The organism is Anoxybacillus eryuanensis (assembly GCF_051200995.1).
Classification (GTDB): domain Bacteria; phylum Bacillota; class Bacilli; order Bacillales; family Anoxybacillaceae; genus Anoxybacillus; species Anoxybacillus tengchongensis.
In genome coordinates, this window is record NZ_JBPODS010000017.1 from 1 (window position 1) to 45,242 (window position 45,242).

The 45,242-nt window shown below is 41.8% G+C and carries 59 protein-coding genes, 1 rRNA gene and 2 other annotated features; all 60 genes read left to right on the forward strand.

The annotated features are described in order from the left end of the window. Positions 1–77: ribosomal RNA gene (gene rrf / locus HNQ84_RS13020) — 5S ribosomal RNA — on the forward strand; the annotation flags it as partial. 221 nt (positions 78–298) lie between these two features. Next, on the forward strand, positions 299–709 hold the full coding sequence (locus tag HNQ84_RS13025; protein ID WP_221248308.1) for a CtsR family transcriptional regulator: 411 nt from the start codon (positions 299–301) through the stop codon (positions 707–709). Positions 710–723: 14 nt separating this feature from the next. Next, entirely contained in the window at positions 724–1,278 is a 555-nt protein-coding gene (mcsA, locus tag HNQ84_RS13030; protein WP_032101447.1) for a protein-arginine kinase activator protein McsA, read from the forward strand. Beyond that, a complete protein-coding gene (gene mcsB, locus HNQ84_RS13035; protein WP_435622370.1) occupies positions 1,271–2,335 on the forward strand; it encodes a protein-arginine kinase McsB in 1,065 nt (354 codons plus the stop codon). The genes mcsA and mcsB overlap by 8 nt, the downstream gene beginning before the upstream one ends. A gap of 20 nt (positions 2,336–2,355) precedes the next feature. After that, positions 2,356–4,788 carry an ATP-dependent protease ATP-binding subunit ClpC gene (gene clpC, locus HNQ84_RS13040; protein ID WP_032101445.1) on the forward strand — a complete coding sequence of 811 codons (2,433 nt, stop codon included), beginning with the start codon at positions 2,356–2,358 and terminating at the stop codon, positions 4,786–4,788. A 59-nt stretch (positions 4,789–4,847) separates the two neighbouring features. Beyond that, on the forward strand, positions 4,848–6,242 hold the full coding sequence (gene radA, locus HNQ84_RS13045; RefSeq protein ID WP_183250234.1) for a DNA repair protein RadA: 1,395 nt from the start codon (positions 4,848–4,850) through the stop codon (positions 6,240–6,242). Positions 6,243–6,331: 89 nt separating this feature from the next. Continuing rightward, positions 6,332–7,420 (forward strand): PIN domain-containing protein, encoded by a 1,089-nt coding sequence (locus HNQ84_RS13050; RefSeq protein WP_032101443.1) that lies wholly within the window; start codon positions 6,332–6,334, stop codon positions 7,418–7,420. 19 nt (positions 7,421–7,439) lie between these two features. Beyond that, the gene (gene ispD / locus HNQ84_RS13055) at positions 7,440–8,126 is read left to right on the forward strand and encodes a 2-C-methyl-D-erythritol 4-phosphate cytidylyltransferase (protein WP_435622371.1); all 687 of its coding nucleotides are present in this window, start codon (positions 7,440–7,442) and stop codon (positions 8,124–8,126) included. Further along, positions 8,126–8,608 carry a 2-C-methyl-D-erythritol 2,4-cyclodiphosphate synthase gene (gene ispF / locus HNQ84_RS13060; RefSeq protein ID WP_435622372.1) on the forward strand — a complete coding sequence of 161 codons (483 nt, stop codon included), beginning with the start codon at positions 8,126–8,128 and terminating at the stop codon, positions 8,606–8,608. The genes ispD and ispF overlap by 1 nt, the downstream gene beginning before the upstream one ends. A gap of 63 nt (positions 8,609–8,671) precedes the next feature. After that, the gene (gene gltX, locus HNQ84_RS13065) at positions 8,672–10,132 is read left to right on the forward strand and encodes a glutamate--tRNA ligase (RefSeq protein WP_435622373.1); all 1,461 of its coding nucleotides are present in this window, start codon (positions 8,672–8,674) and stop codon (positions 10,130–10,132) included. A 42-nt stretch (positions 10,133–10,174) separates the two neighbouring features. After that, positions 10,175–10,396: a binding site (T-box leader), on the forward strand. A gap of 53 nt (positions 10,397–10,449) precedes the next feature. Further along, positions 10,450–11,115 (forward strand): serine O-acetyltransferase, encoded by a 666-nt coding sequence (gene cysE / locus HNQ84_RS13070; RefSeq protein WP_032101439.1) that lies wholly within the window; start codon positions 10,450–10,452, stop codon positions 11,113–11,115. Then, complete coding sequence (gene cysS / locus HNQ84_RS13075; RefSeq protein ID WP_435622374.1) at positions 11,096–12,493, forward strand: cysteine--tRNA ligase; 1,398 nt, start codon at positions 11,096–11,098, stop codon at positions 12,491–12,493. Before cysE ends, cysS begins: the two co-directional genes overlap by 20 nt. 4 nt (positions 12,494–12,497) lie before the next feature. Next, positions 12,498–12,923, forward strand: coding sequence for a Mini-ribonuclease 3 (locus HNQ84_RS13080; RefSeq protein WP_183250246.1), 426 nt, complete (start codon positions 12,498–12,500; stop codon positions 12,921–12,923). A gap of 2 nt (positions 12,924–12,925) precedes the next feature. After that, positions 12,926–13,663, forward strand: a complete 738-nt coding sequence (gene rlmB, locus HNQ84_RS13085; protein ID WP_435622375.1) for a 23S rRNA (guanosine(2251)-2'-O)-methyltransferase RlmB — start codon at positions 12,926–12,928, stop codon at positions 13,661–13,663. 1 nt (position 13,664) lies between these two features. Beyond that, positions 13,665–14,174, forward strand: a complete 510-nt coding sequence (locus HNQ84_RS13090; RefSeq protein WP_183244231.1) for an NYN domain-containing protein — start codon at positions 13,665–13,667, stop codon at positions 14,172–14,174. 67 nt (positions 14,175–14,241) lie between these two features. Continuing rightward, on the forward strand, positions 14,242–14,892 hold the full coding sequence (sigH, locus tag HNQ84_RS13095; RefSeq protein ID WP_183250253.1) for an RNA polymerase sporulation sigma factor SigH: 651 nt from the start codon (positions 14,242–14,244) through the stop codon (positions 14,890–14,892). A 63-nt stretch (positions 14,893–14,955) separates the two neighbouring features. Continuing rightward, positions 14,956–15,105, forward strand: coding sequence for a 50S ribosomal protein L33 (rpmG, locus tag HNQ84_RS13100; RefSeq protein ID WP_183250255.1), 150 nt, complete (start codon positions 14,956–14,958; stop codon positions 15,103–15,105). A gap of 31 nt (positions 15,106–15,136) precedes the next feature. After that, complete coding sequence (gene secE / locus HNQ84_RS13105; protein ID WP_032101432.1) at positions 15,137–15,319, forward strand: preprotein translocase subunit SecE; 183 nt, start codon at positions 15,137–15,139, stop codon at positions 15,317–15,319. A gap of 119 nt (positions 15,320–15,438) precedes the next feature. Continuing rightward, positions 15,439–15,972, forward strand: coding sequence for a transcription termination/antitermination protein NusG (nusG, locus tag HNQ84_RS13110; protein ID WP_183244227.1), 534 nt, complete (start codon positions 15,439–15,441; stop codon positions 15,970–15,972). A 151-nt stretch (positions 15,973–16,123) separates the two neighbouring features. After that, complete coding sequence (gene rplK / locus HNQ84_RS13115; RefSeq protein ID WP_003397643.1) at positions 16,124–16,549, forward strand: 50S ribosomal protein L11; 426 nt, start codon at positions 16,124–16,126, stop codon at positions 16,547–16,549. A 102-nt stretch (positions 16,550–16,651) separates the two neighbouring features. Beyond that, positions 16,652–17,353, forward strand: a complete 702-nt coding sequence (rplA, locus tag HNQ84_RS13120; protein ID WP_183244225.1) for a 50S ribosomal protein L1 — start codon at positions 16,652–16,654, stop codon at positions 17,351–17,353. A gap of 52 nt (positions 17,354–17,405) precedes the next feature. After that, positions 17,406–17,551: a sequence feature (ribosomal protein L10 leader region), on the forward strand. A gap of 42 nt (positions 17,552–17,593) precedes the next feature. Further along, the gene (gene rplJ / locus HNQ84_RS13125) at positions 17,594–18,094 is read left to right on the forward strand and encodes a 50S ribosomal protein L10 (protein WP_435622376.1); all 501 of its coding nucleotides are present in this window, start codon (positions 17,594–17,596) and stop codon (positions 18,092–18,094) included. Between the two features lie 45 nt (positions 18,095–18,139). Then, positions 18,140–18,505, forward strand: coding sequence for a 50S ribosomal protein L7/L12 (gene rplL, locus HNQ84_RS13130; RefSeq protein ID WP_003397647.1), 366 nt, complete (start codon positions 18,140–18,142; stop codon positions 18,503–18,505). 87 nt (positions 18,506–18,592) lie between these two features. Then, positions 18,593–19,192 carry a class I SAM-dependent methyltransferase gene (locus tag HNQ84_RS13135; protein ID WP_435622377.1) on the forward strand — a complete coding sequence of 200 codons (600 nt, stop codon included), beginning with the start codon at positions 18,593–18,595 and terminating at the stop codon, positions 19,190–19,192. A gap of 207 nt (positions 19,193–19,399) precedes the next feature. Then, complete coding sequence (gene rpoB, locus HNQ84_RS13140) at positions 19,400–22,960, forward strand: DNA-directed RNA polymerase subunit beta (protein WP_035020781.1); 3,561 nt, start codon at positions 19,400–19,402, stop codon at positions 22,958–22,960. A gap of 49 nt (positions 22,961–23,009) precedes the next feature. After that, positions 23,010–26,609: a DNA-directed RNA polymerase subunit beta' gene (gene rpoC, locus HNQ84_RS13145; RefSeq protein ID WP_435622378.1), complete on the forward strand. Its 3,600-nt coding sequence runs from the start codon at positions 23,010–23,012 to the stop codon at positions 26,607–26,609. Positions 26,610–26,734: 125 nt separating this feature from the next. Continuing rightward, positions 26,735–26,983 (forward strand): 50S ribosomal protein L7ae-like protein, encoded by a 249-nt coding sequence (locus HNQ84_RS13150; protein ID WP_435622379.1) that lies wholly within the window; start codon positions 26,735–26,737, stop codon positions 26,981–26,983. 101 nt (positions 26,984–27,084) lie between these two features. Continuing rightward, positions 27,085–27,507: a 30S ribosomal protein S12 gene (rpsL, locus tag HNQ84_RS13155; protein ID WP_003397652.1), complete on the forward strand. Its 423-nt coding sequence runs from the start codon at positions 27,085–27,087 to the stop codon at positions 27,505–27,507. 44 nt (positions 27,508–27,551) lie between these two features. Beyond that, complete coding sequence (gene rpsG, locus HNQ84_RS13160) at positions 27,552–28,022, forward strand: 30S ribosomal protein S7 (protein ID WP_004888658.1); 471 nt, start codon at positions 27,552–27,554, stop codon at positions 28,020–28,022. A 134-nt stretch (positions 28,023–28,156) separates the two neighbouring features. After that, on the forward strand, positions 28,157–30,235 hold the full coding sequence (fusA, locus tag HNQ84_RS13165; RefSeq protein WP_163151238.1) for an elongation factor G: 2,079 nt from the start codon (positions 28,157–28,159) through the stop codon (positions 30,233–30,235). A gap of 120 nt (positions 30,236–30,355) precedes the next feature. Next, positions 30,356–31,543 carry an elongation factor Tu gene (gene tuf / locus HNQ84_RS13170; RefSeq protein ID WP_032101424.1) on the forward strand — a complete coding sequence of 396 codons (1,188 nt, stop codon included), beginning with the start codon at positions 30,356–30,358 and terminating at the stop codon, positions 31,541–31,543. Positions 31,544–31,820: 277 nt separating this feature from the next. Then, positions 31,821–32,129: a 30S ribosomal protein S10 gene (gene rpsJ, locus HNQ84_RS13175; protein ID WP_021095335.1), complete on the forward strand. Its 309-nt coding sequence runs from the start codon at positions 31,821–31,823 to the stop codon at positions 32,127–32,129. A gap of 23 nt (positions 32,130–32,152) precedes the next feature. After that, entirely contained in the window at positions 32,153–32,779 is a 627-nt protein-coding gene (rplC, locus tag HNQ84_RS13180; protein ID WP_032101423.1) for a 50S ribosomal protein L3, read from the forward strand. 27 nt (positions 32,780–32,806) lie between these two features. Next, a complete protein-coding gene (gene rplD, locus HNQ84_RS13185; RefSeq protein ID WP_032101422.1) occupies positions 32,807–33,430 on the forward strand; it encodes a 50S ribosomal protein L4 in 624 nt (207 codons plus the stop codon). Further along, positions 33,430–33,717, forward strand: a complete 288-nt coding sequence (gene rplW, locus HNQ84_RS13190; protein WP_003397660.1) for a 50S ribosomal protein L23 — start codon at positions 33,430–33,432, stop codon at positions 33,715–33,717. Before rplD ends, rplW begins: the two co-directional genes overlap by 1 nt. Before the next feature lie 27 nt (positions 33,718–33,744). Continuing rightward, positions 33,745–34,575, forward strand: coding sequence for a 50S ribosomal protein L2 (gene rplB, locus HNQ84_RS13195; RefSeq protein ID WP_003397662.1), 831 nt, complete (start codon positions 33,745–33,747; stop codon positions 34,573–34,575). A 57-nt stretch (positions 34,576–34,632) separates the two neighbouring features. Further along, a complete protein-coding gene (gene rpsS, locus HNQ84_RS13200; RefSeq protein ID WP_004888674.1) occupies positions 34,633–34,911 on the forward strand; it encodes a 30S ribosomal protein S19 in 279 nt (92 codons plus the stop codon). A gap of 20 nt (positions 34,912–34,931) precedes the next feature. Next, on the forward strand, positions 34,932–35,273 hold the full coding sequence (gene rplV / locus HNQ84_RS13205) for a 50S ribosomal protein L22 (RefSeq protein ID WP_006322652.1): 342 nt from the start codon (positions 34,932–34,934) through the stop codon (positions 35,271–35,273). Positions 35,274–35,276: 3 nt separating this feature from the next. Next, a complete protein-coding gene (gene rpsC, locus HNQ84_RS13210; protein WP_003397666.1) occupies positions 35,277–35,933 on the forward strand; it encodes a 30S ribosomal protein S3 in 657 nt (218 codons plus the stop codon). A 2-nt stretch (positions 35,934–35,935) separates the two neighbouring features. Further along, the gene (rplP, locus tag HNQ84_RS13215; protein ID WP_003397670.1) at positions 35,936–36,370 is read left to right on the forward strand and encodes a 50S ribosomal protein L16; all 435 of its coding nucleotides are present in this window, start codon (positions 35,936–35,938) and stop codon (positions 36,368–36,370) included. Continuing rightward, complete coding sequence (gene rpmC / locus HNQ84_RS13220) at positions 36,360–36,560, forward strand: 50S ribosomal protein L29 (RefSeq protein ID WP_435622380.1); 201 nt, start codon at positions 36,360–36,362, stop codon at positions 36,558–36,560. Before rplP ends, rpmC begins: the two co-directional genes overlap by 11 nt. Positions 36,561–36,585: 25 nt before the next feature. Continuing rightward, a complete protein-coding gene (gene rpsQ / locus HNQ84_RS13225; RefSeq protein WP_003397674.1) occupies positions 36,586–36,849 on the forward strand; it encodes a 30S ribosomal protein S17 in 264 nt (87 codons plus the stop codon). A 48-nt stretch (positions 36,850–36,897) separates the two neighbouring features. After that, positions 36,898–37,266, forward strand: a complete 369-nt coding sequence (gene rplN, locus HNQ84_RS13230) for a 50S ribosomal protein L14 (protein ID WP_003397675.1) — start codon at positions 36,898–36,900, stop codon at positions 37,264–37,266. Positions 37,267–37,302: 36 nt separating this feature from the next. Then, positions 37,303–37,614 (forward strand): 50S ribosomal protein L24, encoded by a 312-nt coding sequence (rplX, locus tag HNQ84_RS13235; RefSeq protein ID WP_003397676.1) that lies wholly within the window; start codon positions 37,303–37,305, stop codon positions 37,612–37,614. A gap of 29 nt (positions 37,615–37,643) precedes the next feature. Next, on the forward strand, positions 37,644–38,183 hold the full coding sequence (gene rplE, locus HNQ84_RS13240) for a 50S ribosomal protein L5 (protein WP_032101421.1): 540 nt from the start codon (positions 37,644–37,646) through the stop codon (positions 38,181–38,183). 34 nt (positions 38,184–38,217) lie between these two features. Next, positions 38,218–38,403 carry a 30S ribosomal protein S14 gene (gene rpsN / locus HNQ84_RS13245; RefSeq protein ID WP_003397678.1) on the forward strand — a complete coding sequence of 62 codons (186 nt, stop codon included), beginning with the start codon at positions 38,218–38,220 and terminating at the stop codon, positions 38,401–38,403. Between the two features lie 33 nt (positions 38,404–38,436). Beyond that, positions 38,437–38,835, forward strand: coding sequence for a 30S ribosomal protein S8 (gene rpsH, locus HNQ84_RS13250; protein WP_003397680.1), 399 nt, complete (start codon positions 38,437–38,439; stop codon positions 38,833–38,835). 29 nt (positions 38,836–38,864) lie between these two features. Continuing rightward, positions 38,865–39,404, forward strand: a complete 540-nt coding sequence (rplF, locus tag HNQ84_RS13255; RefSeq protein ID WP_006322642.1) for a 50S ribosomal protein L6 — start codon at positions 38,865–38,867, stop codon at positions 39,402–39,404. Between the two features lie 32 nt (positions 39,405–39,436). Further along, positions 39,437–39,799: a 50S ribosomal protein L18 gene (gene rplR, locus HNQ84_RS13260; RefSeq protein ID WP_009361496.1), complete on the forward strand. Its 363-nt coding sequence runs from the start codon at positions 39,437–39,439 to the stop codon at positions 39,797–39,799. 19 nt (positions 39,800–39,818) lie between these two features. Further along, positions 39,819–40,319 carry a 30S ribosomal protein S5 gene (rpsE, locus tag HNQ84_RS13265; protein WP_055442040.1) on the forward strand — a complete coding sequence of 167 codons (501 nt, stop codon included), beginning with the start codon at positions 39,819–39,821 and terminating at the stop codon, positions 40,317–40,319. 14 nt (positions 40,320–40,333) lie between these two features. After that, positions 40,334–40,522, forward strand: a complete 189-nt coding sequence (rpmD, locus tag HNQ84_RS13270; RefSeq protein WP_003397685.1) for a 50S ribosomal protein L30 — start codon at positions 40,334–40,336, stop codon at positions 40,520–40,522. Positions 40,523–40,536: 14 nt separating this feature from the next. After that, positions 40,537–40,977, forward strand: a complete 441-nt coding sequence (gene rplO / locus HNQ84_RS13275; protein WP_006322638.1) for a 50S ribosomal protein L15 — start codon at positions 40,537–40,539, stop codon at positions 40,975–40,977. Continuing rightward, positions 40,977–42,269: a preprotein translocase subunit SecY gene (secY, locus tag HNQ84_RS13280; protein ID WP_183244217.1), complete on the forward strand. Its 1,293-nt coding sequence runs from the start codon at positions 40,977–40,979 to the stop codon at positions 42,267–42,269. Before rplO ends, secY begins: the two co-directional genes overlap by 1 nt. Before the next feature lie 59 nt (positions 42,270–42,328). Further along, on the forward strand, positions 42,329–42,979 hold the full coding sequence (locus HNQ84_RS13285; RefSeq protein WP_183250266.1) for an adenylate kinase: 651 nt from the start codon (positions 42,329–42,331) through the stop codon (positions 42,977–42,979). Next, on the forward strand, positions 42,979–43,725 hold the full coding sequence (gene map / locus HNQ84_RS13290; protein WP_183244213.1) for a type I methionyl aminopeptidase: 747 nt from the start codon (positions 42,979–42,981) through the stop codon (positions 43,723–43,725). Before HNQ84_RS13285 ends, map begins: the two co-directional genes overlap by 1 nt. A gap of 98 nt (positions 43,726–43,823) precedes the next feature. Beyond that, positions 43,824–44,042 carry a translation initiation factor IF-1 gene (gene infA, locus HNQ84_RS13295; protein ID WP_003247618.1) on the forward strand — a complete coding sequence of 73 codons (219 nt, stop codon included), beginning with the start codon at positions 43,824–43,826 and terminating at the stop codon, positions 44,040–44,042. Between the two features lie 30 nt (positions 44,043–44,072). After that, complete coding sequence (gene rpmJ, locus HNQ84_RS13300; RefSeq protein WP_000868344.1) at positions 44,073–44,186, forward strand: 50S ribosomal protein L36; 114 nt, start codon at positions 44,073–44,075, stop codon at positions 44,184–44,186. A 22-nt stretch (positions 44,187–44,208) separates the two neighbouring features. After that, positions 44,209–44,574 (forward strand): 30S ribosomal protein S13, encoded by a 366-nt coding sequence (rpsM, locus tag HNQ84_RS13305; RefSeq protein ID WP_003397691.1) that lies wholly within the window; start codon positions 44,209–44,211, stop codon positions 44,572–44,574. 25 nt (positions 44,575–44,599) lie between these two features. Continuing rightward, positions 44,600–44,989: a 30S ribosomal protein S11 gene (gene rpsK / locus HNQ84_RS13310; RefSeq protein WP_003397692.1), complete on the forward strand. Its 390-nt coding sequence runs from the start codon at positions 44,600–44,602 to the stop codon at positions 44,987–44,989. Between the two features lie 168 nt (positions 44,990–45,157). Then, the coding region (locus HNQ84_RS13315) for a hypothetical protein (RefSeq protein ID WP_435622381.1) at positions 45,158–45,242 on the forward strand (85 nt) is incomplete at its 3' end.

Here is a 45,242-nt window from a genome sequence, read left to right on the forward strand (position 1 = left end):
CGAACACGGAAGTTAAGCTCTCCAGCGCCGATGGTAGTTGGCGGGACACCGCCTGCGAGAGTAGGACGTTGCCGGGCAAACAAAAAGACCAAGACAAAAATTGTCTTGGTCTTTTTGTTTTATTGAATAAATGCAATGGGTAAAATATATGAGAAAAAGAAGGGAATCCTTGCATTTTTGAAGAAATCCGTATATATTAAAATTAAAGTCAAATATAGTCAAAGTCAACTGACAGAGGAGGGATTATGTGAGGAATATCTCTGATGTCATTGAGCAGTATTTAAAGCAAGTATTAAATATGAGCGGAAAAGATATCGTTGAGATTAAGCGCAGCGAAATTGCAGACAAGTTTCAGTGTGTTCCTTCCCAAATTAACTATGTCATTAATACACGGTTTACATTAGAAAGAGGGTACATTGTTGAGAGTAAACGAGGAGGCGGTGGTTATATCCGCATAATGAAAGTGAAGACTCAAAGTGCCTCTCAGCTTGTTGACCATTTATTGTCGCTTGTTCAAGACCGAATTAGCCAAACAAATGGAGAACATATTATTCAACGCTTATTGGATGAAAAGGTAATTTCAAAACGAGAAGCGAATATGATGTTAAGCATTATTGATCGCACGGTTCTGTCTATTGACCTTCCTCATCGTGATGAGCTGCGTGCGCGCATATTAAAAGCGATGCTGACATCTTTAAAGTATATGTAGAGAGGGTGAACACTTTGATATGTCAAGAGTGTAATCAACGGCCAGCAACGCTTCATTTCACTAAAATTGTTAATGGAGAAAAAACAGAAATTCATCTTTGTGAACAGTGCGCTCATGAAAAAGGTGAAATGTTTATGTTCCCACATCAAGGCGCCTTTTCGATTAATAATTTAATTGCGGGACTATTAAATATGGATGCATCACTGAAAGAACCAAAAGCTCCCTCTTTTCACAACGAACATATATTACAATGCGAGCGTTGTAAAATGACATACACCCAATTTGTTAAAGTCGGTCGTTTTGGTTGTGCGAGTTGTTATGAAACGTTTTGCAATCATTTACCACCTATTTTTCGAAAATTACATGGAGGACATGTAGCACATGAAGGAAAAATTCCGAAGCGAGTAGGGGGTACGTTGTACGTCCGTAAGCAAATCGGACAGTTGAAACAAATGTTACAGGAGCTTATTGCTAAAGAACAATTCGAGAAAGCTGCTGAAGTGCGTGATCAAATACGAGAACTGGAGGCAAAATTAAATGCGGGAGGGGGCGCTTCATTATATGAATGAACATTTGTTTTTTCAACGCGCTCTCAGTCCATGGATGAACGAAGAGGGACCAGATTCTGATATTGTGTTAAGCAGCCGTATTCGTTTGGCGAGAAATATGAAACAATATTCTTTTCCGACCGTATTTACAAATGAAGAGGCTATGCAAATTGTTCAACTGTTTGAACATTTGTTTTCGCAAAAGCGTTTCGGTGATCTTGGTCCTTTCGTCTTATTAAAAATGAATGAATTACAAACTATTGACAAGCGTGTGTTAGTTGAAAAGCACTTGATCAGCCCTCATTTAGCTGAGGATTGTACATTTGGTGCATGTTTATTATCAGAGCAAGAAGAAGCAAGCATTATGATCAACGAGGAAGATCATATTCGTATTCAATGTTTGTTTGCTGGTTTTCAGTTGAGAGAAGCATTAAAATTGGCAAATGCTTTAGATGATTGGATTGAACAACACATCGATTATGCTTTTGATGAAAAGTACGGTTATTTGACGAGTTGCCCTACAAATGTCGGAACAGGACTGCGCGCATCCGTTATGATGCATTTGCCAGGCCTTGTGTTAACGCAGCAAATGAATCAAATTATTCCTGCAATTAATCAGCTCGGTTTAGTTGTTCGTGGCACGTATGGAGAAGGTAGCGAAGCGTTAGGAAACATTTTTCAAATTTCGAATCAAGTTACATTAGGAAAAAGTGAAGAGGATATTGTTGAAGACTTAACAGGTGTTGTTCGTCAATTAATTGAACAAGAACGAATGGCACGTGAGGCATTAGTCAAAACTTCTAACATACAATTAGAAGATAGGGTATATCGTTCTTACGGTGTGTTAACGAACAGTCGGATCATCGGTTCAAAAGAAGCTGCCCAATGTTTATCTGATGTACGGTTAGGCATTGATCTCGGATATATTACGAACGTGCCAAAAACAATTTTAACAGAGCTCATGATTTTGACACAGCCCGGCTTTTTACAAAAATATGCTGGTGGCGCATTACGCCCGCAAGAACGGGATATTCGCCGTGCATCGCTCATTCGTGAACGATTATACCAATGGAAGTGAATAAAAGGAGGTTGATGAAAATGATGTTCGGACGTTTTACAGAACGAGCACAAAAGGTGTTAGCATTAGCACAAGAAGAAGCTGTTCGATTAGGACATAACAATATTGGTACAGAGCACATTTTGCTTGGTCTTATTCGAGAGGGGGAAGGAATTGCAGCAAAAGCGCTTATGGCGCTCGGGTTAGGACCAGATAAAATCCAAAAAGAGGTAGAATCGCTTATTGGGCGTGGAAATGAAGTTGGGCAAACGATCCACTATACACCACGTGCCAAAAAAGTGATTGAATTGTCAATGGATGAAGCTAGGAAACTTGGACATTCTTACGTTGGTACAGAACATATTTTGCTTGGTCTTATTCGGGAAGGAGAAGGTGTAGCCGCTCGCGTTTTAAATAATTTAGGAGTAAGCTTAAATAAAGCTCGCCAACAAGTACTTCAATTATTAGGAAGCAATGAGTCTGCCTCAGGACATCATGGGGGAACAACGCACGCGAATACCCCAACGTTAGACAGTTTAGCCCGCGATTTAACAGCGATCGCACGTGAAGGAGGTTTAGATCCTGTCATCGGAAGAAGTAAAGAAATCCAACGTGTGATCGAAGTATTAAGCCGTAGAACGAAAAATAACCCTGTTTTAATTGGGGAACCAGGGGTAGGAAAAACAGCCATTGCCGAAGGACTAGCTCAACAAATTGTCAATAACGAAGTGCCAGAGACGCTTCGTGATAAGCGTGTAATGACGCTCGATATGGGCACGGTCGTTGCAGGTACGAAATATCGTGGTGAGTTTGAAGATCGTTTGAAAAAAGTGATGGATGAAATTCGCCAAGCAGGCAACATCATTTTGTTTATTGACGAATTGCACACCCTCATAGGAGCTGGCGGTGCAGAAGGAGCTATTGATGCATCAAATATTTTAAAACCGTCCCTTGCTCGTGGCGAACTACAATGTATTGGGGCAACAACGTTAGATGAATACCGAAAATATATTGAAAAAGATGCTGCGTTAGAAAGACGTTTCCAACCTATTCATGTTGGTGAACCAACGGTTGAAGAATCGATCCAAATCTTAAAAGGACTACGCGATCGTTACGAAGCTCATCATCGTGTTTCTATTTCGGATGAGGCAATTGAGCAAGCTGTGAAGCTTTCAGATCGTTACATCTCGGATCGATTTTTACCAGATAAAGCGATTGATTTAATTGACGAAGCTTGTTCGAAAGTACGTTTACGTTCGTTTACGACACCACCAAATTTAAAAGAGCTCGAACAAAAACTGGAGGAAATTCGCAAAGAAAAAGATGCGGCAGTGCAAAGCCAAGAGTTTGAAAAAGCAGCATCGTTACGAGATGCAGAACAAAAACTGCGCGAACAGCTTGAAGAAACAAAACGAGCATGGAAAGAGAAACAAGGTCAAGAAAACTCAGAAGTGACTGTCGAGGATATTGCAGCCGTCGTATCAAGTTGGACGGGAATCCCAGTCTCCAAATTAGCTCAAACAGAAACCGAACGATTATTAAAGCTAGAAGAAATTCTGCATTCCCGTGTGATCGGACAAGAAGAAGCTGTCAAAGCAGTTGCAAAAGCAGTGCGTCGCGCCCGTGCAGGATTAAAAGATCCAAAACGCCCAATCGGTTCGTTTATTTTCCTCGGTCCAACGGGTGTAGGGAAAACGGAACTGGCACGTGCGCTTGCGGAAGCGATGTTCGGTGATGAAGATGCGATGATTCGGATCGACATGTCTGAATATATGGAGAAACATTCGACATCACGTCTTGTCGGTTCGCCTCCGGGATATGTTGGTTACGAAGAAGGTGGACAATTAACAGAAAAAGTGCGTCGCAAACCGTATTCAGTCATTTTATTAGATGAGATTGAAAAAGCGCATCCAGATGTGTTTAACATTTTATTGCAAGTGTTAGAGGATGGACGTTTAACGGATTCGAAAGGACGGACAGTTGATTTCCGAAATACGATCATTATTATGACATCAAACGTTGGCGCTGACGCCTTGAAGAGAAATAAATATGTTGGTTTTAATGTACAAGATGAGAGTCAACAGTATAAAGATATGAAAGGGAAAGTGATGGACGAGTTGAAAAAAGCGTTTCGTCCGGAATTTTTAAACCGAATTGATGAAATTATTGTTTTCCACTCACTTGAGAAGAAACATTTAAAAGAAATTGTATCACTAATGGTTGAGCAATTGAAAAAACGTCTACAAGAACAACAAATTGATTTAGAGTTAACCGATGCAGCAATTGAGAAATTAGCGGAAGAAGGTTATGACTTAGAATACGGTGCGCGTCCATTGCGTCGAGCGATTCAAAAACATGTTGAAGACCGTTTATCTGAAGAATTGTTAAAAGGAACGATTAACAGCGGACAAAAAGTTGTCATGGATGTAAAAGACGGTCAGTTTGTTGTGTTAACAAAAGAGACAGTAAAATAACAAAAAACAAGGTATGCTTACACGCATACCTTGTTTTTCATCATGAAAGGAATGGAATCATGGTTAAACGGAAAACGAAATTCGTTTGTCAACATTGTGGATATGAAACGGCGAAGTGGATGGGAAAATGCCCAGGGTGCCACTCGTGGAATACAATGGTTGAAGAAACGGAGATTGTGAAACCACATAGCCGAGCACTATTTGTGCATACAGAGGGGATAGTAGCTAAACCTGTATCGATTACGACAGTAGAAACGACGCAGGAACCGAGAATTGACACGAAGTTTACGGAGTTTAATCGCGTGTTAGGGGGTGGAATTGTTCGTGGTTCCCTCGTTTTGATCGGTGGCGATCCAGGTATTGGGAAATCGACATTGTTGTTACAAATTTGTGCTCAGCTCGCAAGCGATACCCACCCTGTATTATATATTTCCGGGGAAGAATCGGTAAAACAAACGAAGTTGCGTGCTGAACGGTTACATGTGGCAGCTGAACATTTATATGTTTTATCCGAGACAAATTTAGAACATATTATCCAAACGATAGATGAAATGAAGCCATCGTTCGTTGTCATCGACTCGATTCAAACGATATATCGCTCAGAAATTACATCGGCCCCAGGGAGTGTTTCACAAGTTCGTGAATGTACAGCAGAGTTGATGCGAGTAGCTAAAACGAAAGGTATTGCGATTTTTATTGTTGGGCATGTTACGAAAGAAGGGGCGCTGGCAGGGCCACGCATTTTAGAACATATGGTTGATACTGTATTATATTTTGAGGGAGAGCGTCATCATACGTATCGCATTTTACGGGCGGTGAAAAATCGATTTGGTTCCACAAATGAAATCGGTATTTTCGAAATGAAAGAAATAGGGCTTACAGAAGTCAAAAACCCATCAGAAATTTTTTTGGAAGAGCGTTCGAAAGGTGCTTCAGGGTCAACGGTGGTCGCTTCTATGGAAGGGACGAGACCTGTGTTAGTGGAAATTCAAGCATTAGTATCGCCGACTAGTTTCGGAACGCCACGTCGAATGGCAACAGGAATAGATCATAATCGTGTATCTTTACTAATGGCGGTGCTTGAAAAAAGGGTCGGCCTACTTCTTCAAAACCAGGATGCCTATTTAAAAGTGGCTGGTGGAATTAAGTTAGATGAACCTGCGATTGACTTAGCAATTGTGGTAAGCATTGCATCTAGTTTTCGTGATCAACCAACAAATCATACGGATGTTGTGATCGGAGAAGTTGGATTGACAGGTGAAGTACGTCGTGTATCCCGCATTGAACAGCGTGTGCAAGAAGCTGCGAAGCTCGGTTTTCAACGCATCATTATTCCAAAAAGTAACATCGGTGGCTGGAACATTCCAAAAGGTGTCGAAGTCATTGGAGTAACTAATGTAGAAGAAGCGCTATATTACGCATTAGGGGAAGGGAAAAATCGCCCAATATTTTAACAAAACCATTAAAAAATAATTAAAAATGATGTTCAGATTGGTTTCAAACATTGGAAACTGTTTATAATGTAATAGAGGAGGTGAAAAACGTGTTAAAACGAATTGTGCAAGCATCTTTTTTAATTACTGGGGGAATGTTAGGAATTATTTTCTTTCCTACTTTGTTAAAACTATTGCACCTAAACGATCTTCCTTATGTCGATAGCCCATATGTAGCCGCCCCAGTTGGTGCGATCATCGTATTCCTTCTCACGTTTTGGTTAGTTGATCATGTGGTTGGACTGATTCATTGGATGGAAGAAACGTTAGTCAAAGCACCTGTAACAGACTTATTATTCGGGAGTCTCGGTTTAATTTTCGGATTGATTGTAGCCTTTTTAGTCGTTATTCCATTAAACTCTATTCAAATTCCGCTTGTTAATACGATATTGCCGATTTTTCTTACGCTATTGTTAGGCTACTTAGGATTTCAAGTCGGATTTAAAAAACGCGATGAACTAATGAACCTATTTTCTTTACCGAATCGAAGTGGAAAGAAAAAAGGTAGCGAGGAAGAAGAAAAAAAGGGGAAATCGCTAAAAATTTTAGATACGAGTGTCATCATTGACGGTCGTATTGCGGATATTTGTCAAACGGGCTTTTTGGAAGGGACGATTGTCATTCCGCGGTTTGTTCTTGAAGAATTGCAACATATCGCTGACTCTTCTGATGCTTTAAAGAGAAATCGTGGACGGAGAGGACTAGATATTTTAAACCGCATTCAAAAAGAGTTAGCAATTAACGTGGAAATATATGAGGGCGATTTTGAAGGAATCCAAGAAGTCGACAGCAAGCTTGTCAAATTGGCTCAATTGACATCAGGCGTTGTTGTGACAAATGACTTTAATTTAAATAAAGTATGCGAGTTGCAAAATGTTCCCGTACTAAATATTAACGACTTAGCGAACGCAGTAAAACCGATCGTTCTTCCAGGGGAAGAATTAAATGTTCACGTCATTAAAGACGGAAAAGAACAAAATCAAGGTGTTGCTTATTTAGATGATGGGACGATGATCGTTGTAGAGGACGGAAAAGACTACATCGGAAAACGAGTTGATGTGCTTGTGACGAGCGTCTTACAAACTTCGGCTGGAAGAATGATTTTTGCCAAATTAAAACTACTTGAAAAAGCATTATGAGCTGTTAGGAGATAGGGAAATGAATTACCACGTCGTTATACCGGCAGCTGGCCAAGGAAGACGAATGAATGCAGGAATAAACAAACAATTTATTGAGCTTGAAGGAGTACCCGTTATTATTCATACGTTACGTGTATTTGAAAGAGATGATTCATGTCAAGGCATTGTATTAGTTATTAACGATCAAGAACGTGAGCAATTTGTTCGTATGCTTCGTTATTTTGAAATAAAAAAAGTGAAAACCCTCGTTTCTGGGGGGGAAGAAAGACAAGAGAGCGTCTACAATGGATTACAAGCGGTGAATGATGGTCATGTTGTGCTCATCCATGATGGTGCGCGTCCGTTTGTAACAATCAAAAAAATTCACGAACTTGTTCAGGTTGCAAAAGAGACGGGAGCAGCTGTGCTCGCTGTTCCTGTCAAGGATACGATGAAACAGGTGATCGATGGCCATGTTCAAAAAACGGTCGATCGATCGAGCCTGTGGGCTGTACAAACGCCACAAGCTTTTTCCATGCCATTAATTCTCGACGCTCATGAGCGCGCAAAAAAAGAACAGTTTATCGGAACAGATGATGCAAGTCTTGTTGAGCGGATCGGTCATCGCGTCGTCGTTGTAGAAGGCGAATATACGAACATTAAACTTACAACACCAGAAGATTTATTATTTGCAGAGGCTATTTTACGTGCGAGAGGGGATCAATGATGTATCGAATTGGACAAGGGTTTGATGTCCATCAGTTTGCTGAAGGGCGGCCGCTTATTATTGGTGGAATCAATATTCCGTATGAGAAAGGACTGCTTGGACATTCCGATGCGGATGTGCTGTTACATGCAATTGCTGATGCTTGTTTAGGAGCTATCGGTGAAGGCGATATTGGGAAGCATTTCCCTGATACAGATAAAGCATACAAAGATGCTGACTCTGCTATTCTTTTACAACGTGTATGGGAGCTTGTGCGTCAACATGGGTATACGCTTGTCAATATTGACTGTACGATTATTGCTCAAAAACCAAAAATGGCTCCATATATCCCAAACATGCAAAAAAGAATTGCTGAATTATTAGAAGGAAACGTTTCACAAGTTAACGTAAAGGCGACGACGACAGAAAATCTTGGATTTACAGGAAGAGAAGAAGGAATTGCCGCACAAGCCGTTGTTTTGTTACAAAAAAACAATGAATGATGGATTTTGTATGGCGTTTACGGTACAATGGGGTACAGAAATTAGGTAGATGGAGGTCATGACATGTCACAGGAAGTAAGGGTGCGTTACGCGCCGAGTCCGACGGGTCATTTACATATTGGCGGTGCGCGTACGGCGTTATTTAACTATTTGTTTGCTCGTCATCATCATGGAAAATTTATTGTTCGTATTGAAGATACAGATATTGAGCGCAATGTAGAAGGTGGCGAACAGTCACAACTTGAAAACTTGAAATGGCTTGGTATTGAATATGATGAATCGGTCGATAAAGATGGGGGATACGGTCCTTATCGTCAAACGGAGCGTCTGCACATATATCGCCAATATACAAACGAATTGTTAGAAAAAGGACATGCATATAAATGTTTTTGTACACCTGAGGAACTAGAACAAGAGCGTGAGGCGCAAAAAGCAGCAGGCATTGCGGCACCACAATATAGCGGAAAATGCCGTCAGTTGACACTAGAACAAGTCAAACAGCTTGAAGCAGAAGGCAAGCCTTATACGATTCGTTTAAAAGTACCGGAAGGAAAAGTATATGGATTTGAAGACATGGTGCGCGGTCGCGTATCGTTTGAATCGAAAGACATTGGCGATTGGGTGATCGTCAAAGCAAACGGTATCCCAACGTATAACTTTGCTGTTGTGATCGACGATCATTTAATGAAAATTACACATGTATTTCGCGGTGAAGAGCATTTATCAAACACACCGAAGCAGCTAATGGTGTATGAATATTTTGGTTGGGAGCCACCAAAATATGCACATTTAACGTTGATTGTAAATGAAAATCGTAAAAAGTTATCGAAGCGCGATGAGTCAATTATTCAATTCGTTTCTCAATATAAAGAACTTGGATATTTACCAGAAGCGATGTTTAACTTTTTTGCACTATTAGGTTGGTCGCCAGAAGGAGAAGAGGAAATTTTCACGAAAGAAGAGCTTATTCGCATTTTTGATGTTTCCCGTTTATCAAAATCGCCATCGATGTTTGATAAACAAAAGCTCACATGGATGAACAACCAATATATCAAAAAACTTGATCTGGATCGGTTAGTTGAACTATCGCTCCCTCATCTAATTCGAGCAGGGCGTTTGCCGGAGCAAATGACCGATCAACAAAAGCAATGGGCGCGTGATCTAATTGCACTATATCAAGAGCAAATGAGTTACGGTGCTGAAATTGTTGAGCTATCAGAGTTGTTCTTTAAACAGGAAATCGAGTATGATGAAGAGGCAAAAGCTGTTTTAGCAGGTGAGCAAGTACCGATTGTGTTAAAAGCATTTTATGAGCAAGTGGAGCAGCTTGCAACGTTTGATAGTGACCACATTAAAATGGCGATTAAAGCGGTACAAAAAGAAACGGGACAAAAAGGGAAAAACTTATTTATGCCAATTCGCGTAGCGGTTACAGGGCAAACGCATGGACCAGAACTTCCAGAGGCGATTCGTTTGCTCGGAAAAGAAACGGTGCTGTCCCGATTAACTCAATTCATTCGTTAACATTTCCTTGTTTATATAATAGAATAGGTGTAAGTCATATCGGTGAAAGCGTTGATGAGGAGAAGTAAAAAGAATCAGCATGTCAGAGAGAACCACCTTGGCTGGAAGTGGTTTATGTTTGATTCTTTTGAAATGCACCTCGGAGTCTCCTTTCGAACCAGAGACGTTCTGTAGTAGAATGGAGCGGATTCCCTTCCGTTATAAGGGCAAGAGTGAGCCTTAAAGGCTAAACAGAGTGGAACCGCGCAACGAAGCGTCTCTGTGTCATTGTACACAGAGACGCTTTTTGTTTGAAAGATAACAAAGGGGGGAACAGCATGTTTAAAACATTAAAAGAAGACATTGAAGTGATTTTCGAACAAGATCCGGCAGCAAGAAGTTATTTAGAAGTCATTTTAACGTATTCAGGGCTGCACGCCATTTGGGCGCACCGCATTGCCCACGCGCTTTATAAGCGAAAATTTTATTTTTTAGCACGCCTCATTTCACAAATTAGTCGCTTTTTTACGGGCATTGAAATCCATCCTGGTGCAAAAATCGGTCGGCGTTTTTTCATCGATCATGGCATGGGTGTCGTCATCGGAGAAACATGCGAGATCGGTGATAATGTGACGGTGTATCAAGGTGTCACACTCGGTGGAACGGGAAAAGAGAAGGGGAAGCGCCATCCGACAATTAAAGATAATTGTTTGATTGCTACTGGTGCAAAGGTGCTTGGTTCGATTACGGTTGGGGAAAATAGTAAAATTGGGGCAGGATCGGTCGTGTTGAAAGATGTGCCGCCGAACTCAACCGTTGTCGGCATTCCAGGTCGCGTTGTTGTACAAAATGGCGTGCGTGTGAATAAAGATTTAAATCATTGTGATTTGCCGGATCCGATTGCAGATCGTTTTAAAGAGTTGGAATCAGAAATCGAACAATTAAAAGCACAATTAGAAGAACTAAAGAAAGGAACGGTGAACCATGAGCATTCAAGTGTATAATACGTTAACGCGAAAGAAGGAGACATTTGTTCCGTTAGAACCAAATAAAGTGAAAATGTATGTATGCGGTCCGACAGTATACAACTACATTCACATTGGCAACGCTCGCCCGGCCATTGTGTTTGATACGATTCGACGTTACTTACAATTTCGTGGATATGAAGTGCAATACGTCTCGAATTTCACAGATGTAGACGATAAACTCATTCGCGCAGCAAAAGAATTAGGAGAAGATGTACCGACCATTGCAGAACGGTTCATTGAAGCATACTTTGAAGATATTACAGCACTTGGTTGTAAAAAAGCAGACGTTCATCCACGAGTGACGGAAAACATGGATGCGATTATCCAATTTATTGAACAACTCATTGAAAAAGGGTATGCGTATGAAGTTGACGGTGATGTATATTATCGAACGCGCCGCTTCTCAGATTATGGTAAATTATCCCATCAATCAATTGACGAACTAAAATCAGGTGCTCGGATTGAAATTGGTGAGAAAAAAGAAGATCCTCTTGATTTTGCGCTCTGGAAAGCGGCGAAAGAAGGTGAAATTTACTGGGATAGCCCATGGGGGAAAGGGCGTCCAGGCTGGCATATTGAATGCTCTGCTATGGTACGTAAATATTTAGGGGATACGATTGATATTCATGCTGGGGGACAAGATTTAACGTTTCCACACCACGAAAATGAAATTGCTCAGTCTGAAGCGCTAACAGGAAAGCCTTTTGCGAAATATTGGTTGCATAACGGTTACATTAATATCGATAATGAAAAAATGTCGAAATCGCTCGGGAACTTTATTTTAGTGCACGACATTATTAAGCAAGTTGATCCGCAAGTGTTACGTTTCTTTATGCTTTCAGTTCATTATCGTCATCCAATCAACTATAGCCAACCGTTACTTGAAAGTGCAAAAAGCGGATTAGAACGCTTAAAGACAGCTTATGCGAACTTAAAACATCGTTTAGAAAGCAGCACGAATTTAACGACGAATGATGAACAATGGCTAGCGAAAATTGAAGAACTAAGAGACGAGTTTATTCGAGAAATGGATGATGATTTTAATACAGCAAACGGGATCGCTGTTTTGTTTGAATTAGCGAAACAAGCCAATGTATACTTAATGGAAAAGCATACATCGAAACAGGTCATTCAATCATTTTTACAACAATTTGAACAGCTTTTTGATGTGCTAGGGCTTTCTTTACAACAAGATGAATTACTTGATGAAGAAATTGAAGCGCTTATCCAACAGCGAATTGAAGCGCGGAAAAATCGCGATTTCGCTTTAGCTGATCGGATTCGTGATGAATTAAAGGCAAAAAACATTGTTCTAGAAGATACACCACAAGGAACGAGATGGAGAAGAGGATAAGACGATGTTACATTTGTTTAACAAAATTAAGGATTTTGAACAGTTAAACGGTTTAACGTTAGCTTATATTGGTGATGCCGTATACGAATTATTCGTACGTCATCACCTCCTTACCTTAGGGAAAGTAAAACCAAACGATTTACACAACCTAGCAAAAACATACGTTTGTGCTAAAGCGCAATCACAAGTGTTGCAATGGTTGCTCAATCATAACCAGCTTTCTGAACAGGAAGTGGCTATTGTTCGAAGAGGTCGTAATGCAAAATCAGGGAGTACCCCGAAAAATACAGATGTACAAACGTACCGTCAAAGCACAGGATTTGAAGCGTTAGTTGGTTACCATTTTTTAAGCGGAAATGAAGAACGTCTCCATCAATTAATACGTTGGGCGTTAGATGTACATCGCAATGATGAAGAAAGGGGGATGTGATCATGGATCTTATTATTGGTAAAAATCCTGTGTTAGAAGCGTTAAAATCCGGACGAGAAATGAATAAAATATGGATTGCTGAAGGCTCGCAACGTGGTCAAATGCAGCCGATTATTCAGCTCGCAAAAGAGATGGGTATTACAGTACAATATGTTCCTAAAAAAAAGATGGATCAATTAAGTGAGGGCAATCATCAAGGAGTCATTGCACAAGTCGCTGCATATCGATACTATGATATAGAAGATTTATTTAAAAAGGCAGAAGAGCAAGGGGAAGCACCATTTTTTATTATTCTAGATGAACTTGAAGATCCACACAATTTAGGATCGATTATGCGAACAGCTGATGCAGTAGGCGCTCATGGCATTATTATCCCGAAGCGTCGCTCGGTCGGTTTAACTGCAACGGTAGCGAAAGCGTCCACGGGTGCGATTGAATATGTGCCTGTTGTGCGTGTAACCAACTTAGCGCGAACAGTAGATGAATTAAAAGAGCGGGGAGTTTGGATTTTTGGAACAGATGCAAAAGGAAATCAAGATTATCGTCAGCTTGATGGGGTTATTCCGTTAGCCCTAGTTATTGGTGGTGAAGGGAAAGGAATAAGCCGTTTATTACGAGATAAATGTGATGTGCTCGTTCGCTTGCCAATGATTGGACATGTCACATCATTAAATGCTTCTGTTGCGGCGAGCTTGTTAATGTATGAGGTGTACCGAAAGCGTCATCCATTAGGTGAGTGAAATGGACATTTTAATCGTTGATGGCTACAACATCATCGGTGCTTGGCCGGAATTGCGAGAACTACGTGATGCGGATTTAGCTTTAGCGCGCGACCGACTTGTCGAGAAAATGGCCGAATATCAAGCGTTTACTGGTTGTAAAGTCATTATTGTTTTCGACGCACACCTCGTACAAGGAACAACAAAAAAATATGTCGATCATCAAGTAGAGGTCATTTTCACAAAGGAAAACGAAACGGCTGATGAACATATCGAGAAATTGGCGAAATCGCTCCAGCAAGTTCGGACAAAAGTATATGTCGCTACGTCAGACTATACGGAACAATGGGCGATTTTCGGTCAAGGAGCGTTACGCAAATCAGCTCGGGAGCTACTCATTGAAGTGGATGCGGTGCAGCGAAATATTTCAACGAACGTCAAACACATTCAACAAAAAAAGCCGATATCAAAAATCCCTCTGACAGACGAAGTAGCAAAAATTTTCGAAAAATGGCGAAGAGGGGAAAAATGAACGATTGACCCTGTAAAAAAATGTACTGTATAATACTTTTATCCATGTGCAGGGCGGGGGGATCGGCGTGAGCGCAAATGCAAACGAAAAACAACAAAGCCGTTACGAACAACTAGACGATGAAATGATTGTAGAACTCGTACACCAAGGTGATAGTGAGGCGCTTGATTATTTGATTCATAAGTATAAAAATTTTGTCCGAGCGAAAGCACGTTCATATTTTTTAGTCGGTGCAGATCGCGAAGATATTGTGCAAGAAGGCATGATTGGGTTATACAAAGCAATCCGAGATTTCAAAGAAGATAAGCAGTCTTCATTTAAGGCGTTTGCGGAGTTATGTATTACTCGGCAAATGATTACAGCTATTAAAATGGCTACGCGACAAAAACACATTCCACTCAATTGTTACGTTTCATTGGACAAGCCGATTTACGAAGATGATTCTGCCCGTACATTGATGGACGTTCTTTCGGGAACGAAAATAACAAATCCTGAGGAACTAATTATTAATAGGGAAGAGTTCGATCATATTGAAGAGAAGATGACCGAACTACTTAGCGATTTAGAAAGGAAAGTGCTCCTTCTTTATTTAGAAGGTCGATCATATCAAGAAATTTCGGAAGAGCTCAATCGTCACGTGAAATCCATTGACAATGCATTGCAACGCGTGAAACGCAAACTAGAAAAGTATGTAGAAATTCAAGGAATTCGTTTATAATATTGACATAAAAAAATATTGTATGATACAGTTTTTAAGACGTAGTATGCCGGAGGAAAACGTATGCGCAAAAAAGTGATTTTAGCGTGTAGCCAATGTTTAAGTCGAAACTATTCAACGATGAAAAATGTTGCTCATCACGATGAGCGGCTAGAGATGAAAAAGTTTTGTAAAACATGCCATACGCATACGATTCACCGCGAAACGAAGTAGTTGATGATCCCGAGATGTTGGAGGGTTTCTTATGCAACGAGTAACGAAATTTTTCCGCGAAGTTGTTCGCGAGATGAAAAAAGTCAGCTGGCCGAAACGAAAAGAACTAGTAAACTATACGATCACCGTTTTAGCAACAGTGGCATTTTTTACTGTATTTTTTGCTGTTATTGATTTAGGAATTTCAGAGTTAGTTCGTTTTATACTTGAATAGTAATAGTATATCCATGGTATAATGAAAGATAACAAACAAGAAATAAAGCCCGGTAACGGGTTTTTATTTTGCCTAAAAAAGATTTGTTCAGGGAGGGAAGGACGATATCGTCCCAGCGAATGGAAAAGAATTGGTATGTTATTCATACGTACTCGGGTTATGAAAATAAAGTGAAAACGAACTTAGAAAAGCGTGTTGAGTCGATGGGTATGCAAGATAAAATTTTTCGCGTCGTTGTGCCTGAGGAGGAAGAAACAGACACAAAAGGAGGCAAAAAGAAAGTAGTTAAAAAGAAAGTTTTTCCAGGTTACGTACTCGTCGAAATGATTATGACAGACGACTCTTGGTATGTCGTTCGTAATACGCCGGGAGTAACGGGGTTTGTTGGTTCAGCTGGTGCTGGGTCGAAGCCGACGCCACTTTTGGAAGAAGAAGTTTCTGCGATTTTAAAACGAATGGGCGTTGATTTGATCGAATTAGACTTTGATTTCGAATTACATGAAGCTGTGCGCATTAAGGAAGGTCCGTTTGCGAATTTTGTTGGAACGATCCAAGAAATCGAAATGGATAAGCAAAAAGTGACTGTGCTCGTTGACATGTTTGGACGTGAAACACCAGTAGAGCTTGACTTTTCGCAAATTGAAAAAATATAATAGTAAACAACTTGCAAATGAGCAAGAAAAGTGATAATATTTTAAGGTCAGTATGTCTCAATCATTGAGACGAATGCGATGATTGTTTTCATATATGGAGTGGGAGGGAATATCCCTAATACCACATCACGGACTTAAGGAGGTGTGTCTCGTGGCTAAAAAAGTAATTAAAGTTGTCAAATTGCAAATTCCTGCAGGGAAAGCGAATCCAGCACCACCAGTCGGTCCAGCATTAGGTCAAGCTGGTGTTAACATCATGGGATTCTGTAAAGAATTCAACGCTCGTACAGCTGATCAAGCAGGTTTAATTATTCCTGTTGAAATTACGGTATATGAAGACCGTTCATTTACATTTATTACGAAAACTCCACCTGCTGCTGTATTACTTAAAAAAGCGGCTGGTATCGAGTCTGGTTCTGGTGAGCCAAACCGTAATAAAGTGGCAACAGTAAAGCGCGACAAAGTGCGCGAGATTGCTGAAACAAAAATGCCAGACTTAAACGCGGCGAGCATTGAAGCAGCTATGCGCATGATCGAAGGAACAGCGCGTAGCATGGGTATCGTCATCGAGGACTAATGAAGATCTGGCTGGAGAAGGTTGCGGAAGCGAACTATATAGTTTTCGCAACCTTTATTCGTGGGAGGTCTTTCCGTTAAAACCACAAAAGGAGGAAATAAAATGCCAAAAAGAGGAAAACGTTACTTAGAGGCAGCGAAATTAATTGATCGCTCCAAAGCATACGGCGTAAAAGAAGCGATCGAATTAGTGAAAAAGACAAACGTTGCAAAATTTGATGCAACTGTAGAAGTTGCTTTCCGTTTAGGAGTTGATCCGAAGAAAGCAGATCAACAAATTCGCGGTGCGGTTGTATTACCACACGGTACAGGTAAAGTACGTCGCGTATTAGTGCTTGCAAAAGGAGAAAAAGCGAAGGAAGCAGAAGCAGCAGGCGCAGATTACGTAGGCGATACAGATTACATCAACAAGATTCAACAAGGTTGGTTTGAATTTGATGTGATTGTTGCGACTCCAGATATGATGGGTGAAGTAGGTAAAATCGGTCGTATTTTAGGACCAAAAGGCTTAATGCCAAACCCTAAAACAGGAACAGTTACATTTGATGTTGCGAAAGCGGTCAATGAAATTAAAGCTGGTAAAGTGGAATACCGCGTTGACAAAGCAGGAAACATCCACGTGCCAATCGGTAAAGTATCATTTGATACTGAAAAATTAGTAGAAAACTTTGCAACAATTTATGAGACAATCTTAAAAGTGAAACCAGCAGCGGCGAAGGGCACATACGTGAAAAACGTAACAGTCGCTTCAACAATGGGCCCTGGCGTAAAAGTAGATCCTTCTACTGTTGCTGTTACTAACTAATTATAGATATTGACTTTTTAGAAACGCTTTAGTATACTATCTATTGTTTGAAAAACGAATATCATTTGTACCGTAGACAGTAGGTGCCTCATATAGGCTTAATTTCCTACCGAGGTGTTGAGACTCATAAATAAGTGCATCTTGCACTTTTCGGGTGCCTCCATGTCTGCGTTGACATGGAGGTTTTTTATTGGGCGGTATAAGTGGTGTCGAAACTCAACTTCTACAGGAGGTGTTGACATGAGCAGCGTACTTGAACAAAAGCAGCAGCTAGTAGCGGAGATTGCTGAAAAGCTTCGCGCGAGCAAATCAACGATCATCGTTGATTACCGTGGTTTAAATGTCGCTCAAGTTACAGAACTTCGTAAGCAACTTCGTGAAGCAGGCATCGAGTTCAAAGTGTATAAAAACACATTAACTCGTCGTGCTGTTGCTGAGTTAGGCTTAGAAGGTTTAGACGAAACGTTAACAGGTCCGAATGCAATTGCATTCAGCAATGAGGATGTCGTTGCTCCTGCGAAAATTTTAAACGAATTCGCGAAAAAGAACGAAGCGTTAAAAATTAAAGCAGGTATCATCGAAGGTAACGTAGCAACGTTCGAAGAAGTAAAGGCGCTTGCAGAGCTTCCATCTCGCGAAGGCTTGCTCTCTATGTTGCTTAGCGTTCTTCAAGCACCAATTCGCAATTTTGCTCTTGTTACAAAAGCAGTTGCTGACAAGAAAGAAGAACAAGGTGCTTAATTTTTAAATTGCCTAAAACTAAAATATTAAGGAGGAAGATCGATCATGACTAAAGAACAAATCATTGAAGCGGTTAAAAATATGACTGTTTTAGAACTAAACGACTTAGTAAAAGCAATCGAAGAAGAATTTGGCGTAACTGCTGCTGCTCCTGTAGTAGTTGCTGGCGGTGCTGCTGCTGGTGCTGCTGCTGAAGAAAAAACTGAATTCGACGTTATCCTTGCAGATGGCGGCGCGCAAAAAATCAAAGTTATCAAAGTTGTACGCGAACTTACTGGTCTTGGCTTAAAAGAAGCAAAAGACTTAGTAGACAACACTCCAAAGCCAGTTAAAGAAGGCGTTTCTAAAGAAGAAGCTGAAGAAATTAAAGCGAAGCTTGAAGAAGCTGGCGCGAAAGTTGAAATCAAGTAATGATATAAAAAAGCTCGCTCGAGGTGGCGAGCTTTTTTGTGTTTTCATGTGCGTTCGTTTACAATGAAGGAAAGAGAGGTGAGAGTGATGAGTGATCACTACTATACGGAGCGACCTGCTGTAGAAAGTAAGCCGTTTCAATGGACGTATACGTTGCGAGGTCATCAGTTTTTATTTACCGTTGATCAAGGTGTATTTTCAAAAAAGGAGGTCGACTTCGGTTCGAGGTTACTAATTGAAGCATTCATGGAACCAGATGTGCGAGGAAATATTCTTGATGTTGGCTGTGGATACGGGCCAATCGGTTTAGCGCTAGCAAAAGATTTTCCGCATCGAACGGTGCATATGATCGATGTGAATGAGCGAGCCATTGAGTTAGCCAAGAAAAATAAACAGCAAAATGGTATTGAAAATGCCCGGATTTACATAAGTAACTTATTTGATCGAGTAGAAGGGGCGTTTGCTGCGATTGTTACAAACCCGCCGATTCGTGCAGGAAAAGCAGTCGTTCATTCAATTTTTGAGCAAAGTGCGAACTACTTGCTTCCGGGTGGCCAACTATGGGTTGTTATTCAAAAGAAACAGGGTGCTCCGTCCGCTTTAGAAAAGTTAAAAACGATTTTTGATCAAGTAGATGTTGTAGAAAAGAAGAAAGGTTACTTTATTATTCGAGCACAAAAAGCTTGACGTCCAATTTTGTGTATGATACCATTATAAAATGCTAAATGTGTATTTTTTTTAGTTTATGTATGCTGTGTATGTATGTATAATTTTAGTTTTAAAGGAAAAACTTATAAAATATATAATAGGTCAAACATGTGGTTTTCTTATAAGAAACCATTTCTTTTTTGTCTTATGACAAGTCATTAATGTTTGATTTGAGGGGTGAATCAGTTGACAGGTCAACTAGTTCAATACGGACGACACCGCCAACGAAGAAGTTATGCGCGCATTAGTGAAGTGTTAGAACTACCAAACTTAATCGAAATTCAAACTTCTTCTTACCAGTGGTTTCTCGACGAAGGATTGCGTGAAATGTTTCAAGATATTTCACCGATCGAAGATTTTACAGGGAATTTGTCACTAGAATTTATTGATTACAGCTTAGGAGAACCGAAGTACTCTGTCGAAGAATCAAAGGAACGCGATGTTACATACGCAGCGCCGCTTCGAGTTAAAGTACGCCTAATCAATAAAGAAACAGGTGAAGTCAAAGAACAAGATGTATTTATGGGAGACTTCCCATTAATGACAGAAACGGGCACATTCATTATTAATGGTGCTGAACGTGTTATCGTTTCTCAGCTTGTTCGTTCACCGAGCGTATATTACAGCGGAAAAGTAGATAAAAACGGAAAACGTGGCTTTACAGCAACCGTCATTCCAAACCGCGGTGCATGGCTCGAATACGAAACAGACGCAAAAGACGTTGTGTACGTTCGCATTGATCGTACGCGTAAGTTGCCTGTAACCGTGTTATTGCGGGCGTTAGGTTTTGGCTCAGACCAAGAGATTGTCGATTTACTTGGTGATAACGAGTATATTCGTAATACGTTAGAAAAAGACAATACAGAAAGTACAGAAAAAGCGTTGCTTGAAATTTATGAACGGTTACGTCCAGGGGAGCCGCCTACCGTTGAAAACGCAAAAAGCTTGTTGATCTCTCGTTTCTTTGATCCAAAACGATATGATTTAGCAAGCGTTGGTCGTTATAAAATTAACAAAAAGCTCCATATTAAAAACCGTTTATTTGGTCAACGTTTAGCAGAAACACTCGTTCATCCGGAAACGGGTGAAGTAATTGCTGAAAAAGGAACGGTTCTCGATCGTAGAACGCTCGACCGCATTTTACCTGAGCTTGAAAAAGGGATCGGTATACGTAAATACCAGCCGCTTGGGGGCGTTGTCGAAGATGAGTTTGCTTTGCAAGCAATCAAAATTTATGCTCCAAACGATCCAGATGGCGAAAAAGTCATCACGGTCATTAGTAACGGGTATATCCCAGAAACAGTGAAACATATTACACCTGCAGATATTATTGCATCGATTAGCTACTTCTTTAACTTATTGCATGGAGTCGGTGATACAGACGATATCGACCATTTAGGAAATCGTCGACTTCGTTCTGTTGGAGAGTTGCTACAAAATCAGTTCCGAATTGGTCTTTCGCGCATGGAGCGAGTCGTTCGTGAACGGATGTCCATTCAAGATACAAACACAATTACACCACAGCAACTCATTAACATTCGTCCGGTCATTGCGGCTATTAAAGAGTTTTTCGGAAGCTCACAATTATCACAATTCATGGACCAAACAAACCCGCTTGCAGAATTGACACATAAACGCCGTCTTTCTGCGCTTGGTCCGGGCGGTTTAACGCGTGAACGCGCTGGGTTTGAAGTGCGTGACGTTCACTATTCACACTATGGTCGCATGTGTCCGATCGAAACGCCAGAAGGTCCGAACATCGGATTAATTAACTCGCTTTCGACATACGCAAAAGTGAATAAATTCGGGTTTATTGAAACGCCTTATCGTCGTGTTGATCCTGAGACAGGAAAAGTAACGAATCAAATTGACTATTTGACAGCGGATGAAGAAGACAACTACGTTGTTGCCCAAGCGAATGTTCCGATTGCCGAAGATGGAACGTTTTTAGAAGAAAACGTTGTTGCTCGTTTCCGTGGTGAAAACATTGTCGTTAAACGCGATCGCGTGGACTATGTAGACGTTTCACCAAAACAAGTCGTGTCCGTAGCGACGGCTTGCATTCCATTCTTAGAAAACGATGACTCGAACCGTGCGCTTATGGGTGCGAACATGCAACGTCAAGCTGTTCCACTTATGCAACCGGAAGCTCCAATCGTTGGTACAGGAATGGAGTATGTTGCAGCGAAAGACTCTGGTGCTGCAGTTATTTGTAAGCATCGTGGAATTGTCGAGCGCGTCGAAGCGAAGGAGATTTGGGTGCGCCGTTTAATTGAAGTCGATGGAAAAGAAGTAAAAGGTGATTTAGATAAATATCGTTTGTTGAAGTTTGTTCGTTCAAACCAAGGAACGTGCTACAATCAACGCCCGATTGTTAAAGCGGGTGACATTGTAGAGAAGGGTGAGATTTTAGCTGACGGTCCATCGATGGAAAAAGGTGAATTAGCGCTTGGTCGCAACGTGCTTGTTGCGTTCATGACATGGGATGGATACAACTATGAAGACGCGATTATTATGAGCGAACGTCTCGTTAAAGACGATGTGTATACATCCATTCATATTGAGGAATATGAATCCGAAGCGCGCGATACGAAGCTCGGTCCAGAAGAAATTACGCGTGATATTCCAAACGTCGGCGAAGATGCGCTTCGCAACTTAGATGAACGCGGTATTGTACGCATCGGTGCAGAAGTGAAGGATGGGGACTTGCTTGTCGGTAAAGTCACTCCAAAAGGTGTCACTGAGTTAACTGCAGAAGAGCGCCTGTTGCACGCTATCTTTGGCGAGAAAGCACGCGAAGTTCGAGATACTTCTTTACGTGTACCGCACGGTGGAGGTGGAATTGTTCTCGATGTCAAAGTGTTTACTCGCGAAGACGGTGATGAGCTACCTCCAGGTGTAAACCAGCTTGTTCGTGTGTATATTGTACAAAAACGGAAAATTTCCGAAGGTGACAAAATGGCGGGACGCCATGGAAACAAAGGGGTTATTTCTCGTATTTTACCTGAGGAAGACATGCCGTTTTTACCAGATGGTACACCGGTTGACATTATGTTAAACCCGTTAGGCGTACCTTCGCGTATGAACATCGGGCAAGTACTCGAGTTGCATCTCGGAATGGCGGCGAGAAAGTTAGGTCTTCATGTGGCTTCGCCTGTATTTGACGGTGCTCGTGAAGAAGATGTATGGGCAACGTTAGAAGAAGCAGGAATGGCACGCGATGCGAAAACCGTTCTATACGACGGGCGCACTGGAGAGCCGTTTGATAATCGTGTTTCTGTCGGCATTATGTACATGATTAAGCTCGCGCACATGGTTGACGATAAATTGCATGCTCGTTCGACAGGTCCGTACTCGCTTGTGACGCAACAACCACTTGGTGGAAAAGCGCAGTTTGGTGGTCAGCGTTTCGGTGAGATGGAAGTATGGGCGCTTGAAGCATACGGTGCAGCTTATACGTTACAAGAAATTTTAACTGTCAAATCAGACGATGTCGTTGGTCGTGTGAAAACATATGAGGCCATCGTAAAAGGTGAAAACGTTCCAGAACCAGGCGTTCCTGAATCGTTCAAAGTATTAATTAAAGAGTTACAAAGCTTAGGTATGGACGTAACAGTTTTATCAAGTGATGAAAAAGAAATTAGTATGGAAAACTTCGGGGAAGATGATGACGTTCAACCAGTTGACATCATCCCACCTACAGATGAGTCAGCCAAAGAAGATGAGGGCGTTGTTGTAAAAGAATAGTGTGTTGACATAAGGGTAAAACCTGGATATTAAAAGGGAGGTAGGCCCCTTGTTAGATGTAAATAAATTTGAATATATGAAGATCGGACTCGCTTCACCCGAGAAAATTCGTTCTTGGTCGTATGGTGAAGTTAAAAAACCAGAAACGATTAACTATCGAACATTAAAACCAGAAAAAGATGGTCTGTTTTGCGAACGCATTTTTGGTCCAACAAAAGACTGGGAATGTCATTGTGGAAAGTATAAGCGCGTTCGTTATAAAGGTGTCGTTTGTGACCGATGTGGTGTCGAAGTTACACGTGCAAAAGTTCGCCGTGAGCGCATGGGTCATATTGAACTAGCAGCCCCTGTTTCACATATTTGGTACTTTAAAGGAATTCCTAGCCGCATGGGACTTGTCTTAGACATGTCCCCTCGCGCGCTAGAGGAAGTCATTTACTTTGCATCTTACGTTGTGACGGATCCAGGCGATACGCCATTAGAAAAGAAACAATTGCTTTCTGAAAAAGAATATCGCGCATATCGCGAGAAGTACGGAAACTCGTTCCAAGCTTCAATGGGTGCGGAAGCGATTAAAAAATTACTACAAGACATAGACCTTGAAAAAGAAGTAGAAACGTTAAAAGAGGAATTGAAAACAGCACAAGGCCAACGTCGTGCTCGTACAATTAAGCGTCTTGAAGTTCTTGAAGCATTCCGTAACTCTGGTAACGACCCGTCTTGGATGGTTTTGGATGTACTACCTGTTATTCCGCCAGAGTTGCGTCCGATGGTACAGTTAGACGGTGGGCGTTTTGCGACATCTGACTTAAACGATTTATATCGTCGCGTCATTAACCGGAACAACCGTTTAAAACGCCTATTAGACCTTGGGGCACCGAACATTATTGTGCAAAATGAAAAGCGGATGCTTCAAGAAGCTGTCGATGCGTTAATTGATAACGGTCGTCGTGGTCGTCCTGTTACAGGACCAGGAAATCGTCCACTGAAGTCGCTTTCCCATATGTTAAAAGGAAAACAAGGTCGTTTCCGTCAAAACTTGCTCGGTAAGCGCGTTGACTATTCTGGTCGTTCTGTTATCGTTGTCGGTCCAAATTTGAAAATGTATCAATGCGGCTTACCAAAAGAAATGGCGCTTGAGTTGTTTAAGCCGTTCGTTATGAAAGAATTAGTAGAACGCGGCTTAGCACATAATATTAAAAGTGCAAAACGAAAAATTGAGCGTGTTCATCCAGAAGTTTGGGATGTTTTAGAATCTGTCATTAAAGAGCATCCGGTGCTATTAAACCGCGCACCAACGCTTCACCGCCTTGGTATTCAGGCGTTTGAGCCGACGCTTGTAGAAGGTCGTGCGATTCGCTTACATCCACTTGTATGTACGGCATACAATGCGGACTTTGACGGTGACCAAATGGCTGTGCACGTACCGCTTTCGGCAGAAGCACAAGCGGAGGCGCGTCTACTTATGCTTGCTGCACAAAATATTTTGAATCCGAAAGATGGAAAGCCAGTCGTTACGCCTTCACAAGACATGGTTTTAGGAAACTACTATTTAACGATGGAACGTGAAGGTGCTGTTGGGGAAGGAATGGTATTTAAAGATACGGACGAGGCGTTGCTAGCTTACCATAACGGTTATGTTCATTTGCATACACGCATCGCTGTTCATGCTGGTTCGTTGAAAAACGAAACGTTTACAGAAGAGCAAAATAATAAATTGCTTATCACAACAGTTGGGAAGTTAATCTTCAATGAGATTTTGCCGAAGTCATTCCCGTATATTAATGAACCGACGCAAGAAAACATTGAAGAGCGAACACCGGATAAGTATTTCTTAGATAAAGGTGTGAACGTGAAAGAAGAAATCCGTAAGCGTCCACTCGTTCCGCCGTTTAAGAAGAAAATTCTCGGTAACATCATTGCAGAAGTATTTAAACGTTTCAAAATTACCGAAACGTCTAAAATGCTTGACCGCATGAAAGATCTCGGCTTTAAGTACTCAACAAAAGCCGGTATTACAATTGGTGTAGCGGATATTGTTGTCTTGCCTGAAAAACAAGAAATTTTAGAAGAAGCACAAGCAAAAGTTGATACGGTATTAAAACAATTCAGACGCGGTTTAATTACTGATGAAGAACGTTATGAACGTGTTATTTCGATTTGGAGTGCGGCGAAAGACAAAATTCAAGGTCGCTTAATGGAGTCGCTTGACAAACGAAATCCAATTTTCATGATGAGTGACTCTGGAGCCCGCGGTAACGCATCGAACTTTACGCAACTTGCAGGTATGCGTGGATTAATGGCGAACCCAGCTGGACGTATTATCGAGCTTCCGATTAAATCTTCGTTCCGTGAAGGTTTAACAGTACTTGAGTACTTCATTTCAACACACGGAGCGCGCAAAGGTCTTGCGGACACAGCGTTAAAAACAGCGGACTCTGGTTATTTAACACGTCGTCTTGTTGACGTTGCACAAGACGTCATTATTCGTGAAGATGACTGTGGTACAGATCGTGGTACGTTGATCCGTGCGTTAAAAGACGGCACAGAAGTGATCGTGAAGCTTGAAGATCGTCTCATTGGACGTTATGCGCGTAAGACGGTAAAACATCCGGAAACGGGTGAAGTGCTTGTACGCGAAAATGAAATGATTACAGAAGACATCGCGAACGCGATTGTCAAAGCAGGCATTGAAGAAGTATGGATTCGTTCGGCATTTACATGCAACACGCGTCATGGTGTATGTAAAAAATGTTACGGACGTAACTTGGCAACCGGTACGGAAGTCGAAGTTGGTGAAGCGGTCGGTATTATTGCAGCCCAATCGATCGGTGAGCCAGGTACACAGCTTACAATGCGTACGTTCCACACAGGTGGGGTAGCAGGAGACGATATCACACAAGGTTTACCGCGTGTACAAGAGTTATTTGAAGCGCGTAATCCAAAAGGTCAAGCCGTCATTTCAGAAATAGATGGTGTTGTTGTGGCGATTAACGAAACACGTGATCGTCAACGCGAGATTGTCATCCAGGGCGAAGTCGAGACACGTACGTATACAGCCCCTTACAGTGCGCGCTTGAAAGTGCAAGAAGGGCAGAAAGTCGAGCGTGGCCAAGAATTAACAGAAGGCTCGATCGACCCGAAAGAGTTGTTGAGAGTCAAAGATATGAACGCTGTACAAGAATACTTGTTGCGTGAAGTACAAAAAGTGTACCGCATGCAAGGGGTAGAAATTAGCGATAAACATATCGAAGTTATGGTTCGTCAAATGCTTCGTAAAGTGCGTGTCATTGATGCAGGTGATACAGACTTGTTGCCTGGTACATTACTTGATATCCATCAATTCACAGATGCAAACGCGAAAGTGTTGATGGAAGGCAAACGACCAGCAACGGCCCGTCCAGTATTACTTGGAATTACGAAAGCATCGCTTGAAACAGATTCGTTCTTGTCTGCAGCATCATTCCAAGAAACGACACGCGTCTTAACGGATGCAGCAATCAAAGGAAAACGCGACGAATTACTTGGACTAAAAGAAAACGTCATCATCGGTAAGCTTGTTCCAGCAGGAACAGGAATGGCTCGCTACCGCAAAGTAAAGCCGGTAATTAAAACAGCAAAAGACGAAGATGTTGTTACAACGAAATAATGATAGACCTATTGCTAGCGAGCGATGCTAGCAATAGGTCCAAAAATAATAGTTGACACAGCACTCAGAAAGTGATAGCATAATAAAGGTGTTCCGAAAACCTGTCACTTTGGAGGATATGTTACATGTCTTATGAAAAAGTCGCACAGGCAAAACAAATTATTGTAGGAACGAAACAAACAGTGCGAGCTCTGAAAGATGGAAAGGTACATGAGATCGTGATTGCCGAAGATGCGGATGGAGCAATCATCGAAAAAGTGCTGGAAGCGGCAAAAGAAGCAAATGTACCTGTTTGTAAAGTGGACTCGATGAAAAAGCTCGGGAAAGCATGTAAAATCGACGTAGGAGCGGCTGCTGTTGCAATTATTCGTTAAAAACTGTTTTTGTGGGTTACTACAAAAACTTTGTTTTTGCATAAAAATGAGCCACCTGGATGTGTGGGCTTGAATTTGATTGTGAAGGGAGGAAATTTACCATGCCTACAATTAACCAACTTGTACGTAAAGGTCGTACAAAAAAGGTAGTGAAATCTAAATCACCTGCGTTAAATAAAGGGTACAACAGCTTCAAAAAGGTTCAAACAACTGTTTACTCTCCGCAAAAACGTGGAGTATGTACACGTGTAGGTACAATGACACCAAAGAAGCCAAACTCTGCGCTTCGTAAATATGCCCGTGTACGTCTATCTAACGGTATCGAGGTAACTGCATACATCCCAGGTATCGGTCATAACTTACAAGAACACAGCGTTGTATTAATTCGCGGTGGACGTGTAAAAGACTTACCAGGGGTACGTTACCATATCGTTCGCGGTGCTTTAGACACAGCAGGTGTAGCGAACCGTATGCAAGGTCGTTCTAAATACGGTGCGAAAAAACCAAAAGCAGCTAAGAAATAACATTCAACATTTTTCGTTGATTTTTACTGAAAGGAGGAAAAACTATGCCACGTAAAGGTCCGGTTCCTAAACGAGATGTGTTACCAGATCCAATTTACAATTCAAAGCTAGTTACACGTTTAATCAATAAAATCATGATTGACGGTAAAAAAGGTAAAGCGCAAAAAATTCTTTACACAGCGTTCGATATCATCCGTGAGCGCACAGGTAAAGATCCGATGGAAGTGTTTGAGCAAGCGTTGAAAAACGTTATGCCAGTTCTTGAAGTTCGCGCACGCCGTGTTGGTGGTGCAAACTATCAAGTTCCTGTTGAGGTGCGCCCAGAGCGCCGCACAACATTAGGTCTTCGTTGGCTCGTGAACTACGCTCGTCTTCGTGGGGAAAAAACGATGGAAGAGCGTTTAGCGAACGAAATCATGGATGCAGCAAACAATACAGGTGCAGCTGTGAAAAAACGCGAAGATACGCACAAAATGGCAGAAGCAAACAAAGCGTTTGCACACTATCGTTGGTAATTTTTTCGTTCAATTAAGAATAGGTGAGAGCGATGCGGTTGAAAATAAAAAAGCATGCCCATCGCTCGTTCGCCTATATTCCTATATGTAAATTAAATTACGATACTTCATTTAAGGAAGGAGAAAAAATCCATATGGCAAGACAGTTCTCCTTGGAAAACACTCGCAATATTGGAATCATGGCCCATATTGACGCCGGTAAAACAACAACAACAGAGCGTATCCTTTTCTACACAGGACGCGTCCATAAAATCGGTGAAGTTCATGAGGGCGCAGCAACGATGGACTGGATGGAGCAAGAGCAAGAGCGCGGAATTACCATCACATCCGCAGCAACAACAGCTCAATGGAAAGGCCATCGTATTAACATCATCGATACACCTGGACACGTCGACTTCACAGTAGAAGTTGAACGTTCATTGCGTGTATTAGACGGTGCAGTAGCGGTATTAGACGCACAATCAGGTGTAGAACCGCAAACAGAAACAGTATGGCGCCAAGCGACTACATACGGCGTTCCACGTATCGTTTTCGTAAACAAAATGGACAAGATTGGCGCAGACTTCCTATACTCTGTAAAAACGCTTCATGACCGTTTACAAGCGAATGCGCACCCTGTCCAATTACCAATTGGTGCAGAAGATCAATTTACGGGCATCATTGACCTTGTTGAAATGTGCGCATACCACTACCACGATGAGTTAGGAAAAAACATCGAGCGCATCGAGATTCCTGAAGACTATCGTGATATGGCAGAAGAATATCGTGGAAAATTAATTGAAGCAGTTGCAGAGCTTGACGAAGAATTAATGATGAAGTATTTAGAAGGGGAAGAAATTACGAAAGAAGAATTAAAAGCTGCAATTCGTAAAGCAACAGTTTCTGTTCAATTCTTCCCAGTATTCTGTGGTTCTGCATTCAAAAACAAAGGTGTTCAATTAATGCTTGACGGAGTTGTTGACTACTTACCATCACCAGTCGACATTCCTGCGATCAAAGGAACTGTTCCTGATACAGAGGAAGAAACAGTTCGTGAAGCGCGTGACGATGCTCCTTTTGCAGCGTTAGCGTTTAAAATTATGACAGACCCTTACGTTGGTAAGTTGACGTTCTTCCGCGTATACTCTGGTACATTGAACTCTGGTTCTTACGTGTTGAATTCAACAAAACGTAAGCGTGAACGTATCGGTCGTATTCTACAAATGCACGCAAACCACCGCGAAGAAATTGCACAAGTTTACGCTGGTGACATTGCGGCAGCTGTAGGTTTAAAAGATACAACAACTGGTGATACATTGTGTGATGAAAAAGACCCAGTAATTTTAGAGTCTATGCAATTCCCAGAGCCAGTTATTCAAATCGCGATCGAACCGAAGTCAAAAGCTGACCAAGATAAGATGAGTACAGCATTGCAAAAACTTCAAGAAGAAGACCCAACATTCCGTGCATGGACAGACCAAGAAACTGGTCAAACAATCATCGCGGGTATGGGTGAGCTTCACCTTGACATTATCGTTGATCGTATGCGTCGTGAGTTTAAGGTAGAAGCAAACGTTGGTGCTCCACAAGTTGCATACCGTGAAACATTCCGCAAATCTGCACAAGTTGAAGGTAAATTTGTGCGTCAGTCTGGTGGTCGCGGTCAATACGGTCACGTTTGGATCGAGTTCTCACCAAACGAAGAAGGAAAAGGCTTTGAATTCGAAAACGCGATCGTCGGTGGGGTTGTTCCGAGAGAATACATTCCTGCAATTCAAGCAGGTCTTGAAGATGCAATGCAAAATGGTGTTCTTGCTGGATACCCAGTTGTTGACATCAAAGCGAAGTTATTTGATGGTTCTTACCACGATGTTGACTCAAGCGAAATGGCGTTCAAAATTGCTGCTTCTATGGCGTTGAAAAACGCAGCAGCAAAATGTGACCCAGTGTTACTTGAGCCGATCATGAAAGTAGAAGTTATCGTCCCTGAAGAATATTTAGGTGACATCATGGGTGACATTACTTCTCGTCGTGGTCGCGTCGAAGGTATGGAAGCTCGTGGTAACGCACAAGTTGTTCGTGCGATGGTTCCACTTTCTGAAATGTTTGGGTACGCAACTTCATTGCGTTCAAATACACAAGGTCGCGGAACATTCACAATGGTATTTGACCATTATGAAGAAGTTCCGAAGAGCATTGCTGAGGAAATCATCAAAAAAAATAAAGGTGAATAATTGATTTTCTAGCATTGTTCAAGTATAAATACTTATGTAAGACTTGGAAGTGGACGTGCCTGTGCACTTTCACTTCCGAGCATTCTATACTTAATAAAAAACACTAAGGAGGATATTATAATGGCTAAAGCGAAATTCGAACGCACGAAACCACACGTCAACATTGGTACAATCGGCCACGTTGACCACGGTAAAACAACTTTAACAGCTGCAATCACAACAGTTCTTGCGAAACAAGGTAAAGCAGAAGCACGCGCATATGATCAAATCGACGCTGCTCCAGAAGAGCGTGAGCGCGGAATTACAATCTCAACTGCACACGTTGAGTACGAAACTGACAACCGTCACTATGCACACGTTGACTGCCCAGGTCACGCAGACTACGTGAAAAACATGATCACAGGTGCTGCGCAAATGGACGGCGCGATCCTTGTTGTATCTGCTGCTGACGGTCCAATGCCACAAACTCGTGAGCACATTCTTCTTTCTCGCCAAGTAGGCGTACCTTACATCGTTGTATTCTTAAACAAATGCGACATGGTAGACGACGAAGAGCTTTTAGAGCTTGTTGAAATGGAAGTTCGCGATCTATTATCTGAATACGACTTCCCAGGAGATGAAGTTCCTGTAATCAAAGGTTCTGCGTTAAAAGCGCTTGAAGGAGATCCAGCTTGGGAAGGAAAAATCATCGAACTTATGAACGCTGTTGATGAGTACATCCCAACTCCACAACGTGAAGTTGACAAACCATTCATGATGCCAGTTGAGGACGTATTCTCAATCACTGGTCGTGGTACAGTTGCTACTGGTCGTGTTGAGCGCGGTATCTTAAAAGTTGGTGACCAAGTAGAAATCATCGGTCTTTCTGAAGAGCCAAAAGCAACAACTGTTACAGGTGTTGAAATGTTCCGTAAGCTTCTTGACCAAGCTGAAGCTGGTGACAACATCGGTGCACTTCTTCGCGGTGTTTCTCGTGACGAAGTACAACGCGGTCAAGTATTAGCAAAACCAGGAACAATCACTCCACACACAAAATTTAAAGCGCAAGTTTACGTATTAACAAAAGAAGAAGGTGGACGTCATACTCCATTCTTCTCTAACTACCGTCCACAATTCTACTTCCGTACAACGGACGTAACAGGTATCATCCAACTTCCAGAAGGTGTTGAGATGGTAATGCCTGGAGACAATATCGAAATGACAGTAGAATTAATCGCGCCAATCGCGATCGAAGAAGGTACAAAATTCTCGATCCGCGAAGGTGGACGTACAGTAGGTGCAGGTTCTGTATCTGAAATCATCGAGTAATCGATGAAAGTGGTCTAGCGGTCAGCTAGACCACTTATTTTTTTACTCCATTGAAAATGCATGACGAAATATGTATAATAGGAAAGGCAGTTTGCAAAGAAAAGAAATAAAAAACTTGCATTGAATATAAAAATTATATATAATAATAAACGTTGGTCTTTGACTGCGATGAAGTGGAAGGTTGCTGACACACCCGGCCGCTTTGCCATGGCGAGTGTGAAGGAAATTTCCATGGAGAATGTCTATTTTGAAAATAGGCGAAGAAGGAGGGAAAATAATGGCAAAAGAAAAAATTCGTATTCGTTTAAAAGCATATGATCATCGAATTCTTGATCAATCTGCTGAGAAAATTGTGGAAACTGCAAAGCGTTCAGGCGCAACTGTATCTGGACCGATTCCGTTACCAACTGAAAAAACGGTATACACGATCTTACGTGCGGTTCATAAATACAAAGACTCTCGTGAGCAGTTCGAAATGCGCACACATAAACGCTTAATCGATATCGTTAATCCGACTCCACAAACAGTAGATTCTTTAATGCGTTTAGACTTACCGTCTGGTGTCGATATTGAAATCAAGTTGTAATTGCGATATAGGAGGTGTGAAAGATGAAAGGAATCTTAGGAAGAAAAATCGGCATGACTCAAGTGTTCGCTGAAAACGGAGATCTTATTCCTGTAACGGTTATTCAAGCGAATCCAAACGTAGTTCTTCAGAAGAAAACGATTGAAAACGACGGTTATGAAGCGATTCAATTAGGTTTTGAAGATTTACGTGAGAAGTTAGCGAACAAGCCTCAAAAAGGTCATGCTGCGAAGGCAAACACCACACCTAAGCGCTTCATTCGTGAAATTCGTGGTGTGAATCTTGCAGAATATGAAGTAGGTCAAGAAGTAAAAGTGGACATTTTCAACGAAGGTGAAATCGTTGATGTAACAGGTACGTCAAAAGGTAAAGGTTTCCAAGGTGTAATCAAACGCCACGGACAATCTCGTGGACCAATGGCTCACGGTTCTCGTTACCATCGTCGTCCTGGTTCAATGGGTCCGATCGCTCCAAACCGTGTATTTAAATCAAAAGAGCTTCCAGGTCGCATGGGTGGCGAGCGTGTAACAGTACAAAACTTAAAAGTTGTGAAAGTGGATCCAGAGCGCAACTTAATTTTAATTAAAGGAAATGTACCAGGTCCAAACAAAGGACTTGTGATTATTAAAAGCGCGGTTAAAGCGAAATAATTTCTTTAAGAAAGGAGGAAACACCCAATGCCAAAAGTAGCATTGTACAACCAAAACGGAGAAAACATCGGTGAAATCGAATTAAACGATGCCGTATTTGGTATTGAACCGAACAAACATGTGTTATTTGAAGCGGTAATTATGCAACGTGCTTCCTTGCGTCAAGGAACTCATAAAACAAAAAATCGTGCAGAAGTGAGCGGTGGTGGCCGTAAACCATGGCGTCAAAAAGGTACTGGACGCGCTCGCCAAGGATCGATCCGTTCTCCACAATGGCGTGGCGGTGGTATTGTATTTGGTCCAGTTCCACGCAGCTACAGCTACAAACTTCCGAAAAAAGTTCGTCGCTTAGCAATTAAATCAGCTTTATCTTCAAAAGTGCTTGAAAACAGCATCGTTGTATTAGACAATTTAACGCTTGAAGCACCGAAAACAAAAGAAATGGTTAAAATTTTAAACAATCTTTCTGTTGATCGCAAAGCGTTAATTGTAACAGCAGATGCAAATGAGAACGTTATTCTTTCAGCTCGCAACATTCCAGGAGTCACAGTTGTGACAGCAAGCGGAATTAACGTTCTTGATGTACTCAACCACGACAAGCTTATCATTACGAAAGCTGCTGTGGAAAAAGTAGAGGAGGTGCTTGCATAATGAAAGATCCTCGCGATATTATTAAGCGCCCCGTCATTACTGAACGTTCAACAGAGTTAATGACTGAGAAAAAATATACGTTCGAAGTTGATGTGAAAGCGAACAAAACAGAAGTAAAAGACGCGATCGAAGCGATTTTTGGCGTGAAAGTAGCGAAAGTTAACATTATGAACTATAAAGGAAAGTTCAAACGTGTTGGTCGTTATAGCGGATTAACAAATCGTCGTCGTAAAGCGATTGTTACGTTAACGCCAGACAGCAAAGAAATCGAACTATTTGAAGTATAAGTTTAAAAGTGAAGGAGGGAAACGGACATGGCGATTAAAAAATATAAGCCAACGTCTAACGGTCGTCGTGGTATGACGGTTTTAGACTTCTCTGAGCTTACAACAGATAAGCCGGAAAAATCGTTGCTTGCGCCTTTAAAGAAAAAGGGCGGTCGTAACAACCAAGGTAAATTAACAGTTCGTCACCAAGGTGGCGGTCATAAGCGTCAATATCGTATTATTGACTTTAAACGCGATAAAGATGGCATTCCAGGACGCGTTGCTACAATCGAATACGATCCGAACCGTTCTGCGAACATCGCGTTAATTCATTACGCTGATGGTGAAAAACGTTACATCATCGCACCGAAAAACTTAGAAGTTGGCATGGAAATCATGTCAGGTCCAGATGCGGACATTAAAGTGGGTAACGCATTACCTTTAGCAAACATTCCAGTCGGTACAGTTATTCACAACATCGAATTAAAACCTGGTAAAGGCGGACAGTTAGTGCGCGCTGCAGGTACATCTGCACAAGTGCTTGGTAAAGAAGGTAAGTACGTACTCGTTCGTTTATCTTCAGGTGAAGTTCGTATGATTTTAGCAACTTGCCGTGCAACAGTCGGTCAAGTTGGTAACGAACAACATGAGCTTGTGAACATCGGTAAAGCTGGACGCGCTCGTTGGTTAGGCATTCGTCCAACTGTTCGTGGTTCTGTTATGAACCCAGTAGATCACCCACATGGTGGTGGTGAAGGTAAAGCACCAATCGGACGTAAGTCTCCAATGACTCCATGGGGTAAACCAACGCTTGGATTCAAAACGCGTAAGAAGAAAAACAAATCCGATAAATTTATCGTACGTCGTCGTAAAAAATAACGGGGTTGAGCTACGGTTCACAAGAACCGTAGAGCAATCACGAAAGGAGGTTCATTTATGGGTCGCAGCTTGAAAAAAGGTCCTTTTTGTGATGATCATTTAATGAAAAAAATCGAGAAGTTGAATGAAACTGGACAAAAACAAGTGATCAAAACATGGTCTCGTCGTTCGACAATTTTCCCACAATTCATTGGTCACACAATCGCTGTTTACGATGGTCGTAAACACGTTCCAGTTTACATCACAGAGGACATGGTCGGTCATAAGCTCGGTGAGTTCGCGCCAACGCGCACGTACAAAGGTCACGCTGCTGATGACAAAAAAACAAAACGTTAATATGAGAGGAGGCTTCATTTATGCAAGCTAAAGCTGTTGCTAGAACGGTTCGAATTGCTCCTCGTAAAGCTCGTTTAGTGATTGATTTAATTCGAGGAAAGCAAGTGAGTGAAGCAGTTGCGATTCTTCGCCATACACCAAAAGCTGCTTCTCCGATTATCGAGAAAGTATTAAAATCTGCAGTGGCAAACGCAGAACATAACTATGACATGGACGTGAACAAACTTGTTGTTACAGAAGCTTATGTGAACGAAGGGCCAACATTGAAACGTTTCCGTCCTCGTGCACAAGGTCGTGCGAGCGCAATTAACAAACGCACAAGCCATATCACGATCGTTGTTTCAGAAAAGAAGGAGGGATAATCAGTGGGTCAAAAGGTAAATCCAATCGGTCTTCGCATTGGTATTATCCGTGATTGGGAATCAAGATGGTACGCTGAAAAAGATTACGCAGACCTTTTACACGAAGATCTTAAAATTCGTGAGTACCTCACAAAGCGCTTAAGCGATGCAGCTGTTTCTCGCATTGAAATCGAGCGTGCAGCAAACCGTGTAAATATTACAATCCATACAGCGAAACCAGGTATGGTAATCGGTAAAGGTGGATCTGAAGTTGAAGCGCTTCGTAAAGCGTTGAACGAATTAACTGGCAAACGTGTTCATATCAACATCGTTGAAATTAAAAAGCCAGACTTAGAAGCAAAACTTGTTGCGGAAAATATCGCGCGTCAAATTGAAAACCGCGTATCATTCCGTCGTGCACAAAAACAAGCCATTCAACGCACAATGCGCGCAGGTGCTAAAGGAATTAAAACGATGGTATCTGGCCGTTTAGGTGGAGCAGATATCGCTCGCTCAGAACATTACAGCGAAGGAACAGTTCCACTTCATACTCTTCGCGCTGACATTGATTATGCAACAGCAGAAGCGGACACAACATATGGAAAAATCGGCGTGAAAGTATGGATTTATCGTGGAGAGGTCCTTCCTACGAAAAAGAAAACTGAGGAAGGAGGAAATTAATCATGTTAATGCCAAAACGCGTAAAATATCGTCGTGAACATCGCGGTCGCATGAAAGGTCGCGCAAAAGGCGGTACAGAAGTACATTTTGGTGAGTACGGCTTACAAGCGTTAGAGCCAGCATGGATTACAAACCGTCAAATCGAGGCTGCTCGTCGTGCGATGACTCGTTACATGAGACGTGGCGGTAAAGTATGGATTAAAATTTTCCCTTCAAAGCCATATACAGCAAAACCACTTGAAGTGCGCATGGGTTCCGGTAAAGGTGCTCCTGAAGGTTGGGTAGCTGTAGTTAAGCCTGGTAAAGTGATGTTTGAAATCGCGGGAGTTTCTGAAGAAGTAGCTCGCGAAGCGTTACGTCTTGCTTCTCACAAACTTCCAATCAAATGTAAATTCGTAAAACGTGAAGAAATTGGTGGTGAATCAAATGAAAGCTAAAGAAATTCGTGAACTTACCACTGCCGAGATTGAACAAAAAATTAAAGTGTTGAAAGAAGAGTTATTCAACCTTCGCTTCCAATTGGCAACAGGTCAATTAGAGAATACTGCTCGTATTCGTGAAGTACGCAAAGCGATTGCGCGTATGAAAACTGTTATTCGCGAAAGAGAGATCGCTGCTAATAAATAATTGATATCGAGAGGAGGTTCGCACAATGAGTGAACGCAACAATCGTAAAGTTCTCGTCGGCCGTGTTGTTTCCGATAAAATGGATAAAACAATTACGGTTCTTGTAGAAACTTATAAAAAGCATCCTCTTTACGGCAAGCGCGTAAAGTATTCGAAAAAATATAAGGCACATGACGAAAACAATGTAGCAAAAGTGGGCGATATCGTCAAAATCATGGAAACACGTCCTCTTTCTGCGACAAAACGTTTCCGTCTTGTTGAAGTAGTCGAGAAAGCTGTTATTGTTTAATGAATATGTTCGGAATGATGGATACAAATCCGAAAGGAGGTTTCGTCAATGATTCAACAAGAAACTCGTATGAAAGTTGCTGATAACTCTGGTGCACGTGAAGTGCTTGTCATTAAAGTGCTAGGTGGTTCTGGTCGTCGTTATGCGAATGTTGGCGACATTGTTGTGGCGACAGTTAAAGATGCAACACCAGGTGGCGTTGTTAAAAAAGGTCAAGTTGTTAAAGCGGTTGTCGTTCGTACGAAACGTGGCGTGCGCCGTACAGACGGTTCTTACATCCGTTTTGATGAAAATGCTTGCGTAATCATTCGTGATGACAAGAGCCCACGTGGTACACGTATTTTCGGACCAGTTGCTCGTGAATTACGTGAAAAAGACTTTATGAAAATCGTTTCTTTAGCTCCAGAAGTGATTTAATGAAAAGGAAAAGCCTTTTAAGGAGGTGCGATTCAGATGCATGTAAAAAAAGGTGATAAAGTACAAGTAATCTCTGGTAAAGATAAAGGTAAACAAGGCGTTATTCTCGCTGCGTTTCCAAAGAAAAACCGAGTGCTTGTTGAAGGTGTAAATATCGTGAAAAAACACGTAAAACCTTCTCAAGCAAATCCACAAGGCGGCATCATCAGCCAAGAGGCGCCAATCCACGTATCGAACGTAATGCCTCTTGATCCAAAAACAGGATTACCAACTCGTGTTGGATACAAAGTAGTTGACGGTAAAAAAGTTCGCTATGCGAAACGTTCTGGTGAAATTTTAGACAAATAATGAAGTGATCGAGGAAGGGAGGTACTCAAATGAACCGCCTTAAAGAAAAGTATGTGAAAGAAGTTGTTCCTGCTCTGATGAGCAAGTTTAACTATAAATCTGTGATGCAAGTTCCAAAAATCGAGAAAATTGTCATCAACATGGGTGTTGGTGATGCGGTACAAAACGCAAAAGCGTTAGATAACGCAGTAGAAGAACTCGCATTAATTTCTGGTCAAAAACCAGTTGTTACACGCGCGAAAAAATCAATCGCTGGTTTCCGTCTTCGTGAAGGAATGCCAATCGGTGCGAAAGTAACGCTTCGCGGTGAGCGTATGTACGAGTTTTTCGATAAGCTCGTGTCTGTTTCTTTACCGCGTGTTCGCGACTTCCGTGGTGTTTCTAAAAAATCTTTTGACGGACGCGGCAACTACACATTAGGTGTAAAAGAGCAATTAATTTTCCCTGAAATTGACTACGATAAAGTAAACAAAGTTCGCGGTATGGACATCGTCATCGTTACAACTGCGAAAACAGACGAGGAAGCTCGTGAATTACTTACGTTGCTTGGTATGCCATTCCAAAAATAATCATTCCCATTCGTAAAAAGAGGGAGGCGAAAACGTGGCTAAAAAATCAATGATCGCGAAACAAAAACGCACACCAAAGTTTAAAGTGCAAGCGTACACTCGTTGTGAGCGTTGTGGACGTCCACACTCTGTATATCGCAAATTTAAACTTTGCCGTATTTGTTTCCGTGAATTAGCGTATAAAGGTCAAATTCCTGGTGTGAAAAAAGCAAGCTGGTAATAAACCCATGAGTTGGGAAGGAGGTAAAACATAATGGTGATGACAGATCCAATTGCAGATATGCTTACTCGCATTCGTAATGCGAACATGGTGCGTCACGAGAAACTTGAAGTTCCTGCTTCAAAAATTAAAAGAGAAATCGCTGAAATTTTAAAGCGTGAAGGTTTCATTCGTGATGTCGAATACATTGAAGATAACAAACAAGGTATTCTTCGAATTTTCTTGAAGTACGGTCCAAACAACGAGCGCGTAATTACAGGCCTTAAACGCATTAGCAAACCTGGTTTGCGCGTATATGCAAAAGCTGATGAAGTACCACGCGTATTGAACGGTTTAGGAATCGCAATTCTTTCAACATCTCAAGGTATTTTAACTGACAAAGAAGCACGTCAAAAACGTACTGGCGGCGAAGTGTTAGCATACATTTGGTAATTATTTTGCAACGAATGGAGGTGTAGTACATGTCACGTGTTGGTAAAAAACCATTGGAAATTCCAGCTGGTGTTACAGTTACATTAAACGGTAACACAGTTACTGTAAAAGGTCCGAAAGGTGAACTTACTCGTACGTTCCATCCAGATATGGTCATTAAATTAGAAGGCAACGTTTTAACAGTTGAGCGTCCAAGCGATGAAAAGCATCATCGTGCGCTTCACGGAACGACTCGCAGCTTACTTGCGAACATGGTTGAAGGTGTTTCAAAAGGTTATGAGCGTGCGCTTGAGCTTGTTGGTGTCGGTTATCGTGCGACAAAACAAGGTAAAAAGCTTGTGTTAAGCGTAGGATACTCTCATCCTGTTGAAATCGAACCAGAAGAAGGCCTTGAAATTGAAGTTCCTTCACAAACAAAAATCATCGTTAAAGGTGCGGACAAACAACGTGTTGGTGAATTAGCAGCAAACATTCGTGCCGTTCGTTCACCAGAGCCTTATAAAGGAAAAGGTATTCGCTACGAAGGCGAAGTTGTACGTCGTAAAGAAGGTAAAACAGGTAAGAAATAATGCTGCTTAGGTAAATGAAAGGAGTGACACGAATGATCACTAAGCTTGATAAAAATGCAGTTCGCAAAAAAAGACACGCTCGTGTTCGTCGTAAAGTAGTAGGAACTGCGGAACGTCCACGCTTAAATGTGTTCCGTTCAAACAAACACATTTACGCACAAATTATTGACGATATGAAAGCTGTGACGCTCGTTAGTGCGTCAACGTTAGATAAAGAATTCGATTTAGAATCAACAGGTAATGTTGAAGCAGCTCAAAAAGTGGGCGAATTGATTGCTAAACGTGCGCTTGAAAAAGGAATTACATCGGTTGTATTTGACCGTGGCGGATATTTATATCATGGACGTGTTAAAGCACTTGCAGACGCTGCTCGTGAAGCTGGATTACAATTCTAATTAAGAAGGAGGGACAGAGATGCGTCGCATTGATCCAAATAAACTTGAACTAGAAGAACGCGTTGTTGCCGTTAACCGCGTAGCTAAAGTTGTAAAAGGTGGACGTCGTTTCCGTTTCGCTGCGTTAGTCGTTGTTGGTGACAAAAACGGTCATGTCGGCTTTGGAACAGGAAAAGCTCAAGAAGTTCCAGATGCTATTCGCAAAGCGATTGAAGACGCGAAGAAAAACTTAATTACTGTACCGATCGTTGGTACAACAATTCCACATGAAGTCATCGGACATTTCGGTGCAGGTGAAATCATTTTAAAACCAGCATCTGAAGGTACTGGGGTTATCGCTGGAGGTCCTGCGCGTGCGGTATTAGAGTTAGCAGGTGTTAGCGATATTTTATCGAAGTCAATCGGTTCCAATACACCAATCAACATGGTACGCGCAACAATCGACGGTTTGAAGCAATTGAAACGTGCTGAAGAGGTAGCAAAATTGCGCGGTAAAACAGTTGAGGAACTGTTAGGATAAGGGAGGGAAAAATGATGGCGAAAAAATTAGCAATTACCCTCACTCGCAGCGTAATTGGTCGTCCGCAAGACCAACGCGTGACGGTTAAAACATTAGGTTTACGGAAATTGCATCAAACAGTTGTTCATAACGACAATCCAGCCATTCGTGGAATGATCAATAAAGTTTCTCACCTTGTAACAGTAAAAGAATTAGAAGAATAAGGAGGTGCCTAGACATGAAGCTACATGAATTACAACCAGCACCGGGTTCCCGTAAAGAACGCAACCGTGTTGGTCGTGGTATCGGCTCTGGTAACGGAAAAACTTCTGGTAAAGGTCACAAAGGGCAAAACGCTCGTTCTGGCGGCGGTGTACGCATTGGCTTTGAAGGTGGTCAAACGCCTTTATTCCGTCGTTTACCAAAACGTGGCTTTACAAACATTCATCGTAAAGAATATGCGATCGTTAACCTTGAAGCATTAAATCGCTTTGAAGACGGTACGGAAGTAACACCAGAATTGTTGCTTGAAACAGGCGTAGTAAGCAAGTTAAAAGCAGGCATCAAAGTTCTTGGAGACGGTGAGCTTACGAAAAAATTAACAGTAAAAGCTCATAAATTCTCTGCTTCTGCAAAAGAAGCGATCGAAGCTGCTGGCGGTACAACTGAGGTGATTTAATGTTTCGAACAATCTCCAATTTTATGCGCGTGGGTGATATAAGAAGAAAAATTATGTTCACCCTTCTTATGCTCATTGTATTTCGCATCGGTACGTTCATTCCTGTGCCGGGCGTAAATGCAGACGTCTTGAAAATGCAGGATCAGTTCAATGCCTTTGGCGTATTGAACACATTCGGCGGTGGCGCCTTGAAAAATTTCTCTATTTTTGCGATGGGCGTTATGCCATATATCACGGCATCCATCATCGTACAACTATTGCAGATGGATGTTGTTCCTAAATTTACGGAATGGTCGAAACAAGGAGAAGTAGGCCGCCGTAAGCTCGCTCAGTTTACTCGCTACTTTACGATTGTGCTTGGTTTTATCCAAGCGTTCGCTATGTCATACGGTTTTCATAATATGTCTGGTGGTGTGCTCATTAAAAATCCAGGCATCCCGACATATTTGCTTATTGCGCTCGTTTTAACAGCAGGCACAGCTTTTTTAATGTGGCTCGGTGAGCAAATTACAGCTAAAGGTGTTGGGAACGGCATTTCTGTTTTGATTTTTGCAGGGATTGTTTCAGGTATCCCAACAACGCTTAATCAAATTTACGTTCAGCAGTTTCAAAATGCTGGCGATCAGTTGTTTTTACGCATCGTCACAGTACTGTTAGTCGCTTTAGCAGTTGTTGCAGTTATCGTTGGTGTCATTTATATGCAACAAGCGTTTCGGAAAATTCCGATTCAGTATGCGAAGCGATTAGAAGGACGTAGTCCGGTAGGTGGTCATTCGACACACATTCCGTTAAAAGTCAATCCGGCAGGTGTTATTCCGGTTATTTTTGCGGTGTCGTTCATTATTACTCCACCGACGATTGCATCGTTTTTCGGCTCGAATGATGTAACATTGTGGATTAAAAAAGTTTTTGACTACACACAACCAGTTGGGATGATTATATACATCGCTTTAATTGTTGCCTTTACGTATTTTTATGCGTTTGTTCAAGTTAATCCGGAACAAATGGCGGACAATTTGAAAAAGCAAGGTGGTTATATTCCAGGCATTCGTCCAGGAAAGAACACGCAAGAATTCATTACACGCGTTTTGTATCGGTTAACTTTCGTCGGAGCTCTATTTTTAGCAGCAATCGCTGTTCTTCCTGTCTTCTTTATCGAGTTCGCTAAACTACCGCCTTCTGCTCAAATTGGAGGAACGAGCTTGCTGATCGTCGTCGGTGTTGCTTTAGAGACGATGAAGCAGCTAGAAAGCCAATTAGTGAAGCGCCATTACAAAGGCTTTATTAAATAAAAAGAGGTGTTGGGAATTTTATTCCCTCTACCTCACATAGAGCTGAGGGGGAGAAATTGATGAATTTAGTATTAATGGGTCTGCCTGGCGCCGGAAAGGGCACGCAGGCAGAGAAAATCGTTGAGAAATACAAAATTCCTCACATTTCTACTGGGGATATGTTTCGAGCAGCGATCAAAGAAGGAACAGAGCTCGGTTTACAGGCGAAGTCATATATGGATCGCGGTGATCTTGTTCCAGACGAAGTGACTATTGGCATTGTTCGTGAACGATTAAGTAAGGACGATTGCCAAAACGGATTTTTGCTTGACGGTTTCCCGCGGACAGTCGCTCAAGCAGAAGCGTTAGAAACACTTCTTCAACAATTGAACCGTTCCATCGATTATGTCATTAACATCGAAGTAGATAAGAGCATTTTAATGGAACGTTTAACAGGCAGACGTATTTGCAAAGAATGTGGCGCAACGTATCATCTCGTATTTAATCCACCAGCCCAAGCAGGTGTTTGCGATAAATGCGGTGGAGAGTTGTATCAACGTGCAGATGATAACGAAGCGACCGTAGCAAATCGTCTTGAAGTCAATATGAAGCAAGCGCAACCGTTGCTTGATTTTTATGCAGCAAAAGGATACTTGCGCAACATTAACGGACAACAACATATTGATCAAGTGTTTGCTGATATTTGTGAATTACTTGGGGGCTTACAATAATGATCATTTGCAAAACCCCACGCGAAATTGAAATTATGCGTGAAGCTGGCCGGATTGTTGCCTTAACTCATCAAGAATTACAAAAATATATCGAACCAGGCATCACGACAAGAGAGCTCGATCATATTGCTGAAACGTTCATTCGTAAACATGATGCAATTCCTTCGTTTAAAGGATATAATGGATTCCAAGGGAGCATTTGTACGTCCGTAAATGAAGAGCTCGTTCACGGCGTTCCGGGAGACCGTGTGCTTCGCGAAGGAGACATTATTAGCATCGATATCGGCGCAAAATATAATGGATATCATGGCGATTCGGCTTGGACGTATCCGGTCGGGGTCATCTCCGAAGAGGCAAAAAAACTATTAGAAGTGACAGAACAGTCATTGTATCGCGGATTGGAAGAAGCGAAACCTGGCGCACGGTTAACGAACATTTCCCATGCGATCCAAACGTACGTTGAGGCACATAACTTTTCCGTTGTGCGTGAGTATGTTGGGCATGGAATTGGTCAAGACTTACATGAAGATCCGCAAATTCCACATTACGGTCCGCCAAACAAAGGACCGCGGTTAAAGCCAGGCATGGTTCTGTGCATTGAACCGATGGTGAATGCAGGAACCCGTTATGTTCGCACGTTAGAAGATAATTGGACGGTCGTCACAGTAGATGGAAAACTTTGTGCTCACTTTGAGCATACGGTTGCTATTACTGAGACGGGATATGAAATTTTAACAACACTTTGAACGCTTTAACCTTCTTTGCGGATGCGCATCGTAAGCTTTAAACTGGTCGTGTTAGTTGAACATGTTACTCATTTCAAAAAAGAAGGGAGAGCCGTTCAATGGCGAAAGACGATGTAATTGAAGTGGAAGGTACAGTTGTTGAAACGTTACCTAATGCGATGTTCCGAGTGGAACTTGAAAACGGTCATACTGTTTTAGCTCACGTTTCAGGTAAAATTCGTATGCATTTTATTCGTATTTTACCAGGTGATAAAGTGACGGTGGAATTATCACCTTACGATTTAACACGTGGAAGAATTACGTATCGATATAAATAACACTCCGCACGAACAAGGAGGTAAGTTCACATGAAGGTTAGACCATCTGTAAAACCGATTTGCGAAAAATGCAAAGTCATTCGCAGACGCGGAAAAGTTATGGTTATTTGTGAAAATCCAAAGCATAAGCAAAAACAAGGATAAAACTTGAGGAGGTGTACAAATCATGGCACGTATTGCAGGTGTAGATATTCCTCGTGACAAACGTGTAGTCATTTCATTAACATACATTTACGGAATCGGTAAAGCAACTGCACAAAAAATCTTAGCAGAAGCTGGCGTATCTGAAGACACTCGTGTTCGCGATTTAACAGAAGAAGAATTAGGAAAAATTCGTGAAATCGTAGATCGCTTAAAAGTAGAAGGAGATCTTCGTCGTGAAGTATCTTTAAACATTAAACGTTTAATGGAGATCGGTTGCTACCGTGGTCTTCGTCATCGTCGCGGATTGCCAGTTCGTGGCCAAAATACGAAAAACAATGCTCGTACACGTAAAGGTCCACGTCGTACAGTAGCCAATAAGAAAAAATAATTAAGTAAAGGAGGTTCGTGAACGAATGGCACGTAAAACAAATACGCGTAAACGTCGTGTAAAAAAGAATATTGAATCTGGTATCGCTCATATCCGTTCGACTTTTAACAACACAATCGTCACAATTACAGACGTTCATGGAAATGCAATTTCTTGGTCAAGTGCAGGTGCGTTAGGCTTCAAAGGTTCTCGTAAGTCTACTCCGTTTGCTGCACAAATGGCTGCAGAAGCTGCTGCAAAAGCATCAATGGAGCATGGCATGAAAACTGTTGAAGTAAACGTAAAAGGTCCGGGTGCTGGTCGTGAAGCAGCGATTCGTGCACTTCAAGCGGCTGGATTAGAAATTACAGCAATTAAAGATGTTACACCGGTTCCACATAACGGATGCCGTCCGCCAAAACGTCGTCGTGTTTAATTTCTCTGTATAGAATTTGCGTATGTGTCAATAATGGGATATAGTCATTGTTACAGGGAAATGAAAAACAGTTGTTGTGCACATTCGGGAACTTATTCATGGGGGAATTTCGATTGAGCTGTCATCGGTTTAATCGGGGTTTCGACGTTTTGAAGGAGGGTTAAAGGAATGCTGGAAATCGAAAAGCCGAAAATCGAAACGGTTGAAATCAGCGAGGATGCCAAATACGGCAAATTCGTCGTTGAACCACTTG

What these genes read in the sequence shown, in the direction of transcription:
- HNQ84_RS13025 (WP_221248308.1), top strand. Translation starts at nt 299, where the DNA reads ATGAGCGGAAAAGATATCGTTGAGATTAAGCGCAGCGAAATTGCAGAC.
- mcsB (WP_435622370.1), top strand. Translation starts at nt 1,271, where the DNA reads ATGAATGAACATTTGTTTTTTCAACGCGCTCTCAGTCCATGGATGAAC.
- clpC (WP_032101445.1), top strand. Translation starts at nt 2,356, where the DNA reads ATGATGTTCGGACGTTTTACAGAACGAGCACAAAAGGTGTTAGCATTA.
- radA (WP_183250234.1), top strand. Translation starts at nt 4,848, where the DNA reads ATGGTTAAACGGAAAACGAAATTCGTTTGTCAACATTGTGGATATGAA.
- ispD (WP_435622371.1), top strand. Translation starts at nt 7,440, where the DNA reads ATGAATTACCACGTCGTTATACCGGCAGCTGGCCAAGGAAGACGAATG.
- ispF (WP_435622372.1), top strand. Translation starts at nt 8,126, where the DNA reads ATGTATCGAATTGGACAAGGGTTTGATGTCCATCAGTTTGCTGAAGGG.
- gltX (WP_435622373.1), top strand. Translation starts at nt 8,672, where the DNA reads ATGTCACAGGAAGTAAGGGTGCGTTACGCGCCGAGTCCGACGGGTCAT.
- cysE (WP_032101439.1), top strand. Translation starts at nt 10,450, where the DNA reads ATGTTTAAAACATTAAAAGAAGACATTGAAGTGATTTTCGAACAAGAT.
- cysS (WP_435622374.1), top strand. Translation starts at nt 11,096, where the DNA reads ATGAGCATTCAAGTGTATAATACGTTAACGCGAAAGAAGGAGACATTT.
- HNQ84_RS13080 (WP_183250246.1), top strand. Translation starts at nt 12,498, where the DNA reads ATGTTACATTTGTTTAACAAAATTAAGGATTTTGAACAGTTAAACGGT.
- rlmB (WP_435622375.1), top strand. Translation starts at nt 12,926, where the DNA reads ATGGATCTTATTATTGGTAAAAATCCTGTGTTAGAAGCGTTAAAATCC.
- HNQ84_RS13090 (WP_183244231.1), top strand. Translation starts at nt 13,665, where the DNA reads ATGGACATTTTAATCGTTGATGGCTACAACATCATCGGTGCTTGGCCG.
- rpmG (WP_183250255.1), top strand. Translation starts at nt 14,956, where the DNA reads ATGCGCAAAAAAGTGATTTTAGCGTGTAGCCAATGTTTAAGTCGAAAC.
- secE (WP_032101432.1), top strand. Translation starts at nt 15,137, where the DNA reads ATGCAACGAGTAACGAAATTTTTCCGCGAAGTTGTTCGCGAGATGAAA.
- nusG (WP_183244227.1), top strand. Translation starts at nt 15,439, where the DNA reads ATGGAAAAGAATTGGTATGTTATTCATACGTACTCGGGTTATGAAAAT.
- rplA (WP_183244225.1), top strand. Translation starts at nt 16,652, where the DNA reads ATGCCAAAAAGAGGAAAACGTTACTTAGAGGCAGCGAAATTAATTGAT.
- rplJ (WP_435622376.1), top strand. Translation starts at nt 17,594, where the DNA reads ATGAGCAGCGTACTTGAACAAAAGCAGCAGCTAGTAGCGGAGATTGCT.
- rplL (WP_003397647.1), top strand. Translation starts at nt 18,140, where the DNA reads ATGACTAAAGAACAAATCATTGAAGCGGTTAAAAATATGACTGTTTTA.
- HNQ84_RS13135 (WP_435622377.1), top strand. Translation starts at nt 18,593, where the DNA reads ATGAGTGATCACTACTATACGGAGCGACCTGCTGTAGAAAGTAAGCCG.
- HNQ84_RS13150 (WP_435622379.1), top strand. Translation starts at nt 26,735, where the DNA reads ATGTCTTATGAAAAAGTCGCACAGGCAAAACAAATTATTGTAGGAACG.
- rpsL (WP_003397652.1), top strand. Translation starts at nt 27,085, where the DNA reads ATGCCTACAATTAACCAACTTGTACGTAAAGGTCGTACAAAAAAGGTA.
- rpsG (WP_004888658.1), top strand. Translation starts at nt 27,552, where the DNA reads ATGCCACGTAAAGGTCCGGTTCCTAAACGAGATGTGTTACCAGATCCA.
- fusA (WP_163151238.1), top strand. Translation starts at nt 28,157, where the DNA reads ATGGCAAGACAGTTCTCCTTGGAAAACACTCGCAATATTGGAATCATG.
- tuf (WP_032101424.1), top strand. Translation starts at nt 30,356, where the DNA reads ATGGCTAAAGCGAAATTCGAACGCACGAAACCACACGTCAACATTGGT.
- rpsJ (WP_021095335.1), top strand. Translation starts at nt 31,821, where the DNA reads ATGGCAAAAGAAAAAATTCGTATTCGTTTAAAAGCATATGATCATCGA.
- rplC (WP_032101423.1), top strand. Translation starts at nt 32,153, where the DNA reads ATGAAAGGAATCTTAGGAAGAAAAATCGGCATGACTCAAGTGTTCGCT.
- rplD (WP_032101422.1), top strand. Translation starts at nt 32,807, where the DNA reads ATGCCAAAAGTAGCATTGTACAACCAAAACGGAGAAAACATCGGTGAA.
- rplW (WP_003397660.1), top strand. Translation starts at nt 33,430, where the DNA reads ATGAAAGATCCTCGCGATATTATTAAGCGCCCCGTCATTACTGAACGT.
- rplB (WP_003397662.1), top strand. Translation starts at nt 33,745, where the DNA reads ATGGCGATTAAAAAATATAAGCCAACGTCTAACGGTCGTCGTGGTATG.
- rpsS (WP_004888674.1), top strand. Translation starts at nt 34,633, where the DNA reads ATGGGTCGCAGCTTGAAAAAAGGTCCTTTTTGTGATGATCATTTAATG.
- rplV (WP_006322652.1), top strand. Translation starts at nt 34,932, where the DNA reads ATGCAAGCTAAAGCTGTTGCTAGAACGGTTCGAATTGCTCCTCGTAAA.
- rplP (WP_003397670.1), top strand. Translation starts at nt 35,936, where the DNA reads ATGTTAATGCCAAAACGCGTAAAATATCGTCGTGAACATCGCGGTCGC.
- rpmC (WP_435622380.1), top strand. Translation starts at nt 36,360, where the DNA reads ATGAAAGCTAAAGAAATTCGTGAACTTACCACTGCCGAGATTGAACAA.
- rpsQ (WP_003397674.1), top strand. Translation starts at nt 36,586, where the DNA reads ATGAGTGAACGCAACAATCGTAAAGTTCTCGTCGGCCGTGTTGTTTCC.
- rplN (WP_003397675.1), top strand. Translation starts at nt 36,898, where the DNA reads ATGATTCAACAAGAAACTCGTATGAAAGTTGCTGATAACTCTGGTGCA.
- rplX (WP_003397676.1), top strand. Translation starts at nt 37,303, where the DNA reads ATGCATGTAAAAAAAGGTGATAAAGTACAAGTAATCTCTGGTAAAGAT.
- rplE (WP_032101421.1), top strand. Translation starts at nt 37,644, where the DNA reads ATGAACCGCCTTAAAGAAAAGTATGTGAAAGAAGTTGTTCCTGCTCTG.
- rpsH (WP_003397680.1), top strand. Translation starts at nt 38,437, where the DNA reads ATGGTGATGACAGATCCAATTGCAGATATGCTTACTCGCATTCGTAAT.
- rplF (WP_006322642.1), top strand. Translation starts at nt 38,865, where the DNA reads ATGTCACGTGTTGGTAAAAAACCATTGGAAATTCCAGCTGGTGTTACA.
- rplR (WP_009361496.1), top strand. Translation starts at nt 39,437, where the DNA reads ATGATCACTAAGCTTGATAAAAATGCAGTTCGCAAAAAAAGACACGCT.
- rpsE (WP_055442040.1), top strand. Translation starts at nt 39,819, where the DNA reads ATGCGTCGCATTGATCCAAATAAACTTGAACTAGAAGAACGCGTTGTT.
- rpmD (WP_003397685.1), top strand. Translation starts at nt 40,334, where the DNA reads ATGGCGAAAAAATTAGCAATTACCCTCACTCGCAGCGTAATTGGTCGT.
- rplO (WP_006322638.1), top strand. Translation starts at nt 40,537, where the DNA reads ATGAAGCTACATGAATTACAACCAGCACCGGGTTCCCGTAAAGAACGC.
- secY (WP_183244217.1), top strand. Translation starts at nt 40,977, where the DNA reads ATGTTTCGAACAATCTCCAATTTTATGCGCGTGGGTGATATAAGAAGA.
- HNQ84_RS13285 (WP_183250266.1), top strand. Translation starts at nt 42,329, where the DNA reads ATGAATTTAGTATTAATGGGTCTGCCTGGCGCCGGAAAGGGCACGCAG.
- map (WP_183244213.1), top strand. Translation starts at nt 42,979, where the DNA reads ATGATCATTTGCAAAACCCCACGCGAAATTGAAATTATGCGTGAAGCT.
- infA (WP_003247618.1), top strand. Translation starts at nt 43,824, where the DNA reads ATGGCGAAAGACGATGTAATTGAAGTGGAAGGTACAGTTGTTGAAACG.
- rpmJ (WP_000868344.1), top strand. Translation starts at nt 44,073, where the DNA reads ATGAAGGTTAGACCATCTGTAAAACCGATTTGCGAAAAATGCAAAGTC.
- rpsM (WP_003397691.1), top strand. Translation starts at nt 44,209, where the DNA reads ATGGCACGTATTGCAGGTGTAGATATTCCTCGTGACAAACGTGTAGTC.
- rpsK (WP_003397692.1), top strand. Translation starts at nt 44,600, where the DNA reads ATGGCACGTAAAACAAATACGCGTAAACGTCGTGTAAAAAAGAATATT.